Source organism: Aggregicoccus sp. 17bor-14 (assembly GCF_009659535.1).
Lineage (GTDB): Bacteria > Myxococcota > Myxococcia > Myxococcales > Myxococcaceae > Aggregicoccus.
The window spans coordinates 1-56,731 of the sequence record NZ_VJZZ01000020.1 but is presented as its reverse complement, the minus strand read 5'-3'; the positions used below and the strand labels follow the sequence as shown (position 1 = coordinate 56,731).

Sequence of the window (56,731 nt, the reverse complement as noted above, 5' to 3'; positions counted from 1 at the left end):
CTGCTCGAGGACGGCAGCCGCTACTCGCACCAGGGCAAGCTCGCCTTCTCGGACGTGACGGTGGACCCGGGCACCGGCAGCTACTCGCTGCGCGTGCAGGTGCCCAACCCGGACAACGTGCTGCTGCCCGGCATGTACGTGCGCGCGCTGGTGGGCAACGGCGTGCGCGAGCAGGGGCTGCTGGTGCCGCAGCAGGGCGTGGCGCGCGACCCCAAGGGGGACGCCACCGCGCTCGTGGTGAACAAGGAGGGCAAGGTGGAGCCGCGCGTGGTGAAGGCCAGCCGCACCGTGGGCGACAAGTGGCTGGTGGACAGCGGGCTCGTGGACGGGGACCGCGTGATCGTGGAGGGGCTGCAGAAGGTGCAGCCGGGGATGCCGGTGCAGGCCACCGAGGCCGCGAGCGCCCCGGCCGAGGCGCAGGGAGGCCCCCCTGCCGGTCCTGCAGCAGGCCCTGGCGCAGGCCGCGGCGCTGCTGCAGCGGGCCGCGGCGCCGGGCCGGACGCAGGCACTGGCGGCGGCGCCCCCGCCGCTGCACCCACCGGGAAGTGAGCGGAGCCGACCATGTCTCGATTCTTCATCGACCGACCCATCTTCGCGTGGGTGCTCGCCATCATCACGATGCTCGCGGGCGGGCTCTCCATCACGCGGCTGGCCATCTCCCAATACCCGCAGATCGCGCCGCCCACGGTGAGCGTCAGCGCGTTCTACCCCGGCGCCTCGGCGAAGGCCGTCGAGGACTCGGTGACGCAGATCATCGAGCAGAACATGAAGGGGCTGGACGGGCTGCTCTACATGTCCGCCACCAGCGAGGGCAACGGCGCCTCGTCCGTGACCCTCACCTTCCAGAACGGCACCGACCCGGACATCGCGCAGGTGCAGGTGCAGAACAAGCTGCAGCTGGCGACGCCGCTGCTGCCGCAGGTGGTGCAGCAGCAGGGCATCAGCGTGAGCAAGGCGGCCTCGGGCTTCCTGATGGTCATCGGCTTCTACTCCGAGGACGGGAGCATGAAGGGTGACGACATCCAGGACTACGTCTCGGTGAACCTGGTGGAGCCCATCTCCCGCGTGCCGGGCGTGGGCACCACGCAGGTGTTCGGCGCGAAGTACGCGATGCGCATCTGGCTGGACCCGAACAAGCTGGACACCTACCGGCTCTCGCCCACGGACGTGGCGGCGGCCTTGCGCGCGCAGAACCAGCAGGTGGTGGTGGGGCAGCTGGGCGGCACGCCCGCGGTGCCGGGCCAGCAGCTCAACGCGACCATCACCGCGCAGGACCGCCTGCAGACCCCGGAGCAGTTCCGCAACATCGTGGTGCGCACCAACCCGGACGGCTCCGCGCTGCGGCTGGGGGAGGTCGCGCGCGTGGAGCTGGGCAGCGAGGACTACAGCTTCGTCAGCCGCTACAACGGCAAGCCCGCCACGGGCATCGCGGTGAACCTGGCCACCGGCGCCAACGCGCTCACCACGGCGCAGGGCGTGGAGCGGGCGCTCAAGGAGCTGCAGCCCAGCTTCCCCAAGGGGCTCAAGGCGGTGGTGCCCTTCGACACCACGCCCTTCGTGCGGGTGGCGATCAAGGGCGTGGTGGAGACGCTGCTCGAGGCGATCGTCCTGGTGTTCCTGGTGATGTTCCTCTTCCTGCAGAACTTCCGCGCCACCCTCATCCCCACCATCGCGGTGCCGGTGGTGCTGCTGGGCACGGTGGGGGTGCTCAGCGCGCTCGGGTACTCCGCGAACATGCTCACCATGTTCGCGATGGTGCTCGCGATCGGCCTGCTCGTGGACGACGCCATCGTGGTGGTGGAGAACGTGGAGCGCGTGATGAGCGAGGAGGGGCTCTCACCGGTGGAGGCCACGCGCAAGAGCATGAGCCAGATCACCGGCGCGCTGGTGGGCATCGGCGTGGTGCTCTCGGCGGTGTTCGTGCCCATGGCCTTCCTCGCGGGCAGCACGGGCGTCATCTACCGGCAGTTCTCGGTGACCATCGTGACCTCGATGGCGCTCTCGGTGCTGGTGGCGATCATCCTCACCCCGGCGCTGTGCGCGACGCTGCTCAAGCCCGTGCCCAAGGGGCACCACATCAAGGAGAAGGGCTTCTTCGGCTGGTTCAACCGCACCTTCGACCGGGGCAACGCGCGCTACCAGGGCGCGGTGAAGGGCATCCTCGCGCGGCGCGCGCGCTTCATGCTGGTGTTCGCCGCGATGGTGGTGCTGATGGGCGTGCTCTTCTTCCGGCTGCCCAGCTCCTTCCTCCCCCAGGAGGACCAGGGCTTCATGTTCGCCATGGTGCAGACGCCCGTGGGCGCCACCCAGGAGCGCACGCTCAACGTGCTCAAGCGCGTGGAGCAGCACTTCCTGCAGGAAGAGAAGGACGCGGTGCAGGCGCTGTTCACCGTGCAGGGCTTCAGCTTCGGTGGCAGCGGGCAGAACAACGGCATCGCCTTCATCAACCTGAAGCCCTGGGAGGAGCGCACCACGCCCGAGCTGAAGGTGAACGCGGTGGCCATGCGCGCGATGATGGCGCTGAGCCAGATCAAGGACGCGCTCGCCTTCGCCTTCCCGCCTCCGGCGGTGCCCGAGCTGGGCAACGCGGCCGGCTTCGACTTCTACCTGAAGGACAACTTCGGCGCGGGGCACGAGGCGCTCACGGCCGCGCGCAACCAGTTCCTGGGCGCCGCGGCGCAGAGCAAGCTGCTCGCGAACGTGCGCCCCAACGGCCAGAACGACACGCCGCAGTTCCGCGTGGACGTGGACGTGGCCAAGGCGGGCGCGCTGGGGCTGCAGACCGCGGACATCAACTCCACGCTCTCCATCGCGTGGGGCGGCGTGTACATCGACGACTTCATCGACCGCGGGCGCGTGAAGCGCGTGTTCATCCAGGCGGACGCCCCCTTCCGCATGGTGCCCGAGGACTTCAACCGCTGGAGCGTGCGCAACGCGCAGGGCGCGATGGTGCCGGTGTCCTCCTTCGCCTCCACGCGCTGGAGCTACGGCAGCCCGCGCCTCGAGCGCTTCAATGGCGTGTCCGCCATGGAGATCACCGGCGAGGCGGCGCCCGGGGTGAGCTCGGGTGACGCGATGGCGGAGGTGGAGCGCATCGTCTCCACGCTGCCGCGCGGCATCAGCCTGGAGTGGACGGGCCAGTCCTACCAGGAGCGCGCGGCGGGCGCCCAGACGCCCCTGCTCTACTCGCTCTCGCTGATGCTGGTGCTGCTGTGCCTCGCCGCCATGTACGAGAGCTGGGGCATCCCGCTCGCCGTGCTGATGGTGGCGCCGCTGGGCATCCTCGGCACGGTGCTCGCCACGCTGCTGCGCGGCATGGAGCGCGACGTGTACTTCCAGGTGGCCATGCTCACCACCGTGGGCCTCTCCAGCAAGAACGCCATCCTCATCGTCGCGTTCGCGAAGGAGAACCTCGAGCAGGGCATGGGCCTCATGGAGGCCACGCTGCACGCGGTGGGCGCGCGCCTGCGCCCCATCCTGATGACCTCGCTGGCCTTCGGCTTCGGCGTGGTGCCGCTCGCCATCGCCACCGGCGCGGGCTCCGGCGCCCAGCGCGCCATCGGCACCGGCGTGCTCGGCGGCATGGTGGTGGGCACCCTGCTCGGCATCTTCTTCGTGCCCCTGTTCTTCGTCGTCGTGCGGCGCCTGATGGGCGGGCGCGGCGGCGGGCACACGGGCGCGCCGGCGGCAGGGGCCGTGCCGGCGGCGGCTCCGGCGGCGCCGGAGCACAGCTGAGTCGCGGGAGACGGGGTGGGGGACCTTCTTCCCTCACGCCGCTCCTCTACAGGTACTTGTCCAGCTTGCGCGCCTTGAGCGCCTCGACGACCTGGCGCACGTCCTGGCTGCGGTTGCGCGGGACCACGAGCACCGCGTCGCCCGAGTCCACCACCACCGTGTCGGTGAGGCCCACCACCGCGAGGGGGCGCTTCTCGGCGAGCACCACGCAGCCCTTGCAGTCCACCAGCACCGCGCCCTCGCCGCTCACCACGTTGCCGCTCGCGTCCGCGGGGCGCACCTCGGGGATGGCGGCGAAGGAGCCCACGTCCGACCAGCCGAAGTCACCCGGCAGCACCGCGATGTTCGAGGCCTTCTCCATCACCCCGTAGTCGATGGACTGGCTGGGCAGCTTCGGGAACACCTTCTTCAGCACGCCCGCGTAGGTGCGCTTGCCCACGCTCTTGCGCAGCGCCTCCAGGCCCTTCTTCATCTCGGGCATGTGCTCGCCGAGCGCCTGCAGGATGGCGTCCGCGCGGAAGACGAAGATGCCGCCGTTCCACAGGTAGTCGCCGCTCTGGAGGTAGCCCTGCGCGGTGGCCAGGTCCGGCTTCTCGCGGAAGGCGCGCACGCGCTTGCCCGCGCCGCCCGGCGCGAGCGGCTCGCCCACCTGGATGTAGCCGTAGCCCGTCTCCGGGTGGTGCGGCTGGATGCCCAGCGTGACGAGGTGCCCGTCCTGCGCCACGTGCGCGGCCTCCTGCAGCGTCGCGCGGAAGGCGGCGGGGTCGGCGACGTGGTGGTCCGAGGGCAGCACCACCAGGATGCCGCGCGGGTCGCGCGCCGCCACGTGCAGCGCGGCGAGCGCGATGGCGGGCGCCGTGTTGCGCGCCACCGGCTCCACCAGCAGGTTCTGCTTCGGCAGGCCCTTCACCAGCTTGCTCGCGGCCTTGGCGTGCGGCGGGCCGCACACCACGAAGGTGTCCTTCACCGAGGCGAGCCCCTTGAGGCGGCCCACGGTGTCCGCGATGAGCGGCGCCTTGCTGGCGAGGGGGAGGAACTGCTTGGGGCGCGCCTTGCGCGAGAGGGGCCAGAAGCGCGTGCCGGAGCCGCCGGCCATGATGACGGGGTAGAGGGCCATGGTGAGGGGGCTTCTAGACTGGCCTCCCCGGGCCGCGTCAACGCCCGCGCGGCCTCCCTCCCTGCCTGCCCTCCGGGCGGGAGCCGGGCAGAAAAGGAGCCCGGGAAGGTGCGGGTGCTAGGCTGCGCGGCCGCTTGTCCTCGCCCCGCCTCCCCACCGGCGCCACCCTGGCCCTCACCGCGGCGCTCGCGCTGGGGCTGAGCCTGGCGCCGCTCCCCGACGCCCTCCGCCCCCTGCCGCAGCTCGCGCGCGGGCCGCTCGCCCCCGGGCTGCTCGCGCTGCTGCGGCCGGCGCGCCGGGGCGCGGACCGCCCGCCGCCGCCCGCGCAGCCCCTGGACGCGGAGCCGAGCGAGGAGGCCGAGCCCGCGCTCGCCGAGGCCGCGCTCACCGGAGCCGCCCCCGCCCCACCTCCGCTGGACGCGAGGCAGCTGCACGCGCTCGCGGGCGACGCGGAGCAGGGCCTGGGTGAGGCCACGCGCGCGAAGGCGGCGGCGCTCGAGGCGCTGCGCGCGCAGCTGGGCGCCGCGCACGTGGAGCTGGAGCCGGGCTGCCGGCGGGCGGGGGCCACGGCGGGCTCGTGCGAGGAGGAGGCGCTCGCGCCCTTCTTCGCGGCCCTGCGCGCGCTGGACACGGGGGGCGCGCAGGCGCCCGTGCGGGTGGTGCACCTGGGCGACTCGCTCGTGGCCTCGGACCACATCACGGACCTCTTGCGCGCGCGGCTGCAGGAGCGCCACGGCTCGGGCGGCGCGGGGCTGCTCTTCATCGACCGGCCGCAGAAGAGCGGGCGCGGCGTGCGCGCGGGCACGGCGAGCGCGGGCTTCCAGGTGACGCGCCTCACGGACCTGGAGGTGCCGCCGGGCCAGGCGGGGCTGCTGGGCGTCACCTTCTCCACGGCCGCGGGCGCGAGCGAGACGGCGCGCTTCGACGCCGCGGGCGCGCGCGTGGCCGAGCTCTTCTTCCTCGCGCAGCCGGGTGGCGGCAGCGTGCAGGTGTCGGTGGACGGGCGGGTGCTGCAGCGGGTGCAGACGCGCTTCGAGCGCGCGCAGCCCGCGTTCGCGCGCCTGAGCCTTCCGGCCGGCGCGCGCGAGCTGCTGCTGCGCACGCAGGGAAAGGTGGAGCTGCACGGGGTGAGCCTCGAGCGCGGCGGGCCCGGCGTGGTCTACGACACGGTGGGGCTGGCCGGCGCGGACGCGCGCGTGTTCCTGCGCGCGCAGGCCCCCGTGTTCCGCGCGGAGCTGCGCCGCCGCCACCCGTCCCTCGTGGTGCTGATGCTGGGGGGCAACGAGGCCTTCCGGCTCTCGCGCGGGTGGACGAGCGAGGTGGAGGTGCGCCGCGACGCGGACGCGCTCGCCCTGCGCGTGCGCGAGCAGGTGCCGGAGGCGGCCTGCCTCGTGGTGGGGCCGCTGGATGCGGCGGTGCGCACGCTGGGCGGCGAGCTGGTGGCGCGCAAGGGCACGGCCCCGGTGGCGCGCATCCTGCGCGAGGTGGCGCAGGCGCGCGGCTGCGCCTTCTGGGACGCGCAGGCGGCGATGGGCGGCGAGGGCGCGGCGGAGCGCTGGCTCGCGGCCGGGGTGCTGCACGAGGACCTGGTGCACCCGCGCGCCCGCGGCTCGGACCTGATGGGCCACCTGCTGGACTTCGCGCTCGCGCGCGCCTTCGCCCGCAGCCGCCCGCCCGATGCGGCCGTGGCAGCGGCGGTGCCGGACCCCGCGGGGCTGCACTTCCCCGAGGCGCTCGCGCGCACCTTCGCCGCCTGGCGCGCGCGCGAGGCCGGGGCCCCCGAGCGCCTCGCCATCGCGCAGCTGGGCGCGAGCCACACCGCGGCCCACTATTTCAGCGACCACCTGCGCGAGGTGCTCACCGCGCGCTTCGGCGAGCGCGGCCGCGGCTTCATCGCCGCGGGCAAGAGCTCGCCGCGCCTCGAGCGCGCGAAGGTCACGCGCGCGCTCTCCGAGGGCTGGACGGTGGAGGATGCGCTGGCCACGCCCGCGGCAGACCCCCAGACGAGCCGCGTGTGGGGCCTCACCGGCACGCGCGCGGTGGGCGCTCCCGAGGCCACCCTGCGCATCGCCTTCTGCGAGGGGTGCGCCGATGAGGCCGGGGCCCCCGCCGTGCCGGCGACCCTGCAGCTCTCCTGGGTGGCGGCGGCGGGCGGCAGCGTGCCGGAGCTGCTGGTGGACGGCGAGCGGGTGCCCCTGTCCGCAGGGCCCGCGCCGGCGGCGCCCGGCCTGCGCATCACCCAGCTGCCGGTGCAGGGCGCGGCGCACACGCTCGAGCTGCGCAACCCCGGCCCCGCGCCCCTCACCGTGCTGGGCGCGGCGCTGGAGCTGGAGCGCCCGGGCCTCGTCTACGACGCGCTGGGGCTGCCCAGCGCCACGGCCGCGACGCTCGCCTCCTTCGAGCCCGGGTCGCTCGCGCAGCAGCTCAAGGCGCGCCACCCCGGCCTGCTGGTGCTCTGGTACGGCACCAACGAGGCGAGCGCGCCGGCGCTGGATGCCGAGCGCTACCGCACCGAGTACGGGAAGCTCATCGCGCAGTTGCGCGAGGCCACGGGGGCGGAGTGCCTGCTCATCGGCCCCACGGACCGGCTCGCGGAGGGCGGCGGAGAGGCGCCCAGCCTCGCCACCGTGCTGCAGGTGCTGCCCGAGGTGGCGAGGGCGCAGGGCTGCGCGTACTGGAGCGCGCGCGCGGCGATGGGCGGCGAGCTGAGCATGGTGCGCTGGCAGCGCGCCGAGCCCGCGCTGGGGCTGCCGGACGGCGTGCACCTCACCCCCGTGGGCTACGAGCGGCTCGCGGACCTCTTCCTCGCGGACGTGCTCGCCGCGTATGCGCACGCGGGCACCTCGCCCGCCCAGCCGCGCGCCGTGGCGGAGGGACAGAAGCCGTGAGCCTGCAGAGCCTGCCCTTCCTCGTCTTCCTCGGGGCGAGCTTCGCCCTGTACTGGGCGGTGCACCGGGTGCGCTGGGCGCGCCTGGGCGTGCTGCTGCTCGCGAGCCTCGCCTTCTACGCGGTGTGGACGCCTCTGCCGCTGCTGCTGCTGGTCCCCTGCTGCGTGGTGGACCACCTGTGCGTGCGCGCGATGTCCGCCACGCAGCGCCCCGGGCTGCGGCGCGCGCTGATGGTGCTCGCGGTGGGCGTGAACCTCGCGGCGCTCTGCACCTTCAAGTACGGCGAGCTGTTCCGCGAGACGGCCGTGCGGCTGCTCTCGCCCCTGGGCGTGGGCGTGCGCACCGAGCCGCTGGGGCTGCTCTTGCCGCTGGGCCTCTCCTTCTTCTGCTTCCAGGCCATCAGCTACGTGGTGGACGTGTACCGCGGCGAGGCGAGCGGGCGGCACTCCTTCCCCGAGCACCTGCTCTACCTGCTCTTCTTCCCACGCGTCGTCGCCGGGCCCATCGTGCGCGCGAGGGACCTGCTCGAGCGCTTCCGGGAGACGCCCACCTTGAGCGCGGACGAGGGCGCACAGGCGCTGTTCCGCATCACGCTCGGGCTGGTGAAGAAGCTCGTGGTGGCGGACGTGCTGGGGGCGGGGCTGGTGGACAGCGTCTTCGCGAACCCCCACGGCTACACCTCCGCCGAGTGCCTCGTGGCGGCGGTGGCCTACAGCTTCGAGCTGTACTTCGACTTCAGCGGCTACTCGGACATGGCGCTGGGGGCCGCGGCCCTCTTCGGCTTCCGGCTGCCGGAGAACTTCGCCCGGCCCTACCTCGCGAAGAACCTCTTCGAGTTCTGGAACCGCTGGCACATGACCCTCAGCAGCTGGCTGCGCGACTACCTGTACCGCCCGATGGGCGGCAGCCGGGTGAGCCGCCCGCGCGTGCTCTTCAACCTGCTGGTGGTGATGGCGCTGGGCGGGCTGTGGCACGGCTCGGACTGGCGCTTCGCGGTGTGGGGCGGCGTGCACGGGCTCCTGCTGTGCCTCGTGCGCGTGTACGGGTGGGCGCGCGGGAAGCGTCCCGAGGCGCAGGGGATGCTCGCGGCCGTGCCAGGCATGCTGCTCACCTTCAGCGCCGTGGTGCTCACGCGCGTCGTGTTCCGCGCGCAGAGCCTCGCCGCCGCGGGCGACTTCTACCGGCAGCTGCTGCAGGGCACGGGCGGGCTCGCCAACGTGGGGCCCTGGGTGTGGGGGATGCTCGCGGTGGCGGCGCTGAGCCACGCGAGCCCGCTCTTGTGGCGCGTGAGGCTCTCGGAGGCCTTCGTGCGCCTGCCGGTGCCGCTGCGCGCGGTGGCGCTGGTCGCCGTGGGCCTGGGCATCCGCCACCTGGGCTCGGTGGAGACGCGGCCCTACGTGTACCTGAAGTTCTAGCGCCGCTACTGGAAGTTGCCCTGGCCCGTGTAGAGCTGCGCGCCCGCCGTGTAGCTGGGGAAGTCATCCACGTGCTGCTGGCCGTCCACCGCCGTCACGCGCACGGAGAAGGCCCCGAGGCCGATGCCGTCGTCGTCGTTGAAGGTGCCGTCCGTCTCGCGGCGCAGCGTCTGCCAGGTGGGGTTCTTGCTGCTCTTCACCTCGACCTTGCTGATGGGCAGCCGCGGGTTGCGCACCCAGAAGCTCGTCCAGTCCTGGTGGCTGCCGTTCTGGAACTGGTAGCGCATGGGCAGGCCCTCGGGGCACTTGGCCACCTGCCAGGTGATGTTGGGCGTGGGATTGGAGTCGCCCTGCGTGAGCTGCGTGTAGAGGGTGCGGCTCGTGTCCAGGTAGCCCTCGCCCGTGGTGTCGCCGTACGTCACCACGCGCCCCACCGCCGTCCTGCCCGCTGCGGTGGTGATGTACACGCACGCGTCGCAGAGGTTCGCGGTGTTGGGGATGAGGTTGCTCAGGCCCACCAGCAGCCCGCCCATGTCCTGCTGCACCTGCGCGGGGTACGGCGAGCACGCGTTGTAGAAGGAGCCCGTCCACTCCACCGGGCCCAGGTACAGCTTGCCCGAGTACACCTTGCCGAAGGGCTGCACGCCGCCGCCCGCCGGTGGCGGGGGAGTGCCAGCGTCCTGCCCTGTCGGCGGCGGCGTGCCGGCATCGGTGCCTGCGTCGCGCCCGGTGCCCGCGTCGCTGCCTGCGTCCTTGCCGCTGCCCGCATCGCTTCCGGCATCCGAGCCGGTGCCCGCGTCGCGGTTGACGTTGCCGCCGGGACGCTCGCTCCCGCTGAGGTCGTCGCCGCTGCTCACCGTGTCGCTGCCCTCACCGCACGCCGACACGGCGAGGAGGCAGACCAGGGCGGAGGGGATGGTGAGGGAGGGCAGTCGCATGGTGTGAGACCGTAACGACTCCGCGTGCGGGTGCCTTCCGCCGCGGCTCGCGCTCGGTCGGCGAGCAGACGGCAGGACGTCCGCGGATGTTGCGGCGCGAGCAGTGCCGGCCCGCGCGGGACGCTCCCGGTGCCGCAGCCCTCAGCGCACGCTGCGCGACACGGCCGCTGCCTGGTAGGCCTCGTAGTAGCCGTTGGCGATGCCGGTGAAGCGCACGCCGACGCGCCCGCGCAGGTTGAGCCGGGGCTCGCCCGCCTTCGCCCACATCACCTGCCCCGTGAAGGGGAACTCCTGCCCACCGAAGGGCAGCGTGCCGTGCACCGTGGTGCCCGGACGCGGAACGCGCAGCAACTCCGCCGCGAAGCCTCCGGGCGAGAGGTCCGCCGTGAAGAGCGGCCCTCCGTCCTGCAGCTGGAGGCGGAGGCGGCAGCGCAGGCGCGGCAGGTAGCGGCGGTTGCTCATGCGCTACATGCTCGCAGCAGGCTGTGGCGGCGCCAGTTTCCGGCCGTCCTGCCCCGGGTCCTGGCGCGCCCGTGCAGAGTGACGCGGCTTCGCCCGGCACCCTCCCAGAGGGAGAGGGAGGACACGGTGGGCCCCAGGTCCCATAGAGTGGTCTGGGTCGACCGGAGGATTGCGATGGACTGCTGCCACTACCACCCCGTGGGCGAGGGCTGCGACGGCGCCTTCACCATCGACGCCTCGCGCATCACCTTCGGCCGGGGCTGCCTCGCGGAGGCGGGCGACCGCGCCCGCGCGCTGGGGATGCGCCGCGTGGCGCTCTTCTCCGACGCGCGCGTGAGCGCCCTGCCCGCCTTCGAGGCCGTGCGCCGCGCACTGCAGGCCGCGGGGCTGGACGTCGTGACCTATACCGGGGTGCAGGTGGAGCCCACCGACCGCTCCTTCCTCGAGGCCGCGCGCTTCGCGGCGGAGGTGAAGCCGGACGGTTACGTGTCGCTCGGCGGCGGCTCGGTCATCGACACCTGCAAGGCGGCGAACCTCTACGCCACCCACCCCGCCGAGCTGCTCGCCTACGTGAACGCGCCCGTGGGCGAGGGGCGCGCGGTGCCCGGCCCACTGCGCCCGCACCTCGCCTGCCCCACCACCTCGGGCACCGGCAGCGAGGTCACCGGCATCGCCATCTTCGACCTGCTCTCGCTCGAGGCGAAGACGGGCATCGCCTCGCCCGCGCTGCGGCCCACCGAGGCGCTCATCGATCCAGACTGCACCTCGAGCCTTCCCGGCGAGGTGGTGGCGGCGAGCGGCCTGGACGTGCTGAGTCACGCCCTGGAGTCCTTCACCGCGCGCACCTACGTGCGCCGCCCCGCCCCCGCGCGCCCCACCCTGCGGCCCATGAGCCAGGGCGCGAACCCCTGGAGCGACCTCGGCTGCCGCGAGGCGCTGCGGCTGATGGGGCTCTACCTCGAGCGCGCAGTGAAGGACGCGCAGGACGCCGAGGCGCGCGAGCAGCTCATGTGGGCCTCCACGCTCGCGGGCATCGCCTTCGGCAACGCGGGCGTGCACGCGCCGCACGGCATGGCGTACGCGGTGGCGGGCCTGGTGCGCGACTTCCGCCCTGCGGGCTACCCGGCCGACGGGCCGATGGTTCCGCACGGGATGTCCGTCATCCTCAACGCGCCCGCCGTGTTCCGCTTCACCGCCGAGGCCTGCCCCGAGCGCCACCTCGAGGCGGCGCGCTGGCTGGGGGCGGACGCCCAGGGCGCGGGCACGGCGGAGGCGGGCGAGGTGCTCGCGCAGCGGCTCATGCACCTCATGCGCGCGGTGGGCATCCCCAACGGCCTGAGCGGCGTGGGCTACACGGCCGAGGACGTGGAGGCGCTCACCGCGGGCACCCTCCCGCAGCAGCGCCTGCTGCAGAACGCCCCGCGCCCGGTGGACGGCGCGGTGCTCGGCCGCCTCTTCCGGGCAGCGCTGCGCTACTGGTGAGCCCCATGAGCGACGCCGAGACCCCCGAGCGCTACCGCTACTTCCTGCCCATCACCACCCGGTGGATGGACAACGACACCTACGGCCACATCAACAACGTCACCTACTACAGCTACTTCGACACGGTCGCGAACCACTACCTCATCCACGAGGGGGGCCTCGACATCCACCAGGGCCCGGTCATCGGCCTGGTGGTGGAGTCGCACTGCAGCTACCGCGCGCCGCTCGCCTACCCGGACCAGCTGCGCGCAGGGCTGCGCGTGGACAAGCTGGGGCAGCGCTCGGTGACCTACGGCATCGCCCTCTTCAAGGAGGGCGAGACGCAGGCCGCGGCGCACGGCTACTTCGTGCACGTGTTCGTCGGGCGCGAGTCCCGCCGCGCCGTGCCCATCCCCGAGCCGCTGCGCGCAGCGCTCGAGCGACTGCTTCTGAGCTGAGCGCACGCAGGGCAGTTCCCGGTGAGCGCGGAGGCGGTAGAGTCCGCGCGTCCCGTGTACCGCCGGTGCGATCAGGGCCGGCACCGCAGCGGCGCAGGGGACGGACACCTGCATGCTCAGCGCTCTCCCTCTCGCGCTCCTCCTCGCATCGCTTCCGTTCACCGAGCCCGCCCCCCGCATCCACGAGAAACAGGCTGCGGCGCCGGACGTGCCGGTCGCCTTCCGCTATCAGCTGATCATCGGCCTGCTCGGCGTGGGCGGCGGCGTGCAGATCCCACTCGAGAACCAGCTCGCGCTCTCGCTCGAAGCGGGGATCGGCGTGCAGATGGGCCTGTTCAGCTTCCCGAAGGGGTCGAAGCAGGAGGGCCGCTCGACCGTCTTCAGCCCGGGCTACAGCGGCCCGGCTGCGGAGCTCGGGCATCTCTCGGCAGCCCTGCGCTTCGGCGGCGACCACCGGTGGGCGCTGGACGCGGGGCTGCGCCTCTCGGCGCCGGTCTGGCCCCAGGACGGCCTCCTGGGCGCGACCTTCATCGGCGCCTTCCTCCAGCCGAGCGTTGGCGTGGGTCCCCTGCGCTTCGCGACGACGTTCGCGGTGGGCCCCTTCCTCGGGCGCTGGAGCACGGACCAGTTCGGCTTCCAGTGGCTGCCCTTCACGGCGCTCGTGCTCTTCTAGCCCTGCAGCTCCCGCAGGGTGACGGACGGGGGCGCATCCAGCACGCGGCGCGTGGCGAAGAGCCCCGCGCCGAGCGCCGCGAGCATCCCGGCTGCGCCCCCTACCGCCGCCATCTTCCAGTCCGCCTCCCACGGAAGCTCGAGCACCCGCGTGGCGATGACGCCTGCGAGCACCGAGGCCGCGAGCGCCGCGGTCACTCCCGCGAGCAGCCCCAGCGCCGCGAACTCGGAGGCCTGCGCGAAGCGCAGCTGGCGCCGGCTGCCGCCCAGCACGCGCATCACCCCGCCCTCGAGCAGCCGCTCGTCCTGGCTCGCGCTCACCGCGGCCATCAGCACCAGCAGCCCTGCCGCGAGCGAGAACGCGAACACCGCCTGCACCACCGTGGACACCTGGTCCGCCGTCGCGCGCGCCTGGGCGAGCGCCGCCTCCACGTCGATGACCGAGAGGTTGGGGAAGCGCTGCACCAGCTCGGCGGTGAAGCGCGGGCGCTCGGCCGGCACGCGCACCGCCGTGATGTAGCTGGCGGGATAGCCCGCGAGCGCACCGGGCGAGGCCACGACGAAGAAGTTGGGCCGGAAGCTCTCCCAGTCCACCTTGCGCAGGGAGGTGACGGTGGCCTCGAAGCGCTGCCCCGCGATGTCGAAGGCCACGCGGTCCCCGAGCTTCCAGCCCAGTGACTTCGCGAAGCGCTCTTCCACCGAGACCTCGGGCCTCGCAGGCGGCTTGCGGTCCCAGAAGCGGCCCTCCGTCACCGTGTTGTCAGGGCGCAGCGCGTCCGCCATGGAGAGGTTGAACTCGCGGTCCACCCGCCGTTGCGCGCGCTGCTCCTCCTCGCTGCGCTCCGGGTCCTGCGGCTCTGCGGACTCCTGCGCGGGCGGCTTCACCGGCTCGCCGTTGTGCGCGACGAGGCGGCCGCGCACCATGGGGTAGAGCGTGGGCTCGGGGACTCCTTGCGCCGCGAGGAAGGCGTGCACCTGCGCGGCCTGGTCCTGCTGCACGTTGATGACGAAGCGGTTGGGGGCCTCGCGCGTGAGCGCGCGCTGCCAGCGGTCCAGGAGGCTCGTGCGCACGAAGGTGAGCAGCAAGAGCGCCATCAGCCCGAGGCCCAGCGCCGCCACCTGCGCCACGCTGCTGCCCGCGCGCCGGCTCACGTTGGCGAGCCCGTAGCGCAAGGAGCCGCGCAGCCGCCCGCGAAGCCTCCGCAGCACGTGGATGAGCGCCCAGGCGAGCGCTGCCAGCACCGCGAGCGTGGCCGCGATGCCGATGAGCATCGCCGCAGCGAGCTGCGCGGAGCCGGCCTGCCACCACAAGAGCGCCGCGAGGCCCCCCAGCGCCGCGAGCGCCACGAGCCACGCGCTGGGCTCGGTGGGGTCGAGGTCCCGCCGCAGCACGCGCAAGGGCGGCACCCGGCGCAGCGAGAGCACCGGCGGCGCTCCGAAGGCGAGCAGCACCACCAGCCCCACGCCGTAGCCGCGCAGCGCAGGCGCGAGTCCCGCCGCGGGCAGCGAGAGCCCCAGCGCGCGCTCGAGCAGGAGGCCCACGCCCCCCTGCAGCGCAAAGGCGAGCGCCACGCCCGCGCTGCAGGCGACGAGGCCCAGCAGCAGCAGCTCCCCCACGTACACGCCCACCAGCGTGCGCTGGCTCGCGCCGAGGCAGCGCATCACGGCTGCGCCCGACAGGTGGCGCTCGGCGTGGCGGCGCGCGGCCATGGCCACCGCCACCGCCGCGAGCACCACGGCCACCATCGCCGAGAGCCCGAGGAAGCGCCCCGCGCGGTCCAGCGTGGTGCGCACCTGGGGCTGCGCGTCGCGCGCCGTCTCCACGCGCTGCCCGCGCTGCAGCCCCGCGCGTGCGGCCGCGGTGAAGCGCGCCACGGCCTGCGGTTCCCCTGCCACCACCAGCCGGTAGCGGATGCGGCTGCCCTCCTGCACCAGCCCCGTGGCCTGCAGGTCCTCGAGGTTGAGGAACACCTTGGGCGCGAAGTCGAAGAGGTCGAGCGAGGCGTCCGGCTCCTGGGCCACCAGCGCGGTGAGCCGCAGTGGCAGGTCTCCGAGCACCAGCGTGTCGCCCACGTGCGCGCCCAGCGTCTCCGCGCCCGCGCGCCCCAGCCACACCGTGCCGCGCGCGGGGATGCCCGGCTCGCTGCGCTCGGGGCCCTTGGCGCTCTCCTGCAGGCGGAAGGCGCCTCGCAAGGGGAAGCCCGCGCCCAGGGCACGCAGCTCGCCGAGGCGCAGCGCGCCCTCCCGCCCCTCGACCCGCACCATGCTCTGCAGCTCGCGCGTCTCCGCGCTCTGCAGGCCGGGGGCCCGCGCCGCGTCGCGCAAGGGGCCCTCGAGGGGCGCGTCCGCGCGCAGCACCACGTCGCCGCCCAGCATCCGGTTCGCCTCGCGCGAGAGCGCACGCTCCGCCCGCTCGGTGACGAAGCCCACCGCGGAGATGGCCAGCACTGCGAGCACCACGGCGGCGAAGAGGATGCGCACCTCGCCTGCCCGCAGGTCGCGCCGCAGCTGGCGCCCCGCCATGCGCAGGGCCCTCACCGCGCGGGGCTCCCGTCGTGCACGAGCCGCCCGCCGTCCAGCCGCAGGAGCCGGCCGCAGCGGCGCGCGAGGTGCTCGTCGTGGGTGACGAGCACCAAGGTGGTGCCCGCGTCCGCATTCAGCGCGAAGAGCAGTGCGATGATGCTCTCGCCCGTGTGCGTGTCCAGGTTGCCGGTGGGCTCGTCCGCGAAGAGCAGCGCGGGCCGGGTGACGAAGGCGCGCGCGAGCGCCACCCGCTGCTGCTCGCCGCCGGACAGCTGGCGCGGGTAGTGCCCGAGGCGCTCTCCCAACCCCACCTTCTCCAGGATGGCGCGCGCCGGCGCCTCCACCTGCGCGTCCCCGCGCAGCTCCAGGGGGAGCATCACGTTCTCCAGCGCGGTGAGCGAGGGCAGCAGCTGGAAGCTCTGGAACACGAAGCCCACCTTCTCGCCGCGCACCCGGGCGCGCCCGTCCTCGTCCAGTGAGGACAGGGGCTCTCCGTCCAGGAGCACGCTGCCGTCGGTGGGCAGGTCCAGCCCCGCGACCAGGGACAGCAGGGTGCTCTTGCCCGAGCCCGAGGCGCCCACGATGGCCACCGTGTCCCCGTGCTCGATGCGAAAGCCCACGTCCTCCAGGATGGTGAGCGCGCCGCTCGGCAGGGGGACCCGCTTGCCCAGCCCGCGCACCTCGAGGGCCGGCACGTGCGCAGCGGGGACTCGCACGGGCGCGCCGGCGGTGGAGGTGTTATCGACCATGGACATGCTTCGATATGCAGGAAGACCGGGCGGTTCTCAACGTGCGTTCGCGCTGGGGCTGCTGCTGCTGCTCGCGGCGGCTGGCGCCCAGGCGGCCGAGCCCCAGCGCACGGTGCTGGTGTTCGGAGACTCGCTCTCCGCGGGCTACGGCCTCGCCGCCTCGGAGGGCTGGGTGGCGCTGACGGCCGAGCGCCTCGCGAAGGAGAAGCCCGGCTGGCGGCTCGTGAATGCGAGCGTCAGCGGTGAGACCACGGCAGGAGGTGCAGCGCGCATCGCCGCGGAGCTCGCGCGCACCCATCCGCAGGTGGTGGTGCTGGAGCTGGGCGGGAACGACGGCCTGCGCGGCCTGCCACTCGAGCAGATGCGCGCGAACCTGGACCGCATGGTGAAGGCGGCGAAGGGCGCGGGGGCGCGGGTGCTCCTGGTGGGCATCCGGCTGCCTCCGAACTTCGGCCGCGCCTTCACCGAGGGCTTCGCGCAGAACTACCAGACCGTGGCCCGGGACAACGGCGTGCCGCTGCTGCCCTTCCTCCTCGAGCCCATCGCGCAGGACCGCAGCGCCTTCCAGGCGGATGGCATCCACCCGGTGGCCGCCGCGCAGCCCAAGTTGCGCGACCATGTGTGGCCCGCGCTCGCGCCGCTCTTGGAGGCGCCTGCCGCGTCCGCGCCGGCGAAGAAGGGGAAGCCGGCTGCGCCCCGGACGGACTCGGCACCGGCAGGCGCTCCCGCGCAGTAGTGGGTGGCCGCAGGCCTCTCAGGACGCCAGGCCTTCCCCGCGCTGTCCGTTGTCGCGGGCTGGCCTGTGGGAGCACCAGGACCGGAAGGGTGGCGGAGCGCTACGGCCGCTCTCGGTGGGGCGCTGCCGGCACGCATCGCTCAGGGGTGACACGTTCGCGCGCGGGCGAGACGGCTCACCTTCGCGCCGTCCTGAACGAAGCTTCCTTCCACACCCCGCCGCCCCGCCTCGGCGTGAAGCGAAACGTCCGTTCTACGGGCCAGCCTCGAGGCACCGAGCCGCGCTTCACTCCTCGTGCGGCCCCCTCCGGAGCCGACAGCCGCGGCGCGCAAATGCGTAAAATAGGATTTTACGTTTTTGCATCGCGCGCCGGTCCGCGCCCGGGAGGGGCGTCTCCTTTCGGGACAGCAGTCCCGCGCGTCGTGGACGGCTTTTCCCACCCGGAGAAGCCTCGTCCCCTCCCCGGCCTCTCCTTCTCGAGGCCGTGGGCCGCGCGCCACTCTCGCGTGTCCACGCCCGCGCGTGAGGCGCCGGCTGCGCGTCGAGCGATGCCGCTGCGCACGGGCGCTTCAGCGCTCCGACGGGAGGCGGCGCGCAGCGGTCGCCGCGGCCGCGTAGGCGCCGGGCGGCTGCCCCACCAGCGCCTTGAAGTCGCGGATGAAGTGCGACTGATCGAAGTAACCGAGCTGCAGCGCGAGGTCCGCGAGCTCGGGCGCGGGCGTGCGTGCGAGCTGCTCCGCGGCCTCGTGCAGCCGGTAGCGCTTGAGCACCCACTTGGGGCTGACTCCGACGGCGGCGCGAAAGCCGCGCTGCAGCGCCCGCAGCGAGAGCCCGGAGAGCTCCACCACCTGCTCCACCCGGACGAGACTCGGGTCCGCGGCGAGCCGCTCCACCAGGTCGCGCAGCAGCTGCAGCGGCGCAGAGAGCGGCGGCAGGCGCGGAGCCAGGAAGTCTTGCACGAGCGCCGCGCACGCCCGCACGTCCGGCTCGGCGAGCACGACCTCGCGCAGCGCATCGCTCGAGGGACCGAGCACCTGGCGCAGTGACACCGTGCGGTCCGTGAGGCTGGAGACGGGCGCGCGCAGCAGTGGCTGGAAGGCCGCGGGGCGGAACTTCACCCCGAAGACGCGGTCCTGGCCGCGCAGCTCGCGGCGGAAGCGTCGCGACTGCACGCCCGCGACCTGCGCACGGCCCCGCTCGAAGACGAGGTGCACGCAGGGATGGGGCAGGGTCTCGGCGCACACGGGGCGCTCGCCGCGCAGGTCCCAGCGCACGGTCCAGAAGTGCTGCACGTAGGGTTCGAGCGCGGGAGCGGGCGCAAAGCGCTCGTGCACCACGCGTCCCGGAGGGGCGGGGCGCTGCAGCACCCCGCGGGGCGCATCGAGACGGGGGCGGCTCATCCGGCCGCATTGTCCGGCCCCGTCGCGTTTTTGCAATCCATCGCGCGCGCGACGCGCTGAGGTGCTGGCTCCACCGACGAACCCACTGGAGCCCGCAATGAACCCAGCCGCCTCCCCGAACCAGCCTCTGCGCCCAGGACGCGGCGCCCTCCTCATGGCAGCCTGCGCCCTCGCGCTGGGGGGCTGCGCCCACGACGCCCGTCACGCCTCTCCCTCGACACCGGAGTCCCCGATGACCACCTCCCCGACGCCCGCAGCCCCGACCCTGCACGCCAGCGGCCCCTTCGACGTGAAACTCACCCCGCAGGCGCCCGAGCCCGGCACCGAGGCCTCGGCCGTGGGGCGGATGCGGCTGGACAAGCAGTTCCACGGCGAGCTCGAGGCCACGAGCCAGGGCCAGATGCTCGCGGTGCGCTCGGACGTGGAGGGCTCGGCGGGCTACGTCGCGCTGGAGCGTGTGACGGGCACGCTCGCGGGCCGCAAGGGGAGCTTCGCCCTGCAGCACAGCGGCCTGATGAACCGGGGCGCGCCGCAGCTCACCATCACCGTGGTGCCCGACTCGGGCACCGGGGAGCTCACCGGGCTGAGCGGCCGGATGGAGATCCAGATCGAGCAGGGCGCGCACCGCTACCGCTTCGAGTACTCGCTTCCGGCGCAGCCCTGAAGCCGGGGCGGGGCTTGATGCAATCGGGTTGCATCTGGGGCACTCTGGGACCCGTGCCCCACGTATGCGGGCGAACAGAGTCGCAGTGCGTCAATGTGCAGTAGCGACCGCGCGCGGCTGACTCCCCTGTCAATCACCCGTGCGGGCGCCGCTAGCCTTGCCGCCTCCCCCGCAGTCCCCTGGAGGCGTCATGCTCCGTTGCCTGGTATCCGCCCTGAGCGGTCTGGCACTTGTTGCGCTGTTGCTGCCCACCGCTGCGTCCGCGAACACCCTCACCCAGAACACGTCCTGGACCATCAACCGCACGGGCGCCACGCAGAAGTACCGCGTGGTGGCGTACGGCGACTCCATCTACGCCGGCTACACCGGCAGCCTCAGCAGCGTGGCCAAGCGCGCGGGGCCGCTGGTGGACGGCGAGTACCTCGCGCAGAAGTGGAACGCGAACATCGAGGTCATCCGCCGCACCAAGAGCGGGGCGAAGGCGGACGACATCTACAACAACAAGATCGTCGCCGAGCGCTCGTACATGCAGGCCACCAGCACGCGCGTGGTGCAGTTCGAGATGTGCGGCAACGACTACCTGCAGGCGCGCAGCAACCTGAACGGCCAGAGCGGCACCTGCAACTTCGCGGTGCTGGACACGGCGCTGGCCAACTGCGCGAGCTACACCGAGCGGGCGATGCAGGCCATCAACACCTACGCCACCACGGCGAAGGTGAAGGTGGTGATGAACCTGTACTACCCGGGCTACGCGGCGGACAACACCACGCTCGCCTGCAAGGACGCGAGCGGCGCCAGCGTGAACAAGCAGCAGAAGTTCATGCCCTACATCGCGCGCAGCAACTGGCGCACCTGCAACCTCGCCGAGCGCTACGGCTTCAAGTGCGCGGACATGTTCGCCGAGTGGATGGGCGCCGACTACGACAGCAACGGCGACGGCCAGGTGGACTCGGACGCGCTGCGCTACCACTCGGGTGAGACGGAGGACGCGTACGTGCAGCGCGTCACCGTGGCGCTGCGCTCCACCGTGCGCGATGCGAACACGCACTTCGCCAACGCGAGCACCAGCTTCGACTACCTGCAGTCGGACGACACGCACCCCACCTTCTACGGCGGCACCATCGGGGTGAGCATCTTCACCGGCAGCGGCTCGGGCTCCGGCGCGCCCGACTTCGCGGACAGCACGGTGGTGGGCGGGAAGAACCCGCAGTGGAACACCCGCGGCCACGAGCGCATGGGCTGGGCGAGCTCGCTCTTCGACCCCGCGACGCCGTAGGCCCTCAGCCGCAGGGCATCAGACGAGGAAGCGCAGCGCGAGCAGCGCCGGGACGCCCGCGAAGTAGGCGAGGCGTCCCAGCCACTCCGCCGCCCAGCGCACCGGCCGCGCGCTCGCGGGAAGCGCCCAGGCCGCCGAGAGGCACACCAGCTCGGCGGCCACCCGCAGCGTGCCCGCCAGCACCACCAGGTACACCAGCGTGCCGCCCCAGTAGAGCGCCGCGGAGGCGAGCCAGGCGCGCAGGCCGAAGAGCTGGTACTCGCCGTTCCACGCCCCGAAGGTGATGTGCTGGTAGGAGCGCAGGAGCACCGCGCCGAGCAGCAGCGGGAACAGCCCGTACTTCAGCGCGAGCGCGAGTGGGCCCGAGCGGTGCAGGCGCCGGCGCGCCTCGGCGAAGGCGCGGGCAGCGCGCGCCGCGTGGCCTCCGGGCGCCGCCACCGCGCCCAGCGCCCCGGGCGCTCCCCCCTCCAGCTCGCGCGCGAGCCGCTCCCCCGGGCCCAGCTCCCACCACTCGCCGGGCGAGGGCAGGGGCAGGAGCCACGGGTGCGCGAGCACCTGCGCCCCCGGGGGCACCTCCAGGCGCACGAAGCGCGAGGCGAGCCGCACCCGCCCCTCCTCGAGCAGCAGCCGCGCGGCGAAGAGCCAGCGCAGGGCGGCCACGAGCGCGAGCGGCAGGAGCACGCCGCCCAGCACCCCGCCCACCACGGCGCGCGGAGAAGCGCGCGCGCCGCCGTCCACCGCATCGAGCAGCACCCGCACGCCCAGCTGCGCCACGCTCGCGCCCGCCAGCGCCACCAGCAGGGCTGCCACCCAGCGCAGGCCCCGCGGCCAGGCCACCACCTGCGCTGCTGCCACGGCCTCGCGACTTTCGGGCATGTGACTCCCGTCCGCCGGCGCGCTTTGCCCTCGCCGGTGGAGACTTCATAGCATCCGAGCCCTGGAGGTGCTCCCCGTGGCGCGAGTGCAGCAGGAGGGCAGCAGGGAGCGCCGCGGGCTGGAGCGCGCGCTGTGGCTGGGGCTGCTCGCGCTCGCCGCGCTGCTGATGCTCGCCCTGCCCCCCTTGCTGGATGCGCTCGCGCCCGCGCCCCAGGCCCCGCAGGAGCCCGCGCCGGCGGCCCGCGCGCCGGCCCCGGAGCCCCCCGCGCGGGCCCACCCGCCGCGGCCGCCCACGGCGCGGCAGGCGGAGGTGCAGCTCGCGGCAGCCCAGCTCGCGAAGGCGCAGGAGGAGCGCGCGATGGCCGGTGAGGAGCCCCAGGGCATCTCCGTCTTCAATCCCCCGGGCACCAAGCCCATCAAGCGCGGGCTGGTGGTGCCCGAGGGCTTCGCGCTGCCGCCGGGCTACGTGCGCCACTACCAGACGCTGGACGACGGCCGGCAGCTGCCCGCGGTGCTGATGTTCCACCCGGACGCGCACCCCACGGATGCGCAGGGACGCCCCGTGGCCATTCCGCCGGACGGCCTGGTGCCGCCGGAGCTCGCTCCGCCGGGCCTGCCGCTCGAGGTCCTCACCGTGCCCGAGCCCCTGCCCGAGCGGGTCCCCGAGCCGGGCGAAGGGCAGGACGGGTGAAGCGCACGGCCCTCCTGCTGCTGCTCTCCAGCGCGCTGCTCGCGGGCTACGCCCGGCTGCAGGGCCCCTCCTGGCTGCTCGGGCCCGTGTGCCTCGTCCCCTTCCTCGCCGCGCTCGAGCGCACGCGGGCGCTGCGCACCGCGTGCCTGCTGGGCGCGGCGCAGGCGGTGGGCTTCGCGCTGGGGGCGCTGGGTTGGTTCCCGCTCGCGGTGCAGCGCTACGTGGGCGTCTCTGCGTGGGGCGCCTTCGCGCTGCTCGCGCTCACGGCACCGCTGCTGCAGCCGCAGTTCCTCGCGCTCGCGCTCGCGCGCACGGGGCTGCGGCGGACGGGCGCGGGGCTCGCGGCGCTCGGCGGCGCGCTCGCGTACGTGGGGGTGGAGTGGGCGGCGCCGCGGCTGCTGGACGCGAGCCTGGGCTACGGCCTCTACCCCGCGGAAGGCCTGCGCCAGGCCGCGGACGTGGCGGGCGTGCGCGGCCTCACGCTCGCGCTGCTGCTGTGCAACGAGGCGCTGTGGGCCCTCGCGCACGCGCGAGCCTGGCGCCGCGCCCTCGCGCTCGCGGCGCCGCTCGGGCTCGCGGCGCTCTACGGAACCTGGAGGCTGGGCACGCTCGAGCAGGTGGCGCGTGCGCGTGACGGCGGCGAGCCCGGGCTGCGGGTGGGGCTGGTGCAGGCGAACCTCACCCGCTACGCCGAGCTCGCCGAGGCAGAGGGCACCTACGGCGCGGTGCGCACCGTGCTCGACACGCACTACGCGCTGTCGCGCGCGCTGCTGCAGGCGCCCGCGCCGCCCGAGCTGCTCGTGTGGCCGGAGACGGTGTACCCCACCACCTTCGGAAGCCCGCGCAGCGAGGCCGGGGCGGAGCTGGACGCGGAGCTGCGCGCCTTCGCCCACGACACCGGCGTGCCGCTGCTCTTCGGCACCTACGCGTGGGAGGCGGGGCGCGAGTACAACGCCGCAGTGCTGCTCTCCGCGCAGGAGGCAGCCCCCGCGCAGGGCTACCGCAAGGTGCACCCCTTCCCCCTCTCCGAGTACGTGCCCGCGTGGCTGGACTCACCCGCGCTGCGCGCGTGGGCCCCGTGGCTCGGCACCTGGTCTCCGGGGCCGGGGCTGCAGCTGCTCACGCTCGAGCGCCCGGGGCGGCGCACGCTGCGGCTCGCGCCGCTCATCTGCTTCGACGCCGCGGAGCCGGGGCTCGCGGCGGAGGGGGCGCGGGCGGGCGCGGACCTGCTCGTCACGCTCGCCAACGACGCGTGGTTCGCCGGCGGCCTCGGCGCGCGCCAGCACCTCGTGGTCTCCGCCTTCCGCTCCATCGAGACGCGGCTGCCGCAGGTGCGCGCCACGCCCTCCGGGGTGTCGGCGGAGATCGACCCACTGGGGCGCATCGTGCGCGAGGCCGAGCCGGAGCGCGTGCAGGCGCTGGGGGCGCAGCTGCGCCCCGGGCCGCTCGCCCCTGCGCTCGCGGCGGCGTGGGGGGACTGGGTGGGCAGCGCGGCGCTCCTCGCACTCGGGCTGCTCGTTGCAACCCGGTTGCGTCTGGCCCTCACCCCGGGCCTCTCCTCGGAGCACCCGGCTCAGGGGACGACGAGCTCGGCCATCACGCCCAGGTGATCCGAGGGCGTGAGGTCCGGGTCCTCGGGGTGCGGCTCGTTGCAGATGATGCGCGCGCTGCGCACCGGCACGCCCGGGGTGACGAAGATGTAGTCCAGCGTGCTGCGGAAGGTGCGGCCGTGGTGCGCCATGTCGTTGCGCATGGCGATGGCGGTGCCGTAGGTCCACTCGGGCTCGCGCCCGTTGGCCGTGAGGTAGGCGGACTGGTAGCGGCTGCGCAGCAGAGCGATGGCCGCCGAGTCCGGCGTGGTGTTGAAGTCCCCGGTGAGCACCGTCACCGCCGGCACGTCCGCCTGCGAGTGGGGCTCCTCGAGCCGCTTGTCCAGCCAGCCGAAGAGGGTGCGCAGCTGGGAGCGGCGCATGCCGTCCGCCACCTCCACCGGGCCGTGGTGCAGGTGCGTGCTGACCACCTCCACGCCCTTGCCGCGCCAGGTGGCGCGCACCAGCGCCGCGACGCGCCCGCCGGGCATCTCCACGTGCCCCGTGCCCACCACGGGCAGGCGGGAGAGCACGGCGACCGCCTCCTTGCCCCCTCCCTCGCCCCACTTGGGGACCTCGAAGGTGCTGTAGGCGCCCAGCTCCACGTGGGCCGCGAGCCGCGCGTTGAGCTCACCGGCGAGCCAGCGCGCCTGGGCGATGGGCAGCCAGACCTCCTGCAGCGCGATGAAGTGCGGGTGCACGCGCGCGAGCTGCTCCACGGCGAGCGGGGCGCGCCGCTCCCACTCGTCCAGGTTGAGCCGAAGGTTGAAGGTCGCGATGGTGAGGCCCGGCACACTGTCGGTGCGGCGGGTCGGCTCGGCGGGGTCTGTCAGCTCGGTCGCTGGGGGTGGGAGCACGTTTCTTCCTGTCCGGGGGCCCGGGCCAGGGCCACTGCAGCCTGCCCTGGCAACCTGCGCACCCCTCGCCCCGGGTGGCAGTGCGGCCTTGCAAAGGTGAACGTCCCGCGCCGTATTTCGCCACGGTGGGGCTAGACTGCCCCGCTCGACGGAGGAGACCTCATGGGGCTGTGTGGGTGGGTGGTTTTCGGCTTTTTCGCGGGACTCATCGCGCGTGCCCTCATGCCGGGCAGGCAGGGGCTCGGCTTCATCGCCACCACCCTGCTGGGCATCGCGGGGTCCTTCGTGGGCGGGGTGATCGCCTCGCTGCTGCGCGGGGGCACCCTGCGCATGCTGGACCGCGGCTTCGAGCCCAGCGGCTTCGTGGGCGCAGTCATCGGCGCCTTCGTGCTGCTGCTCATCGGCTCCGCGATGGGCCGGGACCACCGCCGCTAGCGCGCGAGCCCGGGCAGGCCGTCGGCCGCCGCGAGCAGGTTGCGCAGGATGCGCGCGGTCGCGCCCCAGATGACGTGCTCGCCGTAGGAGTAGAAGTCCACCTCGTAGGTGCGCCCGTGCGCCGAGCGCAGCTCGGTGCGGCGCACCGCGGGGTCCAGGAAGTGCGCGAGCGGCAGCTCGAGGATGAGCGCCACCTCGTGCGCGCTGGGCACGTACACCAGGTCGGGCGCGATGACGCCCACCACCGGCTGGATGCGGAACTCGGTGAGCGTGGACACCTCGTCCAGCGCGCCCAGCACCCGCACGCCCTCGGGCGGGATGCCCAGCTCCTCGTGCGCCTCGCGCAGGGCGGTGGCCTCGGGGCTCGCGTCCGAGGGGTCGCGGGTGCCGCCGGGAAAGGCGAACTGCCCGGCGTGGGTGCGCAGGTGCGTGGGGCGCTGCGTGAAGACGACGTGAGGCCGGCCGCCGCGCGCGTGCAGCGGCACCAGCACCGCGCTCTCGCGCAGCGTGAGACCGGGCAGGTTCACCCGGCGCGTGGGGCGGGAGTGCAGCCGCTGCGAGAGCGCGTCGAAGAAGGGATGGGAGTCGAAGTGTTCCACAGCGCGCGCGGTCCCTAGTCGGTGACCTGCTTCTCCACCGGCGGCTTGAGCGGCTTCGAGGGCACGTCGAGGTTCTCCACGCCCGAGAGCGGGCGCAGGAAGCCCGTGCCCAGCAGCACCAGCAGCAGCAGCCCCAGCGCGATGCGGTACACGATGAAGACGCGCATGGTGCGCGTGCGCAGGTACGCGAGCAGCCCCGCGATGGAGGCCCACCCGCTCGCGAACGCCACCAGCGTGCCCACCACCAGCGCCGCGGTGGAGGGGCGGCTCGCGGCCTGCACCAGGTGCTTGAGCTCGAACACGCCTGCGAGCGTGGTGGCCGGGATGGAGAGGAGGAAGGAGTAGCGCGCGGCGTCCTCGCGGCGCAGGCCCAGCCCCAGGCCGCCCGTCATCGTGGTGCCCGAGCGGCTGCTGCCCGGCACCAGCGCCAGCGCCTGCCAGAGGCCGATGAGGATGCCGTCCTTCCAGGTCATGTCCGCGAGCGTGCGCCGGTGGCTCGCGCGCGCCTCCACCCACGCGAGCACCAGCGCGAGCAGGATGAGGCTCGCGGAGATGATGTACAGCGAGCGCAGGGAGCTCTCGATGAAGGGCTTGAAGAGGAGCCCCAGCACGGCGATGGGGAGGGTGCCCACGCCCACGAACCACGCGAGCCGCGCCTCCAGCGTGCCGAAGGGCTGGCGCTGCACGAGGCCCCGCACGAAGGCGCCCACCAGCGCGACGAGGTCCTTGCGGAAGTAGAGCAGCACCGCCGCCACCGTCCCCAGCTGGATGATGGCCGAGTACGCGGCGCCCGGGTCCTGCCAGCCGAGCAGCTCCGGCACGATGCGCAGGTGCGCGGTGGAGCTGATGGGGAGGAACTCGGTGAGGCCCTGGACCAGGCCCAGGACGATGGCTTCGAGCAGGCTCATAGGGAGAGGCCGGATGTATGCCCTCCCCTCCCCCCCAGCAAGCCCCAAGCGCGCGCGGATGTACGCCGCTCGCCACGTCGAGGGCCCCCTCCCGGCCGCCACCCCCGGGACGGCCCCATCCCCTCGAGCACTGCACTCGAAGCGCGTGCGCGCTCTACCCGCCCGCGCCGGTGCTCACCGCGCGCTCCACGCCCGTGGCGACGTTGGTCAGGTCGTCGTCCACCACGAAGGTGGCGCGCAGCTCGTCGCCCTTGTTGAGCGCCTTGTGGAAGGCGAGGTCGCGCCCGTCGATGGGCACCACCGCGCCGCTGTTCACGCGCACGTACATGACCTTGCTGCGCATGTCGACGAGCGTCCCCACCACCTGGCTGCGGGCCTTCACCTTGCCGTCGCTCGCCCACTTGCGCTCGGCCTTGGAGCGCATGTTGGTGTTGATCGCCTCTGCGCCACCGGGCGCGTTGATGCGGCCGAAGGTCTGGCTGTTCTCGATCTTTTGCGAGTCCCGCTCTTCGGGGGGCTTTGCCAGCGCCATCGCCGGCACCACCAGCATGAGTCCCGTCAGCACGCCCGTCAGTCGCTTGTTCATGTCACAGCCTCGGTGCAGGGGTTCTTGACCCATTCAAGAGAGGCAATGCCGAAGCCCCCGCACGCGTATCGCGACAAAAAATGAGGCGGCGCGAGCGCGCAGGAGCACTCGGAGAGCGGCCGGAGAGACGGCCCCGGCGAGCGGGTTCGCTGCAGCGACGCACCCACTCGCTGCAGCCGGCGAATGCGCAGTGCGTCCCACGCACGGGCGCGCATCCCACGCGCGGACACGCGCGCGCCCATTCCCCGGCCCCGCGGCGCAACCGCCACGCGTTTGCAACGGTGCGGGCTGCAACGGCGCACGGGCTCCGAAAACACGACGCGCGGGCCTCCCGGAGGGAAGCCCGCGCGCGCGGGGTACGTCAGCTCTGCCTGAGGCGGCCTAGGTGCTGCTCACGACCTTGAGGCGGGCGCTGCCGGCGCCGCCCACGGCGTCGCGCAGCGCATCCTTCTTGTCGGTGCGCTCCCAGGTGAACTCCTTCTCGGAGCGGCCGAAGTGACCGTACGCCGCGGTCTTCTGGTAGATGGGGCGCAGCAGGTCCAGGTGCTCCACGATCTCGCGGGGGCGCAGGCCGAACACCTGGCGCACCGCGCGCGCGATCTTCTCCTCGGGCACGGTCGCGGTGCCGAAGGTCTCCACCAGCACGCTGACCGGCTCCGCCACGCCGATGGCGTAGCTCACCTGCACCTCGCAGCGGTGCGCGAGGCCCGCGGCCACCACGTTCTTCGCGATGTAGCGGCCCATGTACGCGGCCGAGCGGTCCACCTTGGACGGGTCCTTGCCGCTGAACGCGCCGCCACCGTGGCGGCCCATGCCGCCGTAGGTGTCCACGATGATCTTGCGGCCGGTGAGGCCCGAGTCACCCATGGGGCCGCCGATGACGAAGCGGCCGGTGGGGTTGATGAAGAACTTGGTCTTGTTGTCGATGAGCTTCTTGGGCAGCGCCTTGGCGATGACGTCCTCGCGCACGGCCTCGTGGATCTTCTTGTTGGAGATCTCGTCGGCGTGCTGGGTGCTCACGACCACCGCGTCGATGCGCACGGGGCGGCCGTTCTTGTACTCCACCGTCACCTGGCTCTTGCCGTCCGGGCGCAGCCACGGGTGCTGCTTGCGGCGCACCTCGGAGAGGCGGCGGGTGAGCGCGTGCGCGTAGTGCAGCGGCGCCGGCATCAGCTCGGGGGTCTCGTTGACCGCGAAGCCGAACATCATGCCCTGGTCGCCGGCGCCCTGGTCCTTCTTGTTGTCCACGCCGCGCGCGATGTCCTGGCTCTGGCCCTCGATGGCCACCATGACGCCGCAGGTGTTGCCGTCGTAGCCCATGGAGCTGTCGGTGTAGCCGATGCGGCAGATGGTGCTGCGCACGATCTTGGGGATGTCCACGTAGCAGTTCGTGGTCACCTCACCGGCCACGATGGCGAGGCCCGTCTTCACGAGCGTCTCCACCGCCACGCGCCCCTGCGGGTCCTTGGCGAGGATGGCATCGAGGACGCCGTCGGAGATCTGGTCGGCGATCTTGTCCGGGTGGCCTTCGGTAACGGATTCGGAGGTGAACAGGTAGTCGGTAGGCATGTCGTCTCAGAGTAACGGCGGGGGCCGCAAAAGTCGGCGGACACTAGACCCCGGTGCGGAATGCAGTCAAACCCCGCGACCGCCCTGGAAATTGCGTCCCTGCCGGGGCCGCCCACGCTCGGGCGGGCAGGCGTCCGGTGAGGGGGTGAATTTTGTCCGGCCCCGGCCGTTCAGGTGTACTCGTTGCCCTGGAGCAGCACCCCTGCCTGCTCCCCTTTTTGCCGTGCGCGCACCCTGCGCGCCCTTGTCTGGAGGAAGCCCTCTCGTGATCTCCCGCCTGCAGTCCCTCGCTCTGCTGTCTGCCCTCTCTCTCGCCGCGCCGGCGCTCGCTGCGGACGGTGCCGCCGCGCCTGCTGCCGCCAGCACCGCCGCGGACAAGGCCCCCATCAAGCCGCTCACCACGCTCATCAGCGGCGTGCGCTACGGCAAGGACGCGCTCGCGCTGCAGCAGTTCGACGGCGACGCGCAGGGCAAGTTCCTCTTCGGTGACGACTGGCAGAAGGGCACCGAGGCGCAGCGCAAGGAGTTCACCCGCCTCTTCCACGCGGTGCTCGCCAAGCGCGCCTTCCCGGAGCTGCGCGAGAAGTTCAAGTACCTGCAGGCCGTGCAGTACGAGGACCCGAAGCTGGGCGCGGGCGGCGACACCGCCACCGTGGGCAGCACCATCCTCATCCTCCACCCGCTCAAGAAGCAGGAGATGAAGGTGAAGTACTCCGTGCTCAAGGGCGCGGGCGGCTGGAAGGTGCTGGACGTCACCTCGCTCGGCGACTCCATGCTCACCGGCCTGCGCGACGAGCAGGTGCGCCCGCTCCTCAAGGAGGGCGGGTGGGAGGCTGTGATGAAGGCACTGCGCGCCGAGGCCGTGAAGCAGGGCGTCGCAGCGAAGTAATCCGCCGGGAGCGGACGCTCGAGCAGGCAGGCAACCTGTTTGAGTGCAAAGTAGTTTGACCGCGGGAATGGGGGGCGTCAGCGTGCGAAGTCGCGATGCTCACGCCCTCCCGCGAGTCCCCCGCCGACGTCGACCTCCCCCTGCTCCCCGCCTCGCGAGCGCCCAGCGCGCGCGAGGCGGACGCGTTCTGTGCGCATTTCTGCCCGCGCGCGCCCGGCCACCCCGCCGTGCGCGACCTCTACGCGCTCCTGTGCCGGGCCGCCGTCCTGGGCGGCGAGCCGGCGGGGATCCAGTCCGGAGGGTTCGAAGCCCGCACCGGCTGGCTGGAGGCGCTGGTGCGCTGGCTGAAGGAGCCGCAGCGCACCCCGCTGCCGGAGCCCGAGCCGGAGCCGGCGGGTGCGGAGGCGGCGGACGAGGTCCTCATCCCCGTGCCGCCGGACAGCGCCGCGGCGGCGCTGCCCCACGCCCGGCTGCTGCTGCTCGCGCGGGTGCTGGAGACGCTGCCCGAGGCGCGCGCGCACGTGGGGCGCCTGGTGCGCGCGGTGCTCGCCGGCAGCCAGGGGCTGAAGCTCTTCGCGCAGGTGGGCGTGCCCGGCGGACAGGGCTTCGTGGGCGAGGTGACGGACCGCTTCGCGCGCAAGCTGCTGCCCACCCCGCCCGAGGAGGGCGAGCTGAGCGCGCTGCTGCCGCGGCTCTTTCCCCGCGAGGCGGACGCGGCCTGGCTCTCGTCGCTGCCGCCGGCCGCCGTGGCGCGGCTCGCGCTGCAGCTGGGTGAGTGGACCCCGCCCGAGGTGGAGCCCTCGGCGCAGGTGCGCGGCTGGCTGCTGGACGCGCTGGTGGTGCTCTCGGTGCGCACGGCCTCGCTGGGGCTCTCGCCCGCGGTGCTGGACCGGCTGCCGGGCCACGCGCTGCGCGCGAACCCCTTCCTGCGCCTGCGCCGGGTAGCGGACTCGATGGTGTCGCGCGACGGGCACCCGGAGGCGCTGCGCGAGCTGGGGCAGGCGCTCGAGGAGTGCCACGGCGTGGTGGCCACGGTGCACCAGCACCTGGAGCACTACGGCGTCAGCGTGGACCTGGTGTACCGGCTCGAGCGCATCCGGCGGGGGCTCCTGCGCATGGGGCGCATCGCGCGGGTGCTCGCGGCGCCGCGCGGCGAGGCGCGCTGGGCGGAGGGGCTCGCGCTGCTCAGCGTGCTGGTGCGCCGCAGCCGCGAGGACCGCTCGGTGGGCGCGCTGGTGCAGGGCAACGTGCGGCAGCTTGCGCGCAAGGTCATCGAGCGCGCGGGGGTGAGCGGCGAGCACTACATCACGGCCACGCGCGCCGAGTGGCACCAGATGGTGCACTCGGCGGCCGGAGGCGGCCTGCTCACCGCCTTCACCGCGGCCATCAAGGTGACGCTGGGCACGCTCAGCCTCGCGCCCTTCTTCGTGGGGCTCTTCGCCTCGCTCAACTACGCGGGCAGCTTCGTGCTGATGCAGTTCCTGGGCTTCACGCTCGCCACGAAGCAGCCCTCCATGACGGCCGCCGCGCTCGCCGGTGCGCTCGCGCGCGACGAGGGCGCCACGGACCTCACCGGCGCGCCGGGCCTGCAGGAGAGTGGGCGGCTCGAGCGCCTGGTGGAGCTCATCGCGCGCATCACCCGCTCGCAGCTCGCCGCCGCGCTGGGCAACCTCTCCATGGTGCTGCCGGCGGGCGTGGGGCTCGCGCTCGCGGTGCAGCTGCTCTCCGGGCGCGCGCTGCTCACGCCCGAGCAGGCCCAGTACGTGGTGCACAGCCTGCACCCGTGGAAGAGCCTCTGCCTGCCCTTCGCCGCGCTCACCGGCGTGATGCTGTGGATGGCCTCGGTGACGGGCGGGTGGATGGAGAACTGGGCGGTGTACCGGCGGCTGCCGGAGGCGATCGCCGCACATCGCGGCGTGCGCCGCGTGCTGGGCCCGCAGCGCGCCGAGGCCCTGGGCAGACTGGTGCTGCGGCAGGTGGGTCCCGTGGGCGGCCTGGTGTGCCTCGGCTTCCTGCTCGCGATGACGCCCGCGGTGGCCGGCTTCTTCGGCGTGCACCTCGAGGTGCGCCACGTGACGCTGTCCTTCGGCAGCCTCGCGCTCGCGGGCGCGGCGCTGGGGCCGCAGGCCGCGCTCGAGCCGGACTTCCTCGCCGCGGTGCTGGGCGTGGGGCTGGTGGGGCTGCTCAACTTCGGCGTCTCCTTCGCGCTCGCGCTCGCCGTGGCGCTGCGCGCGCGGGACGTGCCCCGCGGCAGCAGCCTGGTGCTCGCGCGCGGGGTGGCGAGCGCCTTCCGCCGCAACCCGCGCACCTTCTTCGTGCCCCCGCGCGAGCCGGAGCAGGACTGCGCGCTCGAGGCGCCGCCGGCCGTGCACTGAAGCGGCTAAGTAGGTCCGGGAAAGTCTTTGCACACCACTCTGCCGGTGCCTACTGGTTGGGCATGGTGCCGGACAGAGTGAAGGCACGCGCACTGCGTGAGCGCGTGCGGCGGATGATGCGCGGGACGCCGGATGCGCGCCTGGCGCGCCGGCTGGTGGCGGTGCTGCAGGTGCTGGAGGGTGAGCGGCCCGGGCGCGTGGCGACGTTGATGGGTGTGAGTCGCAGCACGGTGCACGGCTGGCTGCGTCGGCTGTGGCGAGCCCAGAAGCCCGAGGCGCTGGCGGACCGAGTGCGCAGCGGGCGGCCGCCGCTGCTGCAGGCCGCGCAGCGGCGCAGGCTGCAGCAGCTGCTCGCCCGCTCGCCCGAAGACTTCGGCTTCTTCTGCACGGGCTGGACGGTGGCCACGTTGCGCGCGCAACTGGAGGCAGAGGGGGCGCCGCGCGTCAGTGACGACACGCTGCGCGAGGCGGTGCACCGGCTGGGCTACCGCTGGAAGCGACCCCGCTACACGCTCGCCCCGGACCCGGAGCGAGAGAAAAAAGCGCGCAGTGCGCTGGACGCTGGGCTTCTGGCTTCCCCTGGCGCGCGTGCTGTTTCTGGATGAGACGGACTTGCTGCTGTTTCCGCCCCTGCGCGCCTGCTGGGCGCTTCAGGGCGCTGCGCCCCGGCAGGTGCTGCTCACCGGCCGCAACGCCAGGTGCGTCCTCTTCGGCGCCGTCGACCCCCTCTCCGGCGAGGTGCACCTGCTGGCGCGCACCGCGCAGCGCGCCGAGGACTTCTGCGCCTTCCTGCGCCACCTGCGCCGCCGCCACCCGCGCGGGCCTCTGGTGCTCGTCCTGGACTCGGACGCCAGCCACACCGCCCGCGCCTCTCAGCGCCTCGCAGACGAGCTCCTCATCCTCCTCGTCTTCCTGCCCAAGCGCTGCCCGCACCTCAACCCCATGGACCACCTGTGGAGGGCCGCCAAGGGCGACGTGCTGGCCAACCACCAGTACGCAAGCCTCGACGACGAGCTGGACCGCACCGCCAGCTACCTCTGGAGCCTGTCCCCACAGGAGGTGCTGACGAAGGCGGGCATCCTCTCGCCCACCTTCTGGATTCGCAGGCTCCGTGCGAACCTGTGCAAGAACTTCTTAGGACTGACTTAGGTGCGCGCCGCGCGCCCCGAGGGCCACGCCGCGCGCAGGGTGGCCGCGAGCAGGCGCAGGCCGGGGGCGCCGGGGTAGCCCGGGCGCCACACCAGCGCGAGCGTGCGCGCGGGCGCGGGCTGCGCGAAGGGCACGGTGGCGAGCTGCCCGCCCCGGTTCTCCGCCGTCACCGCGAGCTGGGGCAGCAGGGTCACGCCCGCGCCGCTCGCCACCATCTGCGCGAGCGTGGTGAGGCTCGTCGCGCGGAAGTCCGCCTCGGCTGCGCCCCCGCGGCTGCACAGCGCGAGCGCCTGGCGGCGAAAGCAGTGCCCGTCATCCAGCAGCAGCACGGGCAGGCCGTGGAGGTCGTCCGGGCGCAGGGAGCGGCGCTTCGAGAGCGCGTGGCCCGGGGGCGCCGCGAGCACGAAGGGGTCCTGCGCGAGCACCTCGCTCTCCAGGCCCCCCGTCTCCGCCTCCAGCGCGAGCAGCCCCACCTCGAGCCGCCCCTCCTCGAGCCCGCGCACCACATGCGCCGTCGTCTCCTCGCGGATGAGCAGGCGCAGGCGCGGGTGCGCGCGGGCGATGGCCGGCACCACCTCGGGCAGCACGTAGGGCGCCACCGTGGGGATGACGCCCAGGCGCAGGGGGCCGCTGAGCGGCTCGGCGAGCCCGCGCGCGAGCGCGAGGAGATCCTGCGCCTCCACCAGGACGCGGCGCGCGCGCGCCACCAGCTGCTCGCCCGCGGCCGTGAGCAGCACGCGGCGCTGGTCGCGCTCGAAGAGCTGTACCCCCAGCGCCTCCTCCACATGGCGCACCTGGCTGCTGAGCGCGGGCTGCGAGACGTGACAGCGCTCGGCGGCGCGGCGGAAGCCGAGCGCGTCGGCCACCGCCACCACGTACTCGAGCTGGCGCAGGGTGAAGTCCTGGAGGGAGGGCGTGCGGGCCATGATAGCCCCGGGTTATCACGACCATCCAGACGATGTCTTGGAGAGCTCACCCGCCCCCGCGCTACTCACCCCGTCGCGGCAAGGCGCTCCCCCTGGACGCGCGGGACCGCGAGGAGAGACGGCACGTGAGCACGCTTCCCACCCTGACCACCGAGGCCGGCGCCCCCGTCGCCGACAACCAGCACTCGCAGACGGCGGGGCCCGCGGGCCCGGTGCTGCTGCAGGACCATCACCTGCTGGAGAAGCTCGCGCGCTTCAACCGCGAGCGCATCCCGGAGCGCGTGGTGCACGCCGTGGGCTCGGGCGCCTACGGCACCTTTGAGGTGACGAACCCCGACCTGCCCCGCTACACCCGCGCGAAGCTGTTCAGCGCCGTGGGCAAGCGCACCCCGCTCTTCCTGCGCTTCAGCACCGTGGCCGGCAGCCGCGGCGCTGCGGACACGGCGCGCGACCCGCGCGGCTTCGCCGTGAAGTTCTACACCGAGGAGGGGAACTGGGACCTGGTGGGCAACAACACGCCCGTCTTCTTCCTGCGCGACGGCATCAAGTTCCCGGACTTCATCCACTCGCAGAAGTACGACCCCTTCACCAACCGCCAGGAGGCGGACAACGTGTGGGACTTCTTCGGGCACACCCCCGAGGCCACCCACCAGTTCACCTGGCTGTTCGGCGACCGCGGCATCCCCGCTTCCTTGCGCCACACGGACGGCTTCGGCAGCCACACCTTCAGCTTCGTCAACGCGGACGGCGAGCGGCACTGGGTGAAGTTCCACTTCAAGACCGACCAGGGCATCCGCTGCCTCACGAGTGAGGAGGCGCAGGCCATCGGCGGGCGGGATCCCCAGTACCACCAGAAGGACCTCTACGACGCGCTCGAGCGCGGCGAGCGCCCCAGCTGGACGCTGAAGATCCAGCTCATGCCCGAGCGCGACGCGGCGACCTACCGCTTCAACCCCTTCGACCTCACCAAGGTGTGGCCGTACAAGGACTACCCGCTCGTCACGGCGGGCACGCTCACGCTCGAGCGCGCCCCGGACAACTACTTCGCCGAGGTGGAGCAGGCGGCCTTCGACCCCTCGAACTTCGTGCCCGGTATCGGCCCCTCGCCGGACCGCATGCTGCAGGCGCGCCTCTTCGCCTACGGCGATGCGCACCGCTACCGCCTGGGCATCAACCACACCCAGCTGCCGGTGAACGCGCCCAAGGGGGTGCCCGGCGGCGCGCGCAGCTACGGGCGCGACGGCCACATGCGCTTCGATGCGAACGGCGGGCGCGCGCGCAACTACGAGCCCAACAGCTACGAGGGGCCGCGCCAGAGCAACGCCTTCGCCCCGCCCCTGCCCCTGCAGGGAGCCGCCGGGACCTACGCGCCGGTGCGCCACGCCGAGGACGATGACTTCGTGCAGGCCGGCGCCCTCTACCGCCTCATGCCCGAGGACGCGAAGCAGCGGCTGGTGGACAACCTCGCCGGCAGCCTCGCGCAGGTGAGCCGCGAGGACGTCATCGAGCGCGCGCTCGCCCACTTCCGCGCCGCGGACCCCGAGTACGGCCAGCGCGTGGCGGACGCCGTCGCGGACCTGCGCGACCGCACCTGAGCTGTCCCCTCTCCCTTTTTCACGGAGTCAGAGGGACGGGGTGAGGGATGTGCGACGCCGAGCCCCGTCGGTCACTCCTCCCGCCGCGCCGAGCGCCTTGCTCTCCGCGGCCGCCGTGCACACCTCTTCTCGTTCGAGCGCGCCTGCGCGCCTGGAGCCCCGCCATGAATACCCCGCCCCCCGTCGCCGACATCGACCCCCGCGCCCTCGCGCTCGCCCGCGAGGCCTTCGGGCTCGCGCGCCAGGGCGACGCCGCCACCCTGCGCCAGATGCTGGACGCGGGGCTGCCGGTGAACCTCACCAACGAGGACGGCAACACGCTGCTGATGCTCGCCGCCTACGCGGGCCAGGCCGAGGCCGCGCAGCTGCTGCTCAGCCGCGGCGCGGACCCCACGCGTGCCAACGACCGCGGCCAGACGCCGCTCGCGGGCGCCGCCTTCAAGGGCGACGTGCGCATGGTGGAGCTGCTGCTCGCCGGCGGCGCGCCGGTGGACGGCTGCGGGCCGGACGGGCGCACCGCGCTGATGTACGCGGCGATGTTCGACCGGCTCGAGGTGCTCGAGCTGCTGCTCGCGCGCGGCGCCCGCGCCGAGCACCAGGACGCGAGCGGCGGCACCGCGCTCGTCGCCGCCCGGATGATGGGCGCGCCCCGGACCGCGGCGCGCCTCGAGGCGCTCTCGGGGCAATAGCGCTCCGCTGTTTGGCAGAGGGCGTCCTGAGCGGATAAACAGGACGCACCGGAGCGCGGCCGAGGCGGGTCCGGTGGAGCTCTCCATGCACGGCCGCCGCGCCTCCTCCGCGCTGTTCCTGCTGCTCACCCTCCTCGGTGCCACTCCCGCGCTCGCCGCGGGGCGCACCGCGGTCTTTCCCCCGCGCGGCACCAACGTCGCGGAGGGCCCCCTCGCCGCGCTCGGCGAGCTGCTCGCGGATGCCTACGGGCGCGCGTCCGGACAGCCCGTGGTGCTGCCTGCGCCGGCGGGCGCCGCGGTGCAGCCGGGGATGAGCCTCTCGGCCGCGGCGGGAGCGCTCGAGGCGGACGAGTACCTGGAGACCAACGTCATCGGCCTGGAGACGGGGATGCTCGTCACCTCCACGCGCTACCGCCGCGATGGGGCCCCCGTGTACTCCGCGCAGATGCGGGCGCAGAGCGCGGAGGACCTCCCGGCCGTGGCCCAGCGGCTCGCGCGCGCGCTGTACCAACGGGTGTCTCCGGAGGCGACGCGCTCGCTGGACACGGTCACCGAGCGCGAGGCGCGCGCGCCGAACCGCGTGGCCTCCGAGCAGGTGGCCGGCTTCAAGGCCTTCCTCGCCCGGCCCCTGGGCGCCACCTTCGAGCCGACCATGGGCGTGGGCTTCGACCTGCGCGCCGAGAGCGGCCGCCACTTCCTCGAGTTCGGGCTCGGCTTCCTCGTGGCCGCCGACAACTCGGAGTCGCGCACCGGCTACGGCGGCCTCTATGCGGACTTCGGCGCGAGCTACTACCTCACGCAGTCCGAGGTCTCGCCCTACGTGGGCGCGGGGCTCTCTCCGCGGCTGCTCCTCGGTGGCGAGCTGAGCACCGTGGCCAACGTGGCGGCCTGGGGTCAGCTCGGCGTGATGTTCCTGCGCACTTCCTCCACGCGGCTCTACGCGGACCTGCGCGTCAACCAGAACCTGTTGCCGCTGCGGATCGTGACGGGGCCGGACCAGCACGACTCTCACTTCCCCACCGAGCTCGGCCTCCACGTGGGGCTGGGCTTCTAGCCCGCGCGCCCTCAGTCCACCTGCAGCACCACGTTGCCCAGAGCCTTGCCGCCCTCCACGAGCGCGTGCCCGTCCGCGATGCGCGCGAGCGGCAGGCGCGCGGCGATGTTGTGCTGCAGGGCCCCGCGGGCGAGCAGCGACGTCACGTGCTCGAGCGCGCGCGCGCGGTCCTGCGCGTTGAGGTGGTAGACGATGAAGAAGCGCACCCCGATGTTCTTGAAGATGAGGGGCCCGAAGGGCATGGGCACCTCGCGCACGCCGCTGCCGTACACCACCCACTCGCCGTCCGCGCGCAGCGCCGCGATGCCCTGCTGCAGGTTCGCCGCGAGGTCCACCTCGATGATGCGGTCCACGCCGCGCCCGCCCGTCAGCGCCTTCACCCGCGCGGGCACGTCCTCGCGCTTGTAGTCCAGCACGGCGTCCGCGCCGGCCTCCTGCGCGAGCCGCGCCTTCTCCGGCGAGCTCACCGTGGTGAGCACCTGGCGCGCGCCCAAGAGCCGCGCAATCTGAATGGCGTAGTGCCCCACCCCGCCCGCGCCGCCCGTGACGAGCACGCTCTTGCCCAGGACGCCGCCGTCCGTGGCGACCGCGTGGTAGGCGGTGAGCGCCGGGATGCCGAGGCAGGCGCCCGCCTCGAGCGGCACGCCCTCGGGCAGGGCCACGGCCTGGGCCTCGGGCAGCACCACGTACTGCGCCGCCGTGCCGAAGGGCCGGCCCCACGCCGCGTTCCAGGTCCACACCCGCTCGCCCACGCGCTCGCGCGCTACGCCGTCCCCCACCGCGTCGATGACGCCGCTGCCGTCACTGTGCGGGATGATGCGGGGGAAGGGGGGCTTCGCGCCCATCATCCCGCCGCGGCTCTTCACGTCCGAGGGGTTGATGCCGCTCCACTGCACCTTCACCCGCACCTCGCCCGGGCCGGGCGTGGGGGTGGGGAGCTCGCCGACGGTGAGGACCTCGCTCGCCGGGCCGGTGCGCTCGTAGCTCGCTGCTCGCATGGACTGCCTCCGCGCTGGGTTGGGACGGTGGCCCCCCTGTAACGGGGGCCCTGGCACTTCGCACTCCTGGCGAAAGGTGCTGCGCATCGGGCCACAGGGAAGCCTGTCGCTGCAGGGTGCGCAGCGCTACCCTGCCCGCACGGAGGTGGGTATGCAGCACGAACTGGGCTTCATCGGGCTGGGGCTGATGGGACAGCCCATGGCCCTCAACCTCGCGCGCGCGGGCACGCCGCTCGTGGTGTGGAACCGCAGCGCGGACAAGTGCGAGCCCCTGCGCGCCGCCGGGGCGCAGGTGACAGCGAGCGCCGCGGAGGTGTTCGAGCGGGCACACACCGTCATCCTCATGCTCGCGGACGGGGACTCCATCGACGCCGTGCTCGGCCGCGGCACGCCGCGCTTCGCGCAGCTCGTCGCGGGCCGCACCGTGGTGCACATGGGCACCACCTCGCCCGAGTACTCGCGCGGGCTGGAGGCGGACCTGCGCGCCGCGGGCGCGCAGTACGTGGAGGCGCCCGTCTCCGGCTCGCGCAAGCCCGCGGAGGCGGGGCAGCTGGTCGCGATGCTCGCGGGGGCGCCAGAGGCCGTGGAGGCGGTGCGCCCGCTCTTGCGCCCCATGTGCCACGAGGCCGTGCCCTGCGGCGCCGTGCCCAACGCGCTCTTGATGAAGCTCTCGGTGAACCTCTTCCTCATCACCATGGTGACGGGGCTCGCGGAGGCGGTGCACTTCGCCGAGCGGCAGGGCTTGAGCCTGGACACGCTGCGCGCGGTGCTCGACGCGGGGCCCATGGCGAGCAGCGTCTCGCGCGTGAAGGCGCAGAAGCTGGTGGCGGGCGACTTCGCCGCGCAGGCCGCGGCCGCGGACGTGCTCAAGAACAACCAGCTCGTCGCCGAGGCGGCGCGCCGCGCGCAGCTGGCCTCGCCGCTGCTCGACGCCTGCCACGCGCTCTACCGGGAGACGGTGGCGCTGGGCCACGGCGGCGAGGACATGGTCGCGGTGGTGCGTGCGCTGGAGGCGCGCACGAAGGCCGGGGCCTGAGCCTCAGGCCTGCGCGTCCTCGTCCACCGCGGCGGGCTTCGCGGGCGCCGCGTCCGGGCGCGGCAGCCGCTTGATGCGGATGTACACGGGCTCCGCGCTCTGCACGGGAGGAGACGGCTGCGGCGCGGGCGCGACGGGCTCCCGGCGCTCGCGCCGGCGCCGGCGCCTCGGCCCCGCGGGTGCTTCGGACGCAGGCGCGCCGAGCTCGCGCAGCACCTGCGCGCGCACGCCGCCCACCAGGTCCAGCTCCTGCAGCAGCGCGTTCACTCCGGGCATCCCCTGCGGGGCGCGCAGCCCCTCGAGCAGGCGCTCGAGGATGTCGATGCGCAGCGCCACCGGGCCCACGGCCGCGTAGCCGAGCCGCTGCGCATCCCTTCCCCCCAGCGCCGCGAGCGCGAGCACCGCGTCGCCGGGCGCGCCCGCGGGCAGGGGCTGCTGCTCGAAGAGGGCGGTGAGCATGCAGCGGCGCTCGAGGGCCTGGGGCAGGAGCGCGTCCGCGACGTAGAGGTAGCGCTGGCCCTCGCGGATGCCCAGCTCGCGCAGGCGCTGGCGCGTGGGCTCGTCGAGCAGCCGCCACTGCTCGTGCGCCTCGTGCTGGGGCACCACCCCCAGCCCCTGCGCGAGCCGGTACGCGAGGCCGCGCAGCGGTGGGGCCTGCCCCTCGCCGGTGAGGGTGTCCGCGGGAAAGCCGCCCATCGCCTCGGTGACCAGGTCGCGCGTGAGCGCCACGAGGCGCCGCTCGAGGCGCCGGCGCGCGCCGCCCGTCCACACGTCCGGCTCGCTCAGCGCCACCTGCGGCGAGCGCCGGTCGTTGCCGGGCACGAGGCGCGCGAGCAGCTGGCCCTCGAAGGAGACGACACCCGCGGGCGTCACCTCGAAGGCCTCGTGGGTCGCGTCCACCACGCGCTCCACGAACTGCTCTTCCGTCATCACGCCGCCGTCCGCGTCCACCAGCTCGTCGCGCAGGAGGCCCAGCTTCGCGAAGGGGCTGTCCGGGGCGGCCGTGGGGCGCGCGGCGGCGCGGGCGAAGCGCCGGGCGCTGAGGCGGGCCGCGCGGTGCACGAAGCGCTCCACCAGCCGCGCGTGCAGCGCGTCTCCCAGCGCGTCCTCGATGCGGCGCGTGCGCTCCTGCCAGGCCTCGGCCTCGTGCAGCCAGGCGGAGCGGTGGCTCACGTAGGTCCAGATGCGGATGGCGGCGAGCCGGTCCATCAGCGTGTGGATGTCCCCGCTCACGTCCTCCAGCGGGTTCACCTGCCGCGCGAGCCAGGCCTGCTCGAGCCGCCCGTCACCGGCCGTGAGCTGGAGGAAGGTGTCGCGCAAGAGCGCCACGTGCTGGCCGAAGAGGCCCTTGCGGAAGTCGGGCACCTGGCACACCTGCCACAGCAGCTGCACGGCGGCCGGGTCGCGGGTGACGTCCTGCACGGCGGGCAGCTGCGCGAGCGCGCGCAGCGCATCGAAGTCGTCCGCGCGCTCCACGCGCTGGAAGGCCGGATGGTCGGGGGCGCGCGCGAGCGAGTCCAGCAGGGCCTCGGGGCTTCCGAAGTCCAGTGTGGAGGAGCGCCACACCAGCCTTCGCACGGCTGGGAAGCGGTGGGACTCGATGGCCGAGACCACGCGCGGCGGCAGCTCGGGCAAGGGGTTCAACGTCCCGAAGCTGCCGTCGTTGAGGTGGCGCCCGGCGCGACCGGCAATCTGCGCGAGCTCGTCCGGGTACAGCTCGCGCTGCTCGGCGCCGTCGTACTTGGAGAGGCCCGCGAAGGCCACGTGGTTGATGTCCAGGTTGAGGCCCATGCCGATGGCGTCGGTGGCCACGAGGTACTGCACCTCCCCCGCCTGGTACATCGCCACCTGGGCGTTGCGCGTGCGCGGGCTGAGCGAGCCGAGCACCACCGCGACGCCGCCGCGCAGGTGGCGCAGCGCCTCGGCGAGCTCGTAGACGCGGTCCGCGCTGAAGGCCACCACGGCGGAGCGCGGCGGCAGGCCCTTGAGCGAGCGCCGCCCGAAGGAGCGCAGCTGGGACATGCGCGTGGCGCGGCGCACCGCGGCCTGCGGGATGAGCTCGTGGATGAGCGGGCGCATCGTGTCCGCGCCGAGGAACCAGGTCTCGGCCCGCCCGCGCGCGTGCAGCAGGCGGTCCGTGAAGACGTGGCCGCGCTCGCGGTGCGCGGCGAGCTGGATCTCGTCCACCGCGAGGAAGTCCACCTCGCGGTCGGTGGGCATCGCCTCCACGGTGCAGATCCAGTAGTCCGCGCGCGGCGGCAGGCGCTTCTCCTCGCCCGTCATCAGCGCCACCCGGCCCTCGCCCACCCGGGCCGTCACCCGGTCGTACACCTCGCGGGCGAGCAGGCGCAGCGGCAGCCCCATCATCCCGCTCCCGTGCTCGAGCATCCGCTCGATGGCGCGGTGGGTCTTGCCGGTGTTCGTGGGGCCCAGCTCCGCCACCACGAGCGGGGAGCGGCCGGACGGACGGGAGCGCATGCCCGAATCTAACGCTCCCGGTGCCGCCCCGCGGCCGCTCTCGCACGCCGGGGGGCCAGGGTGTCCGGAGGCCCTCACGCCGCCCGCTCCCCCGCCCCACGTGGAGCCGTCCAGACGCCCTGCGGCCGCCGGGCGCCCGGCAGCGCCCCCGCCGGAGGGTCCGCAGGCACCCGGCCCCACCCCTCTCGTCCCACCCCGAAGCTGCTCTAGACTGCCCCCCGGCGCTCGCACGGAAGGCAGGTTCCATGAAGGCAGTGACCCCGGGTCCCGGCGGCGGCTACATCAAGCACTCGGTGCTGGAGGGGCTGTTCAAGCACATGGTGCCCGTGGAGCCCGGCACCCCCTTCGCCGCGGCGCTGCGCGAGGCCGGCTACGACGTCACCCGCCCCGAGCCCGTCTACTCCTCCGCCGTGCTGCAGAACGTGCTGAGGGTGGCCGGGCGCGAGCTGTTCCCCGAGCGCGCGCCCGCCGATGCCCAGTGGGAGGTGGGCCGGCTCTTCGTCTCCGGCTTCTTCAAGACGCTCGCCGGGCGCACCGTGGGCGTGCTGCTGCCGGTGTTCGGCGCGGAGGGCCTCATCAAGCAGCTGCCGCGCTTCTTCCTCACCGGCAACAGCAGCTCGGTCATCACGGTGAGCCCGCAGGGCGAGCGCACCTGGCACTTCGAGCTGCGCGACCCCTACCCGTCCGTGGAGTTCGCCGCCGGCATCATCGAGTCGGTGATGCTGCGCAGCGGGCTCCAGCCCGAGGTGACGGTGGCCGTGCGCGAGGCCGACCGCTTCGTGCTGAAGCTGCGCTGGTAGGTGCGCGCGCGGCCCGGCGGTCCGGGTCCGCGCTTCCCTCACCCTGACCCTCTCCCAGGGGAAGAGGGGACACTAGGCGACGAGCGCCGCCGGCTGTCCGCCCGCGAGGTACTCCCGCAGCCACGCGAGCGAGCGGTCCACCTCGTCGATGAGCAGCAGCCCGATGTCGCCGGGGCGCAGGCGGCGCAGCGTGGCCTCGAGCGCCACGAGCTCGCCGCGGAACTCCGCCACGTGCGAGACGCGGCTGCCGGTGGCGACGCCCCGGCGCAAGAGCTCGATGACCTCGCCGTCCTTGCGGCCGCGGTTGCACGCGTCCTCGAAGAGCCCCACCTCGTCGAAGTGGTTGCCCAGGATCTCCCCGAGCCGCTGCAGGTCCATGTCGCGCCGGTCGCCCGCGCCGGTGAGCACCGCGATGCGGCGCTGGCTGGGCAGGCGGTTCACCGCGTCCACGAGCGCCGCGAAGGCGTCCACGTTGTGCCCGTAGTCCACGATGATGGTGGCGCCGTTGTGCTCCACCACGTTGAAGCGGCCCGGCGCGCTCTGGAAGTCGTTCGCGAAGCTGAGCAGCCCCGCGCGCACGCTCTCCCACGGCAGCCCCAGGCCCCAGCCCGCGCCCACCGCCGCGAGCACGTTCTCCACCTGGAAGCGGATGCGCCCGCCGCGGGTGAGGGGAATCGCGTCCACGGCCACGAGCGCGGTCTCGCTCGCACCCTCGGCCGCAACGACCGTGCCGCCGTCCACGTAGACAGCGCGGCCGCCGCGCGCGCGGTGCGCCTGCAGCGCGGGCAGGTCCTTGTCCAGCGCGAACAGGGTGACCGGGCCGCTCGCGCGCGCGGCCATCGCGAGCGTGAGCGGGTCCGCGGCGTTGAGCACCACGTGGCCCGTCGAGGACACGTTCTCGGCGATGACGCGCTTGACCGCCGCGAGCTGCTGCGGCGTGTCGATCTCGTTCATGCCCAGGTGGTCGCCCTCGCCGATGTTGGTGAGCACGGCGACGTCGCAGCGGTCGAAGCCGAGGCCCTCGCGCAGGATGCCGCCGCGCGCCGTCTCCAGCACCGCCGCCTCCACGCTGGGGTTGGCCAGCACGGAGCGCGCGCTCTTGGGGCCCGAGCAGTCCCCGGTGTCGATGCGGCGGCCGCCCACGTACACGCCGTCCGTGCAGGTCATGCCCACCTTCAGGCCGCGCCCCTCGAGGAGGTGCGCGATGAGCCGCACGGTGGTGGTCTTCCCGTTGTTGCCGGTGACGGCCACGGTGGGGATGCGGCCCTGCTCACCCCCGGAGAAGAGGGTGGACATCACCGCCTCGCCCACGGGGCGCGGCAGGCCCCGCGAGGGGGCGAGGTGCATGCGGAAGCCGGGCGCCGCGTTCACCTCCACGAACACCCCGCCCTGCTCCTCGAGCGGCCGGGTGATGTCGTGGCACACCACGTCCACCCCGCACACGTCCAGGCCCACCATGCGGGCCGCGTCCACCGCGAGCGCCGCCACGTCCGGGTGGACGATGTCCGTCACGTCCGCGGCCGAGCCGCCGGTGGACAGGTTCGCGTTGCGCCGCAAGAGCACGCGCTGGCCCAGCTGCGGCACGCTCTCCGCCACGAGCCCCTGCTCCGCGAGCACGCCGAGCGCGATGGCATCCAGGGGAATCTTGCTCAGGGAGGTGGCGTGGTCCTCGCCGCGCTGCGGGTCGCGGTTCACCTCGTCCACCAGCTCCGCCACGCTGCGCACGCCGTCGCCCGTCACCTGCGGGGGCTCGCGGCGCGCGGCCGCCACCAGCTTGTGGCCGATGACCAGCAGGCGGTGGTCCATGCCGGTGGCGCACTTCTCCACCAGGATGGAGGAGCCGTGCTCTCGCGCGGAGGCATAGGCGGCGAGCACCTGCTCCTTGGACTGGAGGTTCACCGCCACGCCGCGGCCCTGGCTGCCGTAGCGCGGCTTGAGCACCACCGGCAGGCCCACCTCGAGCGCGGCGTCCCACGCGTCCTCGGCGCTCTCCACCGCGCGCCCCGCGGGCACCGGCACGCCCACCGCGCGCAAGAGCGTCTTGGTCAGCTCCTTGTCCTGCGCGATGGACTCGCCGATGGCGCCCGTGCGGTCCGTCTCCGAGGCGAGGATGCGCCGCTGGCGCGCGCCCCAGCCGAACTGCACGAGGCTGCCCTCGTTGAGCCGGCGCACCGGGATGCCGCGCGCGAGCGCGGCGCGCGCGATGGAGCCCGTGGTGGGGCCCAGGCGGCTGTTCTCGTCCAGCGCGCGCAGCTCCTTGATGGCCGCCTGCGCGTCGTAGGGCTGGCCCGAGGCGGCGGCCTGCAGGAGCGCGTGCGCGTCCGCCACCGCCTTGCGGCCCACCGGCTCCTCGCCGTACTCGAGCACCACCTCCCAGGTGTCCTGCGCCTGGGTGGGGCTCACGCGGCTGAACTCCGCAGCGCAGCCCGCGCCGAGCAGCAGCCCCCGCGCCACGCGCTCGAACATCAGCGGCAGCGCGGCGGCGTGCGAGAGCTTCAGCGAGGGCACCGGCAGCTGCGGCAGGTGCTGGCGCACGCGCGTCTCCAGCTCCTCGGCGGCCAGGGCCTCGGCGGGGACGGCCTCGGCGGTGGCGGCCATGACCACGGCGGCGACGCGCAGCGTGACCACGAGCACGGTGCGGCGCGTCCAGATATTGGGGCCTCGCAGCGCCCGAACGGAAACAAGCTCCATCGCTGACCTACCTGTGTGTTCCTGAAGCGTCGTGTCGGGTGCGCTCATGACTCCGCCACCCGCGTGAAGTCCCGGTCCGCCCATGCCTGCACGGCCTGCACGGCCGCGGCGGTGCCCGCATCCTCGGTCTGCACCAGCAACAGCTCTCCGGGGCGCAAGGAGGCAAGCGCGCGCGCGACGGCCTCCGCGTGCGTGCGCAGCTCTTCAACCTTGAGGGGCCGCTCGGCCCGCGCCGCGCTCGCGAGCCCCTGGCGCAGCAGCGCGAAGAGCTCGCCGTCCGCGCGGTCCAGCGTGGAGGCGTCCTGGTAGAGCAGCACCCGGTCGAAGTGGGCGGCGAGCAGCGCGCCCTGGCGCACCAGGTCCTCGTCGCGGCGGAAGGCGCCGGCCGAGTACACCGCGGTGCGCCGCGAGGCGGGCATCCCGGCGAGCGCCGCGAGCACCGCCGCGAGCGCAGCGGGGTTGTGCGCGTCGTCCACCACCACGGTGGCCCCGTGGGCCTGGAAGACCTCGAAGCGGCCCGGCGTCTCGCGGCCGGCGGGGAAGGAGCAGAGCCGCTCGCGCAGCTGCCCGGGCGAGAGCCCCAGCGCCCAGCCCGCCGCGGCCGCTGCGAGCGCGTTGTCCACCTGGAAGGCCACCTGTCCGCCGCGGGTGAAGGCGAGCTCGGAGAGCGCCACCACGGGCGTCTCCTGCTCTCCTTCGGCGAGGACGAGCTGCCCGTCGCGCACGCACACCGCCCGCAGCCCGCGCGCCCGGTGCTCGGCGAGCACGGGCGTGGCAGGGTCCTGCGCGAAGAAGGTGACGGAGCCTGCGGACAGCTCCGCCATCTTCGCCACCCAGGGGTCCGCGGCGTTGAGCACGGCGCAGCCCTCCGGCAGCACCACGTCCACCGGGCAGCGCTTCACGCTGTACATCTGCTCCACCGTGTTGATGTGGCTGCGGCCCAAGTGATCCGGCTCCTGGAGGTTGGTGACCACCGCCACGTGGCAGCGGTCGAAGCCCAGCCCCTCGCGCAGGATTCCCCCGCGCCCGGCCTCCACGACGGCGGCATCCACCCCGGGATTCATCAGGAGCCTTCGCGCCGAGCGCGGCCCCGCGCAGTCCGAGCGCTCCAGGGTCCGGTCCCCGGCGAAGACGCCCTCGGAGCAGGCCACGCCCACGCGCGTCTTGCCGTCCCGCAGCAGGTGCGCGACGAGCCGGGTGACCACCGTCTTGCCGTTGGTGCCGGTGACGCACACCGTGGGGATGCGGCCGTCCTGCCCGGAGGCGAAGAGCGCATCCACGATGGCCTCGCCCACCGGGCGGGGGGTGCCCACCGCCGGGCGCAGGTGCGGGTGCAGCCCGGGCCCGGCGTTCACCTCCACCAGCGCCCCGCCCTGCTCCTCGAGCGGGCGCGAGATGTCCTGCGCCACCAGGTCGATGCCCGCGATGTCCAGGCCCACCACGCGCGCCGCGAGCGCCACCTGCTCCGCCACGCGGGGGTGCACCTCGTCCGTGCAGTCGAAGGCCACGTTGCCGTTGCGCTGGATGAGCACGCGCACGCCCGGCGCCGGCACCGCCGTGGGGCTGAGGCCCTGGCGCTCGAGGTCCGCGCGGGTGACGCGGTCGATGCTCACCGGGTTGAGGGGGCACTCGTCGCCGTCGCCGCGGCGCGGGTCGCTGTTGAGCTGCAGGGCGATGAGCTGCTCCACGCTGTGCTCGCCGTCGCCCGTGACGTACGCGGTCTCGCCGCGCGCGGCCGCGACCACCCGGCCGCCCACCACCAGCAGGCGGTGCTCGTTGCCGGGCACGAAGCGCTCCACCAGCACGCCCGAGCCCTCCTCGCGGGCCTCGGCGTACGCGGCCTCCACCTGCGCGCGCTCGCTCAGCTCGATGAACACCGCGCGGCCGTGGTTGCCGTCGCGCGGCTTCACCACCACCGGCAGGCCCACCTCCTGCGCGGCCTCCCACGCGTCCAGGGCGCTCGTCACCACGCGCCCCTCGGGCACCGGGACGCCCGCGCGCCGCAAGAGCTCCTTCGTCAGCTCCTTGTCCTGCGCGATGGACTCCGCCACCGCGCCGGTGCCGTCCGTCTCCGCCGTCCACACCCGGCGCTGCTTCGAGCCGTGGCCCAGCTGCACGAGGCTGCCCTCGTTGAGCCGCTGCACGGGGATGTTGCGCGCCTGGGCGGCCTGCACGATGCACTGGGTGCTGGGCCCCAGCGCGACGTCGCTCACCAGCGCCTTGAGCTCGCGCACCGCGGCCGCCACGTCGAAGGGGCGGCCCTGGATGGAGGCGAGCAGGAGCTCGCGCGCGGCGAAGAGCGCGGCGCGCCCCACGGCCTCCTCCTGGTAGCGCACCGCCACCTTGTAGATGCCGGGCGTGTCCGTCTCGCGCGCCTTGCCGAAGCCCACCGGCGTGCCCGCGAGCGACTGCAGCTCCAGGGCGAGGTGCTCGAGGATGTGGCCCGCGTAGGTGCCGTCCTTGAGCCGCAAGAGGAAGCCGCCCGGCTCGCCGATGCCGCAGCGGTGCTCGTAGAGGCTGGGCAGCGCGGCGTAGAGGCGCTCGTAGAGCCCGGGCAGCGTGTTGGACGGAGAGTCCTTCAGCTCGCCCAGGTCCACCCACACCTCGAGGACCGAGCGGCGGGACCAGTAGTTCGGCCCGCGCAGGGCCAGGATGTTGAGGAACTCCATAGGCCGGGCGCGCCACGGCGCCCGCAGGAGATGTATACACAGATTCTGTCCACAAATTCACCTTGGCGGCGCCGACCCCTCCTCGGCTGCTCGCTGGAGCTTGCAATTTGATTGCAACACAAACAGCTCGGCCCCCGGGCTGGGAAGACGTCCCGGAGCCCCTGCGCCGCGCGGCCGAGGGCTGGCTGAAGGCGCAGGAGCCGGTCCTCTCCTTCCTCCTCACCGACCTGGACCCACACCAGCGCTACGGCGCGTGCCTCCTCGTCCTCACGGGGCAGGGGCTGCTCGCGCTGGACGGCGCGGGGGTGCAGGCGTGGCCGCGCGAGGAGGTGGCGGGCCTCACCTGCGAGGACCGCGGCGGCGTGGGGCTGCTCGGCGTGCTCGGCCACGCGCGGCGCCTGGCCACCTTCTCCTACACCATCGCACAGGCGCGCCGCGCGGCCGCCTTCGTGCGCGACTTCGAGGCGCGCGGGGGGCCCTCGGCGGAAGCGCCGGTGGAGGGCGCGGAGGCGGCGGAGGCCCCGGAGACGCCCGAGGCCGTGGCGCACGAGCAGGCGCCGCGGGTGGGCACGCTGCTGCGGCTGCTGCGCTTCGCGCGGCCCCACGCGGCGCACCTGCTCTTGGGCGTGATGCTCACGCTCGCCACCACGGCGGCGGGGCTGGTGCCGCCCTACCTCACCATGCCGCTGGTGGACGAGGTGCTCGCGCCCTACCAGGACTCGGTGCGCGCGGTGCGCGACGCGCCGGAGCTGCCCGCGGCGGTGAAGGCCGAGCGGCTGCAGGCGCTGAAGGCGCAGTCCGAGGGGCCCTTTCGCCGCGTGCCCACGGTGCTGGTGGGGATGCTGCTCGCGGCGGTGGCCGCGTGGCTGCTGGGGTGGGCGCAGGGCTGGGTGCTGAGCCGGCTCAGCGAGCGCATCAGCGCGGACCTGCGCAACGGCACCTTCGCGCACCTGCAGAAGCTCTCCATCGACTTCTTCAGCACCAAGCGCACCGGCGACCTGGTGAGCCGGGTGAGCTCCGACACCGACCGCATCTGCAACTTCCTCTCGGACACGCTCACCGACTTCATCACCGACGTGCTGATGATCGCGGGCGCCGCCGTGATGATGTTCTCCATGGACCCGGTGCTGGCGCTCGCCACGCTGTGCACCTTCCCGCTCGTGGCCTGGCTCACCCTGCGCACGCGCGGCCGGCTCACCCACGGCTTCCTCGCGGGCTACCGGGCCTGGGCGCAGATGACCAACATCCTCGCGGACACCATCCCCGGCATCCGGGTGGTGAAGGCCTTCGCCGCCGAGCGCCGCGAGGTGGAGCGCTTCCGGGCCGCCAACGCGCGCATCGTGCAGCTCAACGACCGGGTGAACCGGCTGTGGACCTTCTTCTGGCCCATGGTCGCCCTGCTCAACCAGCTGGGGCTGCTGGTCGCCTGGGCCTTCGGCGCGTGGCGCGTGTACGAGCAGCGCATCACGGTGGGCGTGCTCACCGCCTTCCTCGCCTACATCGCGCGCTTCTACACGCGGCTGGAGGCGATGACGCGCATGGCGAGCAGCACCCAGAAGGCGGCGGCGAGCGCCCAGCGCATCTTCGACATCCTGGACCGCGCGCCGAGCGTCCCCGAGCCCGCGCGGCCCAGGGAGCCGGGCCGGGTGCAGGGCGAGGTGGAGCTCAGGGGCGTGGGGCTGCGCTTCGGCACCCGGCGGGTGCTCTCGGAGCTCTCGCTGAAGATCCGCCCCGGCGAGATGGTGGGCGTGGTGGGCGCCACGGGCGCGGGCAAGAGCACGCTGGTGAACCTGGTCTGCCGCTTCTACGACCCGCACGAGGGCGCGGTGCTGGTGGACGGCACGGACATCCGCGCGTTTCCGCTCGAGGCCTACCGCAAGAACATCGGCATCGTGCTGCAGGACCCCTTCCTCTTCTACGGCACCATCGCGGAGAACATCGCGTACGGGCGCCCCGAGGCCACGCGCGAGCAGATCATGCAGGCCGCGCGTGCGGCGCGCGCGCACGACTTCATCCTGCAGCTGCCGGACGGCTACGACTCCATCGTGGGCGAGCGCGGCCAGACGCTCTCGGGCGGCGAGCGCCAGCGCATCTCCATCGCGCGCGCGCTGCTCATCGACCCGCGCATCCTCATCCTCGACGAGGCGACCAGCGCCATCGACCCGCGCACCGAGCGGGAGATCCAGGCGGCGCTGGACAACCTCGTGCGCGGGCGCACCACCATCGCCATCGCGCACCGGCTGAGCACGCTGCGCGCCGCGGACCGCATCGTGGTGCTGGACCGCGGCCAGCTCGTGGAGCAGGGGCCGCACGAGGAGCTCTTGCGCCTGGGCGGCACCTACCGCCGCCTCTACGAGGCGCAGCTGCGGCGCGAGCAGCAGGAGGAGGTGGAGCTCGCCGCTGCCGCCCGCGTTCCCTCCCTGGAGGGCGCGGCATGAGCGCGCGCCTTCGCGAGGACGCCTTCGGCCGGCTCGTGCTCACCCTGCCCTCGGGCGAGGAGGTGGCGGGCGTGCAGCCCGTGCGCCCCTGGCCCCTCTCGGCGCCCGGCGAGGGGGTGTCCCTGGTGGGGCCGCAGGGCCACGAGCTGCTGCTCGTGCCGGCGCTCTCCGGGCTGGATGCGGAGTCGCGCGCGCTGGTGGAGCGGGCGCTCGCGCGGCGCGAGTTCATGCCGCTCATCCGCCAGGTGCTCGCGGCCTCGGACAGCGAGCCCTCCGACTGGCACGTGCTCACGGACCGGGGCGAGGTGCGCTTCCTCCTGCCCTCCGAGGACCACATCCGCCCCTTCGGGGAGCACGGCGTGCTGCTGAGCGACGAGCACGGCGTGCGCTACCGAATCGAGGACGTGCGCGCCCTGGACGCGCGCAGCCGCAAGCTCCTCTCCCGCCACGTCTGACACATGTCCTCTTCCCCCTCCCGGCTCGCCTTCGTGGACCTGCTGCGCGCGCTCGCCGCGTCCACCATCGTCTGGCACCACCTCGCCTTCTACGGCCCGCTCTCGGACGTGGCCCACCCGCTCGCGCCCGGCCTCCTGGACTGGCTGGACACCTACGGTCGCATGGCGGTGCAGGTGTTCCTGGTGCTCGGCGGCTTCATGATGGGCCGCTCGCTGGACCTGGCCCGCCCGCTCTCCCTGCCCGCGCTGGCCCGGGCGCTCGCGCGGCGCTACGTGCGGCTCACCGTGCCCTACGCGGCGGCGCTGCTGCTCGCGGTGGTGGCGAACGCGGCGGCCGCGCGCCTCATGGAGCACCCCTCCATCTCGGCGCCGCCCTCGGTGGGCCAGCTGCTCGCGCACGCGCTGCTGCTGCAGGACCTGCTCGGCTACGAGGCCCTGAGCGCGGGCGTGTGGTACCTCGCCATCGACTTCCAGCTCGCGGCGCTCACGCTGCTGCTCGCGTGGGGCGCGGGACGCGCGGCGCCGCCGCTTCGCCGCCGGCTCTTCCTCGCGCTGTGCGGCGCGCTGGCGGCCGCCTCGGTGCTGCTCTTCAACCGCCACCCGGCCCTGGACGTGACGGCGCTGTACTTCTTCGGCAGCTACGCGCTGGGGCTCTCGGTGCAGCGCGCGCTCGCGGGCGGCGCGCGGGCGCGGGCCGTGTTCGGGGTGCTCGCGGCGCTCGCGGCCGGGGCGGGGCTGGTGGACGGGCGGCTGCGCCTGCTCGTGGCGGCGGTCACGGCGGTGGCCCTGATGCTCGCCTCACGCACGGGCGTGCTCGAGCGCTGGCCGCGCAGCCGCGCGGTGGAGCTGCTCGCGCGCACCTCCTACGCCCTCTTCCTCGTGCACTTCCCGGTGTCGCTGGTGCTCAGCGCGCTCGCCATGCGGTTGCCCCTCACGCCGCTCGCGGCGCTCGCGGCCATGGCGGGCTGCTGGCTCGCGAGCTTCGGGGTGGCGCTGCTGCTGCACCTGCAGGTGGAGGCGCGCCTCGCCCCGGCCGCGCCGCCCTCCCGGCGAGCGCCGCACAGTCGCAGCCCTGAGCCCGCGGCCGGGGTAGCCGGCGCGCCCTGACTGCGGAATCATGGGCGGCATGGCTTCCGACTCCAGCGGCTCCGGCGAACAAGTGGACGTGCTCATCATCGGCGCGGGCCTCTCGGGCATCGGCGCAGCGTGCCACCTGCAGCGCCAGTGCCCGCAGAAGGCCTACGCCATCCTCGAGGCGCGCGGCGCCATCGGGGGCACCTGGGACCTGTTCCGCTACCCGGGCGTGCGCTCGGACTCGGACATGTTCACCCTGGGCTACGCCTTCCAGCCCTGGGAGGAGGCGAAGGCGATCGCGGACGGGCCGAGCATCCTCGCGTACATCCGGCGCACGGCCGAGCAGTACGGGGTGCAGAAGCACATCCGCTTCCACCACCGCCTGGTGCGCGCCGACTGGTCCTCGGCCGAGTCGCGCTGGCGCGTGGAGGTGGAGCGCACGGACACGCAGGAGCGCGTGCAGCTCAGCTGCAGCTTCCTCTTCGGCTGCACCGGCTACTACCGCTACGACCAGGGCTACGCCCCGCGCTTCGAGGGGAGCGAGCGCTTCGGGGGGCGCATCGTGCACCCGCAGCACTGGCCCGAGGACCTGGACTACGCGGGCAAGCGGGTGGTGGTCATCGGCAGCGGGGCCACCGCGGTGACGCTGGTGCCGGCGATGGCGGAGAAGGCCGCGCACGTGACGATGCTGCAGCGCTCGCCCACCTACGTGCTCTCGCTGCCGGCGAAGGACCGGCTCGCGGACCTGCTGCGCTGGCTGCTGCCGCGCGAGGCCGCCTACGCCGCCGTGCGCTGGAAGAACGTGCAGGTGAGCCGCGCCCTCTTCAAGCTGAGCCGGCGCGCGCCCGGCCTGATGCGCGCGCTCATCCGCCGCGGGGTGCAGCGCCGGCTGCCCAAGGGCTACGCGGTGGACCCGCACTTCCAGCCCACCTACGACCCGTGGGACCAGCGCCTGTGCCTCGTGCCGGACGGGGACCTCTTCCAGGCCATCCAGGCGGGCCGCGCCTCGGTGGTGACGGACGGCATCGCGCACTTCACCGAGCGCGGGCTGCGGCTCGCCTCGGGCCGGGAGCTGGAGGCGGACGTGGTCGTCACCGCCACGGGCCTCAACCTGCTCGTCTTCGGCGGCACCTCGCTCGCGGTGGACGGGCAGCCGGTCGAGGTGTCGAAGGCGGTGGGCTACAAGGGGATGATGCTCGGCGGCGTGCCGAACTTCGCCTTCGCGCTCGGCTACACCAACGCGTCCTGGACGCTGAAGGTGGACCTGGTGAGCGAGTACGTGTGCCGCCTGCTCAACCACATGGACGCGCACGGCTACACGCGCTGCCTGCCGCGCGCCCCCGAGGGCGCGCTGCCCGAGGAGCCCTTCATCGACCTCAAGAGCGGCTACGTGCTGCGCTCGCTCGCGCAGCTGCCGCGCCAGGGCCCGCGCGCCCCGTGGCGGCTGAACCAGGACTACCCCCTGGACGTGGCGCTGCTGCGCCACGGGGCCCTCGAGGACGAGGGGATGGAGTTCTCCCGCGGCCCGGCGGCCGCCGCCGGCGCGCAGCGGAGCGGGTAGGCCGCGAGCAGGAGGACGAGCGCGCGCTCGCCCTTCCCTGCCGGGGCGGACGGCAGGGCGATTCGCGCCGGGCCGGGGCGGCCCTACCTTCGCCCTGTCATGGACGCAGCGACGGCGCTCCCGCAGACCATCCGCTTCCTCCGGGCCTCGGACGGGGTGCAGCTCGCGTGGGCGGAGGCGGGGCGGGGCCCCCCGCTGGTGAAGGCGGCCAACTGGCTCACCCACCTCGAGTACGACCGGGAGAGCCCGGTGTGGCGGCACTGGCTGCAGTTCTTCGCGCAGCACTTCCGCTACGTGCGCTTCGACGAGCGCGGCTGCGGGATGTCCGACTGGACGGTGGGCGACCTCTCGGAGGCCCGGTGGGTGGAGGACCTCTCGGCCGTGGTGGAGGCGGCGCGCCCCAGCGCCCCCTTCGCGCTGCTGGGCATCTCGCAGGGCGCGGCCACGGTGGTGCGCTACGCGGTGGCGCACCCCGAGCGCGTCTCGCACCTCATCCTCTACGGCGGCTACGCGGTGGGCTGGGCGCGGCGGCGGCCCGAGGGCCCCGGCATGCGGCAGTTCCACGCGATGCTCGAGCTGCTGCGCTACGGCTGGGGCCGGGACAACCCGAGCTTCCGTCAGGTCTTCACCTCGCGCTTCATGCCGGGGGCGAGCCGCGAGCAGCTCGACTGGTTCAACGCGCTCTGCCGCAAGACGGCCACGGCCGAGAACGCGGTGCAGCTGCTCGAGGCGCGCAGCAGCGTGGACGTGAAGGCGCTGCTGCCCCGGGTGCGCACCCCCACCCTGGTGCTGCACGCGCGCGACGACGAGGTCATCCCGCTGCGCTACGGGCGCGCCCTGGCCGCGGAGATTCCGGGAGCGCAGTTCGTCGAGCTCGACTCGCCCAACCACGTGCTGCTCGGGCACGAGCCCGCCTGGGAGCGCTTCAAGCAGGAGGTGCTGCGCTTCACCGGCGTGCAGGTGGGGCCGGGCTTCGCGCAGCTCTCGGCACGCGAGGGGGAGATCCTCGGGCTGCTGTGCGAGGGCTGGTCCAACGCGCAGATTGCCGGCCGCCTCTTCCTCTCCGAGAAGACGGTGCGCAACCACGTCACCCACGTCTTCGACAAGCTGGGCGTGCACACCCGGGCCCAGGCCATCGTGCGCGCCCACGAGAGCGGCTTTCACGCCTGAGCGGGACATTTGTCCCAGGGACGGGGCCCGGCGGGGGGCAGATTGAGGCAGCTGTCCCATGGCCGCCTCCGGCCGCGCGCCCCACGCTCCAGGGTGTGCGCGGGGACGGTGGCACGGGGCGTGGCGCTCCGGCCCGGCACGCCCGCGAAGGAGCAGTCAGATGCGCAGGCTCTTCATCCTCGCGTTCGGCGTCGCGAGCTACGCCCTCTTCGTCCTCGCCTTCCTCTACCTCGTCGCCTTCGTGAGCAACGTGCAGGCCTCCGCGCTCGCGGACGCGCTGCCCGTGCTGCGCACCTGGGTGCCCACCTCCGTGGACCTGGGGCGCAGCGGGACGCCGTGGCCGCTCGCGCTGGGCATCGACCTCGGGCTCATCGCGCTCTTCGGCCTGCAGCACAGCGCCATGGCGCGCACGGGCTTCAAGGCCTGGCTCACGCGCCGCGTGCCGCGCTCGGCGGAGCGCAGCGTGTACGTGCTCGCCTCGAGCGCGGCGCTGCTGCTGCTCTTCTGGCAGTGGCGGCCCCTGCCCTCGCCGGTCCTCTGGCGCATCCCCTGGGGCGGCGGGGCGGCGCTCGTGCTCGCGCTCTGCGCGGCCGGCTTCGCGCTGGTGCTGGCGGCCAGCTTCCTCATCAACCACTTCAACCTCTTCGGGCTGCAGCAGGTGTGGCTGCAGCTGCGGGGCCGCACGGCGCAGGAGCTGGAGTTCCGCACGCCGCTGCTCTACCGGCTCATCCGCCACCCCATCTACGCGGGCTTCCTGCTCGCCTTCTGGGCCACGCCGGTGATGACGCCTGGGCACCTCGTCTTCGCGCTCGGGATGAGCGGCTACATCCTGCTGGGCGCGCGGCTGGAGGAGCGCGACCTCGTGCGGGTGTACGGCGAGCGCTACCGCCAGTACAGCGCGGCGGTGCCCCGCTTCGTGCCCCGGCCGCGCCACGGGTGGCTGCGCAGCGGCGAGGCCCCGGCGCGCCGTGCCCGGGCACACTGAGCCTGGCCGTGCGCGGGGCGCGGAAGTGCTCGGGCTGCGGAGCCGTGGCACCGCGCACTGCGCCCGCCTCGCACCTCGCGTCCGGCGCACGAACGAGCCTGGGCCGCGCGCCGAGCGCGTCGGGAGTCGCGTCTGGCTCGTGGCGGCGTCCAGCACATGAACGAGCCCGAGCGGCGGAGCGGCGGCCCCTGCCGCGGCGCACGTCTCGGGAGTTGCGCCCAGCACATGAACGAGCCCGGGCTGCGGAGCGGCGGCCCCTGCCGCGGCGCACGTCTCGGGCGTTGCGCCCAGCGCGCGTCCGTCCTCCGACGGGGGGTTGGCGACGCCCGGGCCGGCGTTCGCCTCGGAGGCTGCCGTCCGCGCGACGGCGCGTTCGAGCTCGGGGCCATCGGCTTCGGGCGCGGCGTCCCGTTCGGGAGTGTCTCCAGGCGCGTCGGAGGAACCGTCCTGCGGGCGCGGTGGCGCCCGTCCGGGAGACGGAGGGGGCGAGAGCACCTCGCGGCGAATGGCGGCCCACACCGCCTCGGCGGCGAGTTGCGCCTCCTCCGCATCCACGGGCTCGTACAGCGCGCGCTGCGCGAAGAGGGCGAGGGCGCCCCAGGCGATGGACACCAGGACCCCGAGCGGCGCCTCGCGCACCGCGCCGTCTTTGGCGCCGCGCTCGAGCAACTTCTCCATCCACTGCCGCGGGTGAGGCGCACCATCCGTGTCCACATGCAAGGAGCGCTCGTGGCGCAGGGCCCGGGCGCCGGCGTCCTCCTGGCGGCTCTCCGAGAGTTCTTCGTACGAAGGCGGTACGTCCTCCGTCTCGTCAAAAGGGCACGAGACATCGTCGCTCTCGTCCAGCGGGTGCCGGGCAGAGGACGCATCCGCCTCTGCGAGCAGACGCTCGAAGTCCGCCGCCCCCGCCTCCGTCTCCGCCGTCTGGGCCTGCAGGGCCAACAGCTCCCGCTCTCTCTCGGAGGTGGGCTCCTCCTCCTCCTCCTCGCGAGGAGCGCCCTCCTCGTCCTCGCCCCGGCGAAAGAAGGGCGAGGAGCCGCGCGCCTCGGGCCTCTCGTCCAGCCGCGGGCCGCGCCGCGCCTCGGGACACGAGGC

45 protein-coding genes (1 of these 45 cut by a window edge) are annotated in these 56,731 nt (G+C 73.8%); 28 read left to right on the top strand and 17 right to left on the bottom strand.

What is annotated here, in order from left to right:
• Together FGE12_RS27375 and FGE12_RS27370 are read left to right on the top strand one after the other, a co-directional pair.
• On the top strand, positions 1-549 hold the end of the coding sequence (locus FGE12_RS27375; RefSeq protein ID WP_153869580.1) for an efflux RND transporter periplasmic adaptor subunit. It extends 774 nt beyond the left edge of the window; only the last 549 of its 1,323 coding nucleotides appear in the window; its start codon lies off the left edge, out of view; its stop codon occupies positions 547-549.
• 12 nt (positions 550-561) lie between these two features.
• The gene (locus FGE12_RS27370) at positions 562-3,735 is read left to right on the top strand and encodes an efflux RND transporter permease subunit (protein WP_153869579.1); all 3,174 of its coding nucleotides are present in this window, start codon (positions 562-564) and stop codon (positions 3,733-3,735) included.
• 46 nt (positions 3,736-3,781) lie between these two features.
• On the opposite strand, the gene FGE12_RS27365 is transcribed toward FGE12_RS27370, so the two are convergent.
• Positions 3,782-4,852 carry a mannose-1-phosphate guanylyltransferase gene (locus FGE12_RS27365; RefSeq protein ID WP_153869578.1) on the bottom strand — a complete coding sequence of 357 codons (1,071 nt, stop codon included), beginning with the start codon at positions 4,850-4,852 and terminating at the stop codon, positions 3,782-3,784.
• Between the two features lie 134 nt (positions 4,853-4,986).
• Between FGE12_RS27365 and FGE12_RS27360 the strand changes: the two genes are divergently transcribed.
• Together FGE12_RS27360 and FGE12_RS27355 are read left to right on the top strand one after the other, a co-directional pair.
• A complete protein-coding gene (locus FGE12_RS27360) occupies positions 4,987-7,740 on the top strand; it encodes a GDSL-type esterase/lipase family protein (protein ID WP_153869577.1) in 2,754 nt (917 codons plus the stop codon).
• Positions 7,737-9,155: an MBOAT family protein gene (locus tag FGE12_RS27355; protein WP_194798333.1), complete on the top strand. Its 1,419-nt coding sequence runs from the start codon at positions 7,737-7,739 to the stop codon at positions 9,153-9,155. The genes FGE12_RS27360 and FGE12_RS27355 overlap by 4 nt, the downstream gene beginning before the upstream one ends.
• Before the next feature lie 5 nt (positions 9,156-9,160).
• On the opposite strand, the gene FGE12_RS30145 is transcribed toward FGE12_RS27355, so the two are convergent.
• Both FGE12_RS30145 and FGE12_RS27345 read right to left on the bottom strand, forming a co-directional pair.
• Positions 9,161-10,093 (bottom strand): hypothetical protein, encoded by a 933-nt coding sequence (locus FGE12_RS30145; protein ID WP_194798332.1) that lies wholly within the window; start codon positions 10,091-10,093, stop codon positions 9,161-9,163.
• A gap of 141 nt (positions 10,094-10,234) precedes the next feature.
• Positions 10,235-10,555 carry a PilZ domain-containing protein gene (locus FGE12_RS27345; RefSeq protein WP_153869576.1) on the bottom strand — a complete coding sequence of 107 codons (321 nt, stop codon included), beginning with the start codon at positions 10,553-10,555 and terminating at the stop codon, positions 10,235-10,237.
• 174 nt (positions 10,556-10,729) lie between these two features.
• On the opposite strand from FGE12_RS27345, the gene FGE12_RS27340 reads away from it, so the two are divergent.
• The 3 genes from FGE12_RS27340 (at position 10,730) to FGE12_RS27330 (ending at position 13,147) form a co-directional block, all read left to right on the top strand.
• Positions 10,730-12,037 (top strand): hydroxyacid-oxoacid transhydrogenase, encoded by a 1,308-nt coding sequence (locus tag FGE12_RS27340; RefSeq protein ID WP_153869575.1) that lies wholly within the window; start codon positions 10,730-10,732, stop codon positions 12,035-12,037.
• Positions 12,038-12,042: 5 nt separating this feature from the next.
• Positions 12,043-12,474 (top strand): thioesterase family protein, encoded by a 432-nt coding sequence (locus tag FGE12_RS27335; RefSeq protein WP_153869574.1) that lies wholly within the window; start codon positions 12,043-12,045, stop codon positions 12,472-12,474.
• Between the two features lie 112 nt (positions 12,475-12,586).
• Positions 12,587-13,147, top strand: coding sequence for a hypothetical protein (locus FGE12_RS27330; RefSeq protein WP_153869573.1), 561 nt, complete (start codon positions 12,587-12,589; stop codon positions 13,145-13,147).
• Here the strand turns inward: FGE12_RS27330 and FGE12_RS27325 are convergent.
• Complete coding sequence (locus FGE12_RS27325) at positions 13,144-15,684, bottom strand: FtsX-like permease family protein (protein WP_194798331.1); 2,541 nt, start codon at positions 15,682-15,684, stop codon at positions 13,144-13,146. The genes FGE12_RS27330 and FGE12_RS27325 overlap by 4 nt on opposite strands.
• On the bottom strand, positions 15,681-16,418 hold the full coding sequence (locus FGE12_RS27320) for an ABC transporter ATP-binding protein (protein WP_370459172.1): 738 nt from the start codon (positions 16,416-16,418) through the stop codon (positions 15,681-15,683). The genes FGE12_RS27325 and FGE12_RS27320 overlap by 4 nt, the downstream gene beginning before the upstream one ends.
• Between FGE12_RS27320 and FGE12_RS27315 the strand changes: the two genes are divergently transcribed.
• Positions 16,417-17,154 carry an arylesterase gene (locus FGE12_RS27315; RefSeq protein ID WP_228531154.1) on the top strand — a complete coding sequence of 246 codons (738 nt, stop codon included), beginning with the start codon at positions 16,417-16,419 and terminating at the stop codon, positions 17,152-17,154. The genes FGE12_RS27320 and FGE12_RS27315 overlap by 2 nt on opposite strands.
• 569 nt (positions 17,155-17,723) lie before the next feature.
• On the opposite strand, the gene FGE12_RS27310 is transcribed toward FGE12_RS27315, so the two are convergent.
• The gene (locus FGE12_RS27310) at positions 17,724-18,554 is read right to left on the bottom strand and encodes a helix-turn-helix transcriptional regulator (protein WP_194798329.1); all 831 of its coding nucleotides are present in this window, start codon (positions 18,552-18,554) and stop codon (positions 17,724-17,726) included.
• A 232-nt stretch (positions 18,555-18,786) separates the two neighbouring features.
• Here FGE12_RS27310 and FGE12_RS27305 point away from each other — a divergent pair, with 232 nt between their 5' ends.
• Together FGE12_RS27305 and FGE12_RS27300 are read left to right on the top strand one after the other, a co-directional pair.
• Positions 18,787-19,218: a DUF3224 domain-containing protein gene (locus FGE12_RS27305; RefSeq protein ID WP_153869570.1), complete on the top strand. Its 432-nt coding sequence runs from the start codon at positions 18,787-18,789 to the stop codon at positions 19,216-19,218.
• Between the two features lie 190 nt (positions 19,219-19,408).
• Positions 19,409-20,494 carry an SGNH/GDSL hydrolase family protein gene (locus tag FGE12_RS27300; RefSeq protein WP_153869569.1) on the top strand — a complete coding sequence of 362 codons (1,086 nt, stop codon included), beginning with the start codon at positions 19,409-19,411 and terminating at the stop codon, positions 20,492-20,494.
• A gap of 18 nt (positions 20,495-20,512) precedes the next feature.
• Here FGE12_RS27300 and FGE12_RS27295 read toward each other — a convergent pair whose 3' ends face one another.
• The gene (locus FGE12_RS27295) at positions 20,513-21,370 is read right to left on the bottom strand and encodes a hypothetical protein (protein ID WP_153869568.1); all 858 of its coding nucleotides are present in this window, start codon (positions 21,368-21,370) and stop codon (positions 20,513-20,515) included.
• A gap of 76 nt (positions 21,371-21,446) precedes the next feature.
• Here FGE12_RS27295 and FGE12_RS27290 point away from each other — a divergent pair, with 76 nt between their 5' ends.
• Both FGE12_RS27290 and lnt read left to right on the top strand, forming a co-directional pair.
• The gene (locus tag FGE12_RS27290; RefSeq protein WP_153869567.1) at positions 21,447-22,061 is read left to right on the top strand and encodes a hypothetical protein; all 615 of its coding nucleotides are present in this window, start codon (positions 21,447-21,449) and stop codon (positions 22,059-22,061) included.
• Positions 22,058-23,671 (top strand): apolipoprotein N-acyltransferase, encoded by a 1,614-nt coding sequence (gene lnt / locus FGE12_RS27285; RefSeq protein ID WP_194798328.1) that lies wholly within the window; start codon positions 22,058-22,060, stop codon positions 23,669-23,671. Before FGE12_RS27290 ends, lnt begins: the two co-directional genes overlap by 4 nt.
• Here lnt and FGE12_RS27280 read toward each other — a convergent pair.
• Positions 23,635-24,507 (bottom strand): endonuclease/exonuclease/phosphatase family protein, encoded by an 873-nt coding sequence (locus tag FGE12_RS27280; RefSeq protein WP_194798327.1) that lies wholly within the window; start codon positions 24,505-24,507, stop codon positions 23,635-23,637. The two genes, lnt and FGE12_RS27280, sit on opposite strands and share 37 nt — an antisense overlap.
• A 162-nt stretch (positions 24,508-24,669) precedes the next feature.
• Between FGE12_RS27280 and FGE12_RS30140 the strand changes: the two genes are divergently transcribed.
• Positions 24,670-24,942, top strand: a complete 273-nt coding sequence (locus FGE12_RS30140; protein WP_194798326.1) for a GlsB/YeaQ/YmgE family stress response membrane protein — start codon at positions 24,670-24,672, stop codon at positions 24,940-24,942.
• Here the strand turns inward: FGE12_RS30140 and FGE12_RS27275 are convergent.
• The 4 genes from FGE12_RS27275 to metK form a co-directional block, all read right to left on the bottom strand.
• Positions 24,939-25,541, bottom strand: a complete 603-nt coding sequence (locus tag FGE12_RS27275) for a CoA pyrophosphatase (RefSeq protein ID WP_194798325.1) — start codon at positions 25,539-25,541, stop codon at positions 24,939-24,941. The genes FGE12_RS30140 and FGE12_RS27275 overlap by 4 nt on opposite strands.
• Before the next feature lie 14 nt (positions 25,542-25,555).
• Complete coding sequence (locus FGE12_RS27270; RefSeq protein ID WP_153869565.1) at positions 25,556-26,449, bottom strand: undecaprenyl-diphosphate phosphatase; 894 nt, start codon at positions 26,447-26,449, stop codon at positions 25,556-25,558.
• A gap of 154 nt (positions 26,450-26,603) precedes the next feature.
• Positions 26,604-27,035, bottom strand: coding sequence for a hypothetical protein (locus tag FGE12_RS27265; protein ID WP_153869564.1), 432 nt, complete (start codon positions 27,033-27,035; stop codon positions 26,604-26,606).
• A gap of 381 nt (positions 27,036-27,416) precedes the next feature.
• Entirely contained in the window at positions 27,417-28,604 is a 1,188-nt protein-coding gene (metK, locus tag FGE12_RS27260; RefSeq protein WP_153869563.1) for a methionine adenosyltransferase, read from the bottom strand.
• A 265-nt stretch (positions 28,605-28,869) separates the two neighbouring features.
• On the opposite strand from metK, the gene FGE12_RS27255 reads away from it, so the two are divergent.
• From FGE12_RS27255 to FGE12_RS27240, 4 genes are all read left to right on the top strand, one after another.
• Complete coding sequence (locus FGE12_RS27255; protein WP_194798324.1) at positions 28,870-29,493, top strand: ABC transporter substrate-binding protein; 624 nt, start codon at positions 28,870-28,872, stop codon at positions 29,491-29,493.
• Between the two features lie 95 nt (positions 29,494-29,588).
• Entirely contained in the window at positions 29,589-31,868 is a 2,280-nt protein-coding gene (locus FGE12_RS27250; protein WP_153869561.1) for a gliding motility protein, read from the top strand.
• A 77-nt stretch (positions 31,869-31,945) separates the two neighbouring features.
• A complete protein-coding gene (locus FGE12_RS27245; protein WP_194798323.1) occupies positions 31,946-32,473 on the top strand; it encodes a helix-turn-helix domain-containing protein in 528 nt (175 codons plus the stop codon).
• A complete protein-coding gene (locus FGE12_RS27240; RefSeq protein ID WP_153869559.1) occupies positions 32,418-33,017 on the top strand; it encodes an IS630 family transposase in 600 nt (199 codons plus the stop codon). Before FGE12_RS27245 ends, FGE12_RS27240 begins: the two co-directional genes overlap by 56 nt.
• Here FGE12_RS27240 and FGE12_RS27235 read toward each other — a convergent pair.
• On the bottom strand, positions 33,014-33,943 hold the full coding sequence (locus FGE12_RS27235) for a LysR substrate-binding domain-containing protein (protein WP_153869558.1): 930 nt from the start codon (positions 33,941-33,943) through the stop codon (positions 33,014-33,016). The two genes, FGE12_RS27240 and FGE12_RS27235, sit on opposite strands and share 4 nt — an antisense overlap.
• A gap of 125 nt (positions 33,944-34,068) precedes the next feature.
• Here FGE12_RS27235 and FGE12_RS27230 point away from each other — a divergent pair, with 125 nt between their 5' ends.
• From FGE12_RS27230 to FGE12_RS27220, 3 genes are all read left to right on the top strand, one after another.
• On the top strand, positions 34,069-35,538 hold the full coding sequence (locus tag FGE12_RS27230) for a catalase (protein WP_370459167.1): 1,470 nt from the start codon (positions 34,069-34,071) through the stop codon (positions 35,536-35,538).
• Positions 35,539-35,702: 164 nt separating this feature from the next.
• Positions 35,703-36,227 (top strand): ankyrin repeat domain-containing protein, encoded by a 525-nt coding sequence (locus FGE12_RS27225; RefSeq protein WP_153869556.1) that lies wholly within the window; start codon positions 35,703-35,705, stop codon positions 36,225-36,227.
• Between the two features lie 85 nt (positions 36,228-36,312).
• Positions 36,313-37,281: a hypothetical protein gene (locus FGE12_RS27220; protein ID WP_153869555.1), complete on the top strand. Its 969-nt coding sequence runs from the start codon at positions 36,313-36,315 to the stop codon at positions 37,279-37,281.
• An 11-nt stretch (positions 37,282-37,292) separates the two neighbouring features.
• Here FGE12_RS27220 and FGE12_RS27215 read toward each other — a convergent pair whose 3' ends face one another.
• Positions 37,293-38,279: an NADPH:quinone reductase gene (locus FGE12_RS27215; RefSeq protein WP_153869554.1), complete on the bottom strand. Its 987-nt coding sequence runs from the start codon at positions 38,277-38,279 to the stop codon at positions 37,293-37,295.
• Between the two features lie 151 nt (positions 38,280-38,430).
• Between FGE12_RS27215 and FGE12_RS27210 the strand changes: the two genes are divergently transcribed.
• Positions 38,431-39,315 (top strand): NAD(P)-dependent oxidoreductase, encoded by an 885-nt coding sequence (locus FGE12_RS27210; protein ID WP_153869553.1) that lies wholly within the window; start codon positions 38,431-38,433, stop codon positions 39,313-39,315.
• Between the two features lie 3 nt (positions 39,316-39,318).
• Here FGE12_RS27210 and FGE12_RS27205 read toward each other — a convergent pair whose 3' ends face one another.
• Positions 39,319-41,793: a helicase-related protein gene (locus FGE12_RS27205; protein ID WP_153869552.1), complete on the bottom strand. Its 2,475-nt coding sequence runs from the start codon at positions 41,791-41,793 to the stop codon at positions 39,319-39,321.
• A gap of 245 nt (positions 41,794-42,038) precedes the next feature.
• On the opposite strand from FGE12_RS27205, the gene FGE12_RS27200 reads away from it, so the two are divergent.
• Positions 42,039-42,593, top strand: a complete 555-nt coding sequence (locus tag FGE12_RS27200; RefSeq protein ID WP_153869551.1) for a DUF2378 family protein — start codon at positions 42,039-42,041, stop codon at positions 42,591-42,593.
• Between the two features lie 72 nt (positions 42,594-42,665).
• Here the strand turns inward: FGE12_RS27200 and cphA (FGE12_RS27195) are convergent, their stop codons facing one another.
• Complete coding sequence (gene cphA / locus FGE12_RS27195) at positions 42,666-45,284, bottom strand: cyanophycin synthetase (protein ID WP_153869550.1); 2,619 nt, start codon at positions 45,282-45,284, stop codon at positions 42,666-42,668.
• Positions 45,285-45,328: 44 nt separating this feature from the next.
• The gene (gene cphA, locus FGE12_RS27190; RefSeq protein ID WP_153869549.1) at positions 45,329-47,953 is read right to left on the bottom strand and encodes a cyanophycin synthetase; all 2,625 of its coding nucleotides are present in this window, start codon (positions 47,951-47,953) and stop codon (positions 45,329-45,331) included.
• A 107-nt stretch (positions 47,954-48,060) separates the two neighbouring features.
• On the opposite strand from cphA (FGE12_RS27190), the gene FGE12_RS27185 reads away from it, so the two are divergent.
• From FGE12_RS27185 to mddA, 6 genes are all read left to right on the top strand, one after another.
• Entirely contained in the window at positions 48,061-50,391 is a 2,331-nt protein-coding gene (locus tag FGE12_RS27185; RefSeq protein ID WP_228531153.1) for an ABC transporter ATP-binding protein, read from the top strand.
• The gene (locus tag FGE12_RS27180; protein WP_153869548.1) at positions 50,388-50,846 is read left to right on the top strand and encodes a DUF1854 domain-containing protein; all 459 of its coding nucleotides are present in this window, start codon (positions 50,388-50,390) and stop codon (positions 50,844-50,846) included. Before FGE12_RS27185 ends, FGE12_RS27180 begins: the two co-directional genes overlap by 4 nt.
• 3 nt (positions 50,847-50,849) lie before the next feature.
• Positions 50,850-51,953, top strand: a complete 1,104-nt coding sequence (locus FGE12_RS27175; protein ID WP_153869547.1) for an acyltransferase — start codon at positions 50,850-50,852, stop codon at positions 51,951-51,953.
• A gap of 19 nt (positions 51,954-51,972) precedes the next feature.
• A complete protein-coding gene (locus FGE12_RS27170) occupies positions 51,973-53,481 on the top strand; it encodes an NAD(P)/FAD-dependent oxidoreductase (protein WP_153869546.1) in 1,509 nt (502 codons plus the stop codon).
• 99 nt (positions 53,482-53,580) lie between these two features.
• Positions 53,581-54,651 carry an alpha/beta fold hydrolase gene (locus FGE12_RS27165; RefSeq protein ID WP_153869545.1) on the top strand — a complete coding sequence of 357 codons (1,071 nt, stop codon included), beginning with the start codon at positions 53,581-53,583 and terminating at the stop codon, positions 54,649-54,651.
• A gap of 160 nt (positions 54,652-54,811) precedes the next feature.
• The gene (gene mddA / locus FGE12_RS27160) at positions 54,812-55,636 is read left to right on the top strand and encodes a methanethiol S-methyltransferase (RefSeq protein WP_153869544.1); all 825 of its coding nucleotides are present in this window, start codon (positions 54,812-54,814) and stop codon (positions 55,634-55,636) included.
• Positions 55,637-56,731: the final 1,095 nt, after the last annotated feature.

Coding starts and splice junctions, on each gene's coding strand:
- FGE12_RS27370 (WP_153869579.1), top strand. CDS start 562: ATGTCTCGATTCTTCATCGACCGACCCATCTTCGCGTGGGTGCTCGCC.
- FGE12_RS27365 (WP_153869578.1), bottom strand. CDS start 4,852: ATGGCCCTCTACCCCGTCATCATGGCCGGCGGCTCCGGCACGCGCTTC.
- FGE12_RS30145 (WP_194798332.1), bottom strand. CDS start 10,093: ATGCGACTGCCCTCCCTCACCATCCCCTCCGCCCTGGTCTGCCTCCTC.
- FGE12_RS27345 (WP_153869576.1), bottom strand. CDS start 10,555: ATGAGCAACCGCCGCTACCTGCCGCGCCTGCGCTGCCGCCTCCGCCTC.
- FGE12_RS27340 (WP_153869575.1), top strand. CDS start 10,730: ATGGACTGCTGCCACTACCACCCCGTGGGCGAGGGCTGCGACGGCGCC.
- FGE12_RS27335 (WP_153869574.1), top strand. CDS start 12,043: ATGAGCGACGCCGAGACCCCCGAGCGCTACCGCTACTTCCTGCCCATC.
- FGE12_RS27330 (WP_153869573.1), top strand. CDS start 12,587: ATGCTCAGCGCTCTCCCTCTCGCGCTCCTCCTCGCATCGCTTCCGTTC.
- FGE12_RS27315 (WP_228531154.1), top strand. CDS start 16,417: ATGGACATGCTTCGATATGCAGGAAGACCGGGCGGTTCTCAACGTGCG.
- FGE12_RS27320 (WP_370459172.1), bottom strand. CDS start 16,418: ATGGTCGATAACACCTCCACCGCCGGCGCGCCCGTGCGAGTCCCCGCT.
- FGE12_RS27310 (WP_194798329.1), bottom strand. CDS start 18,554: ATGAGCCGCCCCCGTCTCGATGCGCCCCGCGGGGTGCTGCAGCGCCCC.
- FGE12_RS27305 (WP_153869570.1), top strand. CDS start 18,787: ATGACCACCTCCCCGACGCCCGCAGCCCCGACCCTGCACGCCAGCGGC.
- FGE12_RS27300 (WP_153869569.1), top strand. CDS start 19,409: ATGCTCCGTTGCCTGGTATCCGCCCTGAGCGGTCTGGCACTTGTTGCG.
- FGE12_RS27295 (WP_153869568.1), bottom strand. CDS start 21,370: ATGCCCGAAAGTCGCGAGGCCGTGGCAGCAGCGCAGGTGGTGGCCTGG.
- FGE12_RS30140 (WP_194798326.1), top strand. CDS start 24,670: ATGGGGCTGTGTGGGTGGGTGGTTTTCGGCTTTTTCGCGGGACTCATC.
- FGE12_RS27270 (WP_153869565.1), bottom strand. CDS start 26,449: ATGAGCCTGCTCGAAGCCATCGTCCTGGGCCTGGTCCAGGGCCTCACC.
- FGE12_RS27265 (WP_153869564.1), bottom strand. CDS start 27,035: ATGAACAAGCGACTGACGGGCGTGCTGACGGGACTCATGCTGGTGGTG.
- metK (WP_153869563.1), bottom strand. CDS start 28,604: ATGCCTACCGACTACCTGTTCACCTCCGAATCCGTTACCGAAGGCCAC.
- FGE12_RS27250 (WP_153869561.1), top strand. CDS start 29,589: ATGCTCACGCCCTCCCGCGAGTCCCCCGCCGACGTCGACCTCCCCCTG.
- FGE12_RS27235 (WP_153869558.1), bottom strand. CDS start 33,943: ATGGCCCGCACGCCCTCCCTCCAGGACTTCACCCTGCGCCAGCTCGAG.
- FGE12_RS27225 (WP_153869556.1), top strand. CDS start 35,703: ATGAATACCCCGCCCCCCGTCGCCGACATCGACCCCCGCGCCCTCGCG.
- FGE12_RS27220 (WP_153869555.1), top strand. CDS start 36,313: ATGCACGGCCGCCGCGCCTCCTCCGCGCTGTTCCTGCTGCTCACCCTC.
- FGE12_RS27215 (WP_153869554.1), bottom strand. CDS start 38,279: ATGCGAGCAGCGAGCTACGAGCGCACCGGCCCGGCGAGCGAGGTCCTC.
- FGE12_RS27210 (WP_153869553.1), top strand. CDS start 38,431: ATGCAGCACGAACTGGGCTTCATCGGGCTGGGGCTGATGGGACAGCCC.
- FGE12_RS27205 (WP_153869552.1), bottom strand. CDS start 41,793: ATGCGCTCCCGTCCGTCCGGCCGCTCCCCGCTCGTGGTGGCGGAGCTG.
- FGE12_RS27200 (WP_153869551.1), top strand. CDS start 42,039: ATGAAGGCAGTGACCCCGGGTCCCGGCGGCGGCTACATCAAGCACTCG.
- cphA (WP_153869550.1), bottom strand. CDS start 45,284: ATGGAGCTTGTTTCCGTTCGGGCGCTGCGAGGCCCCAATATCTGGACG.
- cphA (WP_153869549.1), bottom strand. CDS start 47,953: ATGGAGTTCCTCAACATCCTGGCCCTGCGCGGGCCGAACTACTGGTCC.
- FGE12_RS27180 (WP_153869548.1), top strand. CDS start 50,388: ATGAGCGCGCGCCTTCGCGAGGACGCCTTCGGCCGGCTCGTGCTCACC.
- FGE12_RS27175 (WP_153869547.1), top strand. CDS start 50,850: ATGTCCTCTTCCCCCTCCCGGCTCGCCTTCGTGGACCTGCTGCGCGCG.
- FGE12_RS27170 (WP_153869546.1), top strand. CDS start 51,973: ATGGCTTCCGACTCCAGCGGCTCCGGCGAACAAGTGGACGTGCTCATC.
- FGE12_RS27165 (WP_153869545.1), top strand. CDS start 53,581: ATGGACGCAGCGACGGCGCTCCCGCAGACCATCCGCTTCCTCCGGGCC.
- mddA (WP_153869544.1), top strand. CDS start 54,812: ATGCGCAGGCTCTTCATCCTCGCGTTCGGCGTCGCGAGCTACGCCCTC.